At 72.5% G+C, this 54664-nt stretch carries 54 protein-coding genes and 1 pseudogene (2 of these 55 cut by a window edge); 34 read left to right on the top strand and 21 right to left on the bottom strand.

What is annotated here, in order from left to right; translation table 11 throughout:
- From ACIQUR_RS15175 to ACIQUR_RS15160, 4 genes are all read left to right on the top strand, one after another.
- Positions 1 to 1452, top strand: the 3' portion of a protein-coding gene (locus tag ACIQUR_RS15175) for a uroporphyrinogen-III synthase (protein ID WP_403663858.1). It extends 216 nt beyond the left edge of the window; only the last 1452 of its 1668 coding nucleotides appear in the window; its start codon lies off the left edge, out of view; it ends in the stop codon at positions 1450 to 1452.
- A gap of 430 nt (positions 1453 to 1882) precedes the next feature.
- Positions 1883 to 2881, top strand: a complete 999-nt coding sequence (hemB, locus tag ACIQUR_RS15170) for a porphobilinogen synthase (protein WP_403663855.1) — start codon at positions 1883 to 1885, stop codon at positions 2879 to 2881.
- A gap of 86 nt (positions 2882 to 2967) precedes the next feature.
- Positions 2968 to 3240, top strand: a complete 273-nt coding sequence (locus ACIQUR_RS15165) for a DUF1876 domain-containing protein (RefSeq protein ID WP_403663852.1) — start codon at positions 2968 to 2970, stop codon at positions 3238 to 3240.
- 49 nt (positions 3241 to 3289) lie between these two features.
- Entirely contained in the window at positions 3290 to 3568 is a 279-nt protein-coding gene (locus ACIQUR_RS15160) for a DUF1876 domain-containing protein (RefSeq protein ID WP_403663849.1), read from the top strand.
- 73 nt (positions 3569 to 3641) lie between these two features.
- On the opposite strand, the gene ACIQUR_RS15155 is transcribed toward ACIQUR_RS15160, so the two are convergent.
- The 3 genes from ACIQUR_RS15155 to ACIQUR_RS15145 form a co-directional block, all read right to left on the bottom strand.
- Positions 3642 to 4898, bottom strand: coding sequence for a Kelch repeat-containing protein (locus ACIQUR_RS15155; protein WP_403663846.1), 1257 nt, complete (start codon positions 4896 to 4898; stop codon positions 3642 to 3644).
- Between the two features lie 127 nt (positions 4899 to 5025).
- Complete coding sequence (locus ACIQUR_RS15150) at positions 5026 to 5265, bottom strand: DUF397 domain-containing protein (protein ID WP_403663843.1); 240 nt, start codon at positions 5263 to 5265, stop codon at positions 5026 to 5028.
- Entirely contained in the window at positions 5262 to 6041 is a 780-nt protein-coding gene (locus tag ACIQUR_RS15145; RefSeq protein WP_403663955.1) for a Scr1 family TA system antitoxin-like transcriptional regulator, read from the bottom strand. Before ACIQUR_RS15145 ends, ACIQUR_RS15150 begins: the two co-directional genes overlap by 4 nt.
- Here ACIQUR_RS15145 and ACIQUR_RS15140 point away from each other — a divergent pair.
- Positions 5977 to 6567: pseudogene (locus ACIQUR_RS15140) on the top strand (ATP-binding protein); the annotation flags it as partial. The gene ACIQUR_RS15145 and the pseudogene ACIQUR_RS15140 overlap by 65 nt on opposite strands.
- A gap of 36 nt (positions 6568 to 6603) precedes the next feature.
- Here the strand turns inward: ACIQUR_RS15140 and ACIQUR_RS15135 are convergent.
- A complete protein-coding gene (locus tag ACIQUR_RS15135; RefSeq protein WP_403663840.1) occupies positions 6604 to 7137 on the bottom strand; it encodes a hypothetical protein in 534 nt (177 codons plus the stop codon).
- A 296-nt stretch (positions 7138 to 7433) separates the two neighbouring features.
- Between ACIQUR_RS15135 and ACIQUR_RS15130 the strand changes: the two genes are divergently transcribed.
- Together ACIQUR_RS15130 and ACIQUR_RS15125 are read left to right on the top strand one after the other, a co-directional pair.
- A complete protein-coding gene (locus ACIQUR_RS15130; protein ID WP_403663837.1) occupies positions 7434 to 8156 on the top strand; it encodes a transporter substrate-binding domain-containing protein in 723 nt (240 codons plus the stop codon).
- Between the two features lie 249 nt (positions 8157 to 8405).
- Entirely contained in the window at positions 8406 to 9212 is an 807-nt protein-coding gene (locus ACIQUR_RS15125) for a VOC family protein (protein ID WP_403663952.1), read from the top strand.
- 136 nt (positions 9213 to 9348) lie between these two features.
- Here the strand turns inward: ACIQUR_RS15125 and argS are convergent, their stop codons facing one another.
- Positions 9349 to 11118: an arginine--tRNA ligase gene (gene argS, locus ACIQUR_RS15120; protein WP_403663834.1), complete on the bottom strand. Its 1770-nt coding sequence runs from the start codon at positions 11116 to 11118 to the stop codon at positions 9349 to 9351.
- 139 nt (positions 11119 to 11257) lie between these two features.
- On the opposite strand from argS, the gene lysS reads away from it, so the two are divergent.
- Positions 11258 to 13039 (top strand): lysine--tRNA ligase, encoded by a 1782-nt coding sequence (gene lysS / locus ACIQUR_RS15115; protein WP_403663830.1) that lies wholly within the window; start codon positions 11258 to 11260, stop codon positions 13037 to 13039.
- 87 nt (positions 13040 to 13126) lie between these two features.
- Here lysS and ACIQUR_RS15110 read toward each other — a convergent pair whose 3' ends face one another.
- From ACIQUR_RS15110 to ACIQUR_RS15100, 3 genes are all read right to left on the bottom strand, one after another.
- The gene (locus tag ACIQUR_RS15110; protein WP_403663827.1) at positions 13127 to 14923 is read right to left on the bottom strand and encodes a DUF2637 domain-containing protein; all 1797 of its coding nucleotides are present in this window, start codon (positions 14921 to 14923) and stop codon (positions 13127 to 13129) included.
- Positions 14924 to 15091: 168 nt separating this feature from the next.
- Positions 15092 to 15823, bottom strand: coding sequence for a DUF3558 domain-containing protein (locus ACIQUR_RS15105; protein ID WP_403663824.1), 732 nt, complete (start codon positions 15821 to 15823; stop codon positions 15092 to 15094).
- 87 nt (positions 15824 to 15910) lie between these two features.
- Complete coding sequence (locus ACIQUR_RS15100; RefSeq protein WP_403663821.1) at positions 15911 to 16816, bottom strand: DUF3558 domain-containing protein; 906 nt, start codon at positions 16814 to 16816, stop codon at positions 15911 to 15913.
- A gap of 171 nt (positions 16817 to 16987) precedes the next feature.
- On the opposite strand from ACIQUR_RS15100, the gene ACIQUR_RS15095 reads away from it, so the two are divergent.
- Positions 16988 to 18184, top strand: coding sequence for an RtcB family protein (locus tag ACIQUR_RS15095; RefSeq protein WP_403663818.1), 1197 nt, complete (start codon positions 16988 to 16990; stop codon positions 18182 to 18184).
- A gap of 56 nt (positions 18185 to 18240) precedes the next feature.
- On the opposite strand, the gene ACIQUR_RS15090 is transcribed toward ACIQUR_RS15095, so the two are convergent.
- Complete coding sequence (locus ACIQUR_RS15090; protein WP_403663815.1) at positions 18241 to 19074, bottom strand: LAGLIDADG family homing endonuclease; 834 nt, start codon at positions 19072 to 19074, stop codon at positions 18241 to 18243.
- A gap of 227 nt (positions 19075 to 19301) precedes the next feature.
- On the opposite strand from ACIQUR_RS15090, the gene ACIQUR_RS15085 reads away from it, so the two are divergent.
- Positions 19302 to 19979 carry a polysaccharide deacetylase family protein gene (locus ACIQUR_RS15085; protein ID WP_403663812.1) on the top strand — a complete coding sequence of 226 codons (678 nt, stop codon included), beginning with the start codon at positions 19302 to 19304 and terminating at the stop codon, positions 19977 to 19979.
- A gap of 24 nt (positions 19980 to 20003) precedes the next feature.
- On the opposite strand, the gene ACIQUR_RS15080 is transcribed toward ACIQUR_RS15085, so the two are convergent.
- Positions 20004 to 20759, bottom strand: a complete 756-nt coding sequence (locus tag ACIQUR_RS15080) for an SDR family NAD(P)-dependent oxidoreductase (protein ID WP_403663809.1) — start codon at positions 20757 to 20759, stop codon at positions 20004 to 20006.
- A gap of 159 nt (positions 20760 to 20918) precedes the next feature.
- On the opposite strand from ACIQUR_RS15080, the gene ACIQUR_RS15075 reads away from it, so the two are divergent.
- Positions 20919 to 21413, top strand: coding sequence for a hypothetical protein (locus ACIQUR_RS15075; RefSeq protein ID WP_403663806.1), 495 nt, complete (start codon positions 20919 to 20921; stop codon positions 21411 to 21413).
- A 98-nt stretch (positions 21414 to 21511) separates the two neighbouring features.
- On the opposite strand, the gene ACIQUR_RS15070 is transcribed toward ACIQUR_RS15075, so the two are convergent.
- The 3 genes from ACIQUR_RS15070 to ACIQUR_RS15060 all read right to left on the bottom strand — a co-directional run bounded on the left by ACIQUR_RS15070 (position 21512) and on the right by ACIQUR_RS15060 (position 24233).
- Positions 21512 to 22960: an FAD-dependent monooxygenase gene (locus ACIQUR_RS15070; RefSeq protein ID WP_403663803.1), complete on the bottom strand. Its 1449-nt coding sequence runs from the start codon at positions 22958 to 22960 to the stop codon at positions 21512 to 21514.
- A gap of 77 nt (positions 22961 to 23037) precedes the next feature.
- Complete coding sequence (locus tag ACIQUR_RS15065) at positions 23038 to 23772, bottom strand: Mut7-C RNAse domain-containing protein (RefSeq protein WP_403663800.1); 735 nt, start codon at positions 23770 to 23772, stop codon at positions 23038 to 23040.
- A 41-nt stretch (positions 23773 to 23813) separates the two neighbouring features.
- Positions 23814 to 24233, bottom strand: coding sequence for a winged helix-turn-helix transcriptional regulator (locus ACIQUR_RS15060; protein ID WP_403663797.1), 420 nt, complete (start codon positions 24231 to 24233; stop codon positions 23814 to 23816).
- A gap of 131 nt (positions 24234 to 24364) precedes the next feature.
- Between ACIQUR_RS15060 and ACIQUR_RS15055 the strand changes: the two genes are divergently transcribed.
- Positions 24365 to 25258, top strand: coding sequence for an NADP-dependent oxidoreductase (locus tag ACIQUR_RS15055; RefSeq protein ID WP_403663794.1), 894 nt, complete (start codon positions 24365 to 24367; stop codon positions 25256 to 25258).
- A 33-nt stretch (positions 25259 to 25291) separates the two neighbouring features.
- On the opposite strand, the gene ACIQUR_RS15050 is transcribed toward ACIQUR_RS15055, so the two are convergent.
- A complete protein-coding gene (locus ACIQUR_RS15050) occupies positions 25292 to 25843 on the bottom strand; it encodes a GNAT family N-acetyltransferase (RefSeq protein WP_403663791.1) in 552 nt (183 codons plus the stop codon).
- Between the two features lie 82 nt (positions 25844 to 25925).
- On the opposite strand from ACIQUR_RS15050, the gene ACIQUR_RS15045 reads away from it, so the two are divergent.
- Positions 25926 to 26210: a hypothetical protein gene (locus ACIQUR_RS15045; RefSeq protein ID WP_403663788.1), complete on the top strand. Its 285-nt coding sequence runs from the start codon at positions 25926 to 25928 to the stop codon at positions 26208 to 26210.
- A gap of 31 nt (positions 26211 to 26241) precedes the next feature.
- Positions 26242 to 26817, top strand: coding sequence for a TIGR03086 family metal-binding protein (locus ACIQUR_RS15040; RefSeq protein ID WP_403663784.1), 576 nt, complete (start codon positions 26242 to 26244; stop codon positions 26815 to 26817).
- 14 nt (positions 26818 to 26831) lie between these two features.
- On the opposite strand, the gene ACIQUR_RS15035 is transcribed toward ACIQUR_RS15040, so the two are convergent.
- A complete protein-coding gene (locus tag ACIQUR_RS15035) occupies positions 26832 to 27314 on the bottom strand; it encodes a GNAT family N-acetyltransferase (RefSeq protein ID WP_403663781.1) in 483 nt (160 codons plus the stop codon).
- Positions 27315 to 27447: 133 nt separating this feature from the next.
- Positions 27448 to 28071, bottom strand: coding sequence for a hypothetical protein (locus ACIQUR_RS15030; RefSeq protein WP_403663778.1), 624 nt, complete (start codon positions 28069 to 28071; stop codon positions 27448 to 27450).
- Between the two features lie 139 nt (positions 28072 to 28210).
- Here ACIQUR_RS15030 and hemL point away from each other — a divergent pair, with 139 nt between their 5' ends.
- The 7 genes from hemL (at position 28211) to ACIQUR_RS14995 (ending at position 35664) form a co-directional block, all read left to right on the top strand.
- Complete coding sequence (gene hemL / locus ACIQUR_RS15025; RefSeq protein ID WP_403663775.1) at positions 28211 to 29533, top strand: glutamate-1-semialdehyde 2,1-aminomutase; 1323 nt, start codon at positions 28211 to 28213, stop codon at positions 29531 to 29533.
- On the top strand, positions 29523 to 30203 hold the full coding sequence (locus tag ACIQUR_RS15020) for a histidine phosphatase family protein (protein ID WP_403663772.1): 681 nt from the start codon (positions 29523 to 29525) through the stop codon (positions 30201 to 30203). Before hemL ends, ACIQUR_RS15020 begins: the two co-directional genes overlap by 11 nt.
- A gap of 139 nt (positions 30204 to 30342) precedes the next feature.
- The gene (locus ACIQUR_RS15015; RefSeq protein WP_403663769.1) at positions 30343 to 31572 is read left to right on the top strand and encodes a hypothetical protein; all 1230 of its coding nucleotides are present in this window, start codon (positions 30343 to 30345) and stop codon (positions 31570 to 31572) included.
- Between the two features lie 71 nt (positions 31573 to 31643).
- A complete protein-coding gene (locus ACIQUR_RS15010) occupies positions 31644 to 32264 on the top strand; it encodes a TlpA family protein disulfide reductase (RefSeq protein ID WP_403663766.1) in 621 nt (206 codons plus the stop codon).
- Between the two features lies 1 nt (position 32265).
- Positions 32266 to 34002: a cytochrome c biogenesis protein ResB gene (locus tag ACIQUR_RS15005; protein WP_403663763.1), complete on the top strand. Its 1737-nt coding sequence runs from the start codon at positions 32266 to 32268 to the stop codon at positions 34000 to 34002.
- Positions 33999 to 35096, top strand: coding sequence for a c-type cytochrome biogenesis protein CcsB (gene ccsB / locus ACIQUR_RS15000; protein ID WP_403663760.1), 1098 nt, complete (start codon positions 33999 to 34001; stop codon positions 35094 to 35096). Before ACIQUR_RS15005 ends, ccsB begins: the two co-directional genes overlap by 4 nt.
- Positions 35097 to 35160: 64 nt before the next feature.
- Positions 35161 to 35664 carry an SRPBCC domain-containing protein gene (locus tag ACIQUR_RS14995; protein ID WP_403663757.1) on the top strand — a complete coding sequence of 168 codons (504 nt, stop codon included), beginning with the start codon at positions 35161 to 35163 and terminating at the stop codon, positions 35662 to 35664.
- A gap of 82 nt (positions 35665 to 35746) precedes the next feature.
- On the opposite strand, the gene ACIQUR_RS14990 is transcribed toward ACIQUR_RS14995, so the two are convergent.
- The gene (locus ACIQUR_RS14990) at positions 35747 to 36046 is read right to left on the bottom strand and encodes a PLD nuclease N-terminal domain-containing protein (RefSeq protein ID WP_403663754.1); all 300 of its coding nucleotides are present in this window, start codon (positions 36044 to 36046) and stop codon (positions 35747 to 35749) included.
- A gap of 89 nt (positions 36047 to 36135) precedes the next feature.
- On the opposite strand from ACIQUR_RS14990, the gene ACIQUR_RS14985 reads away from it, so the two are divergent.
- From ACIQUR_RS14985 to ACIQUR_RS14945, 9 genes are all read left to right on the top strand, one after another.
- Complete coding sequence (locus tag ACIQUR_RS14985; RefSeq protein WP_403663751.1) at positions 36136 to 37593, top strand: menaquinone biosynthesis decarboxylase; 1458 nt, start codon at positions 36136 to 36138, stop codon at positions 37591 to 37593.
- A complete protein-coding gene (gene mqnP / locus ACIQUR_RS14980) occupies positions 37590 to 38489 on the top strand; it encodes a menaquinone biosynthesis prenyltransferase MqnP (RefSeq protein WP_403663748.1) in 900 nt (299 codons plus the stop codon). The genes ACIQUR_RS14985 and mqnP overlap by 4 nt, the downstream gene beginning before the upstream one ends.
- A 10-nt stretch (positions 38490 to 38499) precedes the next feature.
- On the top strand, positions 38500 to 39174 hold the full coding sequence (locus ACIQUR_RS14975) for a UbiX family flavin prenyltransferase (RefSeq protein WP_403663745.1): 675 nt from the start codon (positions 38500 to 38502) through the stop codon (positions 39172 to 39174).
- Between the two features lie 278 nt (positions 39175 to 39452).
- On the top strand, positions 39453 to 39908 hold the full coding sequence (locus tag ACIQUR_RS14970) for an Lrp/AsnC family transcriptional regulator (protein ID WP_403663742.1): 456 nt from the start codon (positions 39453 to 39455) through the stop codon (positions 39906 to 39908).
- Positions 39909 to 39957: 49 nt separating this feature from the next.
- Positions 39958 to 41121: an aminofutalosine synthase MqnE gene (gene mqnE, locus ACIQUR_RS14965; protein ID WP_399945738.1), complete on the top strand. Its 1164-nt coding sequence runs from the start codon at positions 39958 to 39960 to the stop codon at positions 41119 to 41121.
- A gap of 98 nt (positions 41122 to 41219) precedes the next feature.
- Positions 41220 to 41750 (top strand): GNAT family N-acetyltransferase, encoded by a 531-nt coding sequence (locus ACIQUR_RS14960; protein WP_403663738.1) that lies wholly within the window; start codon positions 41220 to 41222, stop codon positions 41748 to 41750.
- Between the two features lie 45 nt (positions 41751 to 41795).
- Positions 41796 to 43289, top strand: coding sequence for a hypothetical protein (locus tag ACIQUR_RS14955; RefSeq protein ID WP_403663735.1), 1494 nt, complete (start codon positions 41796 to 41798; stop codon positions 43287 to 43289).
- Between the two features lie 99 nt (positions 43290 to 43388).
- Positions 43389 to 43661, top strand: coding sequence for a DUF4229 domain-containing protein (locus ACIQUR_RS14950; protein ID WP_399946510.1), 273 nt, complete (start codon positions 43389 to 43391; stop codon positions 43659 to 43661).
- A gap of 243 nt (positions 43662 to 43904) precedes the next feature.
- Entirely contained in the window at positions 43905 to 45227 is a 1323-nt protein-coding gene (locus ACIQUR_RS14945) for a dicarboxylate/amino acid:cation symporter (RefSeq protein ID WP_403663732.1), read from the top strand.
- Between the two features lie 82 nt (positions 45228 to 45309).
- On the opposite strand, the gene ACIQUR_RS14940 is transcribed toward ACIQUR_RS14945, so the two are convergent.
- A complete protein-coding gene (locus ACIQUR_RS14940; RefSeq protein WP_403663729.1) occupies positions 45310 to 45639 on the bottom strand; it encodes a hypothetical protein in 330 nt (109 codons plus the stop codon).
- A gap of 246 nt (positions 45640 to 45885) precedes the next feature.
- Between ACIQUR_RS14940 and ACIQUR_RS14935 the strand changes: the two genes are divergently transcribed.
- Positions 45886 to 47739, top strand: a complete 1854-nt coding sequence (locus ACIQUR_RS14935; RefSeq protein ID WP_403663726.1) for an AMP-dependent synthetase/ligase — start codon at positions 45886 to 45888, stop codon at positions 47737 to 47739.
- 106 nt (positions 47740 to 47845) lie between these two features.
- Positions 47846 to 49519 (top strand): alpha/beta hydrolase, encoded by a 1674-nt coding sequence (locus ACIQUR_RS14930; protein ID WP_403663723.1) that lies wholly within the window; start codon positions 47846 to 47848, stop codon positions 49517 to 49519.
- A 47-nt stretch (positions 49520 to 49566) separates the two neighbouring features.
- On the opposite strand, the gene ACIQUR_RS14925 is transcribed toward ACIQUR_RS14930, so the two are convergent.
- The gene (locus ACIQUR_RS14925) at positions 49567 to 50778 is read right to left on the bottom strand and encodes a lipase family protein (RefSeq protein WP_403663720.1); all 1212 of its coding nucleotides are present in this window, start codon (positions 50776 to 50778) and stop codon (positions 49567 to 49569) included.
- 209 nt (positions 50779 to 50987) lie between these two features.
- Here ACIQUR_RS14925 and ACIQUR_RS14920 point away from each other — a divergent pair, with 209 nt between their 5' ends.
- On the top strand, positions 50988 to 51452 hold the full coding sequence (locus tag ACIQUR_RS14920) for a hypothetical protein (protein WP_403663717.1): 465 nt from the start codon (positions 50988 to 50990) through the stop codon (positions 51450 to 51452).
- Here the strand turns inward: ACIQUR_RS14920 and ACIQUR_RS14915 are convergent.
- The gene (locus tag ACIQUR_RS14915; RefSeq protein ID WP_403663714.1) at positions 51412 to 52584 is read right to left on the bottom strand and encodes an AraC family transcriptional regulator; all 1173 of its coding nucleotides are present in this window, start codon (positions 52582 to 52584) and stop codon (positions 51412 to 51414) included. The two genes, ACIQUR_RS14920 and ACIQUR_RS14915, sit on opposite strands and share 41 nt — an antisense overlap.
- A 139-nt stretch (positions 52585 to 52723) precedes the next feature.
- Here ACIQUR_RS14915 and ACIQUR_RS14910 point away from each other — a divergent pair, with 139 nt between their 5' ends.
- A complete protein-coding gene (locus ACIQUR_RS14910; RefSeq protein WP_403663711.1) occupies positions 52724 to 54451 on the top strand; it encodes an AMP-dependent synthetase/ligase in 1728 nt (575 codons plus the stop codon).
- 79 nt (positions 54452 to 54530) lie between these two features.
- On the opposite strand, the gene ACIQUR_RS14905 is transcribed toward ACIQUR_RS14910, so the two are convergent.
- Positions 54531 to 54664, bottom strand: partial view of a hypothetical protein gene (locus tag ACIQUR_RS14905; RefSeq protein WP_403663708.1) — the final stretch only. It continues 250 nt past the right edge of the window; only the last 134 of its 384 coding nucleotides appear in the window; its start codon lies off the right edge, out of view; its stop codon occupies positions 54531 to 54533.

Raw genomic sequence — 54664 nt, 5'->3', positions numbered from 1 at the left:
GCTGACGAGGCGTCAGCAGCCGCCGGTGTGCCGGTGATCCGGGACGCCGCCAATCTTGTCATGGAGGCCGCGCGCTCCGGCAAGCGGGTCGTCCGTGCGGTCACCGGCGACCCCGGCCTCGACGGCAACGCCGCCGAGGAGATGCTCGCGTGCGCCACGGAGGGCATCCCCTTCGAGGTGGTCCCGGGCGTCGCCACGGCCGTCGGCGTGCCCGCGTACGCCGGTGTCCCGCTGCGCGACACGGCCGGCACGGACGTCCGCTTCGTGGACGCCGGCACCGCCAACGCGCGCTGCTGGACCGAGGCCGGTACGAGCGACGGCACGCTCGTGGTGTCCGCGACCCTGGAGACGGTGGCCGCCGCCGCGGCCGAGCTGGTCACGGCGGGCCGCAAGCCCGACACCCCGCTGACCGTCACGGTCGCCGGCACGACCACCCGCCAGCGCACCTGGACGGCGACGCTGGGCTCCATCGCCCAGGTCTTCAAGCAGGGCAAGGTGCTCCCCTCCCCGGAGGGCCACCGCCCGGTGATAGCCGTGGTCGGTGAGCACAGCACGGCCGCCCGCCGCGACGAGCTGGCCTGGTTCGAGTCGAAGCCGCTGTTCGGCTGGCGCGTCCTGGTCCCGCGTACGAAGGAGCAGGCGGCCTCGCTCTCCGACCAGCTGCGCAGCTACGGCGCGGTGCCGCACGAGGTGCCGACCATCGCCGTCGAGCCGCCGCGCACCCCGCAGCAGATGGAGCGGGCGGTCAAGGGCCTGGTCACCGGCCGGTACGAGTGGATCGCCTTCACCTCGGTCAACGCGGTCAAGGCGGTGCGCGAGAAGTTCGAGGAGTACGGGCTCGACGCGCGCGCCTTCGCGGGCATCAAGGTCGCCGCGGTGGGCGAGCAGACCGCCGCCGCGCTGGTCGAGTTCGGCGTGAAGCCGGACCTGGTGCCGAGCGGCGAGCAGTCGGCCGCCGGGCTGCTGGAGGACTGGCCGCCGTACGACCCGGTCTTCGACCCGATCGACCGCGTCTTCCTGCCGCGTGCCGACATCGCCACCGAGACGCTGGTGGCCGGGCTGATCGAGCTGGGCTGGGAGGTCGACGACGTCACGGCGTACCGCACCGTGCGGGCGTCGCCGCCGCCGGCCGAGACCCGCGAGGCGATCAAGGGCGGCGGCTTCGACGCGGTGCTGTTCACGTCGTCGTCGACGGTGCGGAACCTGGTGGGCATCGCCGGGAAGCCGCACAACGTGACGGTGATCGCCTGTATCGGTCCGGCCACGGCGAAGACCGCCGAGGAGCACGGGCTGCGGGTGGACGTCCTCTCGCCGGAGCCGTCGGTCTCGAAGCTGGCCGAGGCACTGGCGGAGTACGGGATCGCGCGGCGGGAGGCGGCGAAGGCCGCCGGGGAGGCCGTTGCCCGTCCGAGCGAGCGTCGGCCGGGGGCGCGGCGCCGCCGTACGACCTGACGCGTCGGGGCGGGGGCCCTCCCGGGCTCCCGCCCCGCCGTGTCCCCTCCGGGCTCCGCCCGGTCCGGGTGCGGGTCCCGTGCCGGGTGCGGTGCGGGCCGTCTGCCGGTGCGGGTCGTTGCCCTGCGGGGCTGGTCCCCTACCCGCCCTTCCTCCGTTCCTCCCCCAGCTACCGCTGGGAGGTGCCCCCAGGGCTCCGCCCGGACCCTTTCGGGGGCTCCGCCCCCGGACCCCCGCTCCTCAAACGCCGGAGGGGCTGGATTGCCGAGCGCCGGAGGGGCGGGATTGCCGAACGCCGGAGGGGCGGGATGTGCCCGCGCGGGGTCCGGGGTTCGCCCCGGTGAACCGGAGAAGGGCGGGTAGGGGAACGTTCCCGCGGGGTGGCGCCTACGCTGGGGGCGACCTGCTCCATACCCACCCAGAGGCGAACATGAGCGTGTACGGATCCTTCCCCGGCTCGCGGCCCCGCCGCCTGCGCACCACCCCCGCCATGCGCAGGATGGTGGCCGAGACCCGGCTCCACCCGGCCGACCTGATCCTCCCCGCCTTCGTGCGCGAGGGCATCAGCGAGCCCATCGCCATCTCCGCGATGCCGGGCGTGGTCCAGCACACCCGTGACACGCTGCGGAAGGCCGCCGTCGAGGCGGTCGAGGCGGGCGTCGCCGGGATCATGCTCTTCGGCGTGCCGGCGGACGAGAACAAGGACGCCCTCGGCACGGCCGGCACCGAGCCCGACGGCATCCTCCAGGTCGCCATCCGCGACGTGAAGGCCGAGGTCGGCGACGACCTGGTGATCATGTCCGACCTCTGTCTCGACGAGTACACCGACCACGGCCACTGCGGCGTGCTGGACGCGGACGGCCGGGTCGACAACGACGCCACCCTGGAGCGGTACGCCGAGATGGCGCAGGTCCAGGCCGACGCGGGCGTCCACGTCGTGGGCCCGAGCGGCATGATGGACGGCCAGGTGGGCGTCATCCGCGACGCACTGGACGAGACCGGCCACGAGGACGTCTCGATCCTGGCCTACACGGCGAAGTACAGCTCCGCCTTCTACGGCCCCTTCCGCGAGGCCGTCGCCTCCTCGCTCCAGGGCGACCGCAAGACGTACCAGCAGGACCCGGCGAACGCCCGCGAGTCCCTGCGCGAGCTGGCGCTCGACCTCGAAGAGGGCGCCGACATGGTCATGGTCAAGCCCGCCGGCCCCTACCTCGACATCCTGTACCGCGTCGCGGAGGCCGTGGACGTCCCCGTCTCCGCGTACCAGATCAGCGGCGAGTACGCGATGATCGAGGCCGCCGCCGAGAAGGGCTGGGTCGAGCGCGACCGGGCCATCCTGGAGACCCTCACCGGCATCAAGCGCGCCGGCGCCGACACGATCCTCACCTACTGGGCCACCGAGGTGGCGGGCTGGCTGCGCCACCAGTAGCCCCGGGGTACGGGCGGGCCGCCCGGAGCGTGCGGGGGCGGCCGCACGGGTGCACGCTGGTATCAGCGGCCCCGGAGGTGATCGCCATGAAGGACGCTGTCGGATGGCACGTCGACCTGGAGTTCCAGGAGGACAGCAAACGCACCCGCGCGGCTGCCCTCGTCCGCCTGCCGGACGGGAGCGAGCTGCGCTCGCGCGGCTACGCGAGCCGTCACCCCAGTGACGGCAACCAGCCCAGGGTGGGAGAGGAAGTCGCGGCTGCCCGCGCCCTCAACGACCTGAAGGAACAACTGCTCACCAAGGCGCACGACGAGATCGACGAGGCATCGGGCCGGACCTCCTACCCGATCACCCGCTGACGCGCGTCGGACCGCCGTGGCGACGGACAAGGGTGGAGGCGAGTCCGTCATGTCGGAGCACCGGCACATCGGATGGCACGTCGAGACGGAGTTCGAGGACGAGGGCCACCGCACCAGCGCGGCCTGCCTCCTCAGACTCGCCGACGGTACGGAGTTGAGGGCGCGCGGGTACTCCCTGCGCCACCCCTCCGACCCGGAGCAGCTGAGGGTCGGGGAGGAGATCGCGGGCGCGCGGGCGCTGATGGACCTCGCGTCGAAGCTGCTGGAGAAGGCCCATGGGGAGATCGACGAGATGACGGGCAGGCACTCCTCCCCGATCAACCGCTGACGCCCCCTGGTGGGTGAGGGAAACCGGAACGGCCCGGGCGCGTGCGCCCGGGCCGTTCCGCGTGCCGGTGCCGTCAGGGGCGGGCGTCCGCCGGGGGTTCGGTGACCGGGGGCAGGACTGCGACGGTGGCCGCGTCCTCGTCGTGGTGGCCGCCGTTTCCGCCGTTGCCGCCGGATCCGTTGCCGTTGTTGTCGTGCTTGCCGTTGCCGTTGCCGTTGCCGTTGCCGCCGGTGCCGTTGCTCTGCCATTCGATGGCGAAGGCCTCGGTGGCGCCGGTGGGGGAGGCCGCTCCCACTAGTGCCCCGCCCGCCGCGTACACGCACGGGCTCTTGGTGTTCTTCGGGCAGGGCGCGGTGGCCCCGGCGAAGCCGCGGTGCGGAGTGGGCAGCTGGGGGAGGGTGGACCAGGCGTTGGTGGCCGGGCTGTACGCCTCGAAGGTCCGCAGCGAGTTGGCGGCGTCGCCGCCGCCCATGGCGTAGACGCACGTGTTCTTCATGCCGTCGGGGCAGGGGGCTGCCGAGGCGGCCAGTTCGTCGCGGGCCGTGGGCATGTCAGGTACGTGGGACCAGGCGTTGCCGGTGGGGCTGTAGACCTCGACGGACTTCAGCTTCCCCGAGTCGTTGCGGCCGCCGATGGCGTACACGCAGGTGCCGTGGTGCTTTGACTTGGCGGGACACGGTGCGGTGGCCCCGGCGTGCGCGGCCCGGGCCGTGGTGAGCGGCGCGAGCGTGACCCAGACACCCGTCTTCGGACTGAAGGCCTCCACCGAGGTCAGGTAATTCTTGAGGTTGACGTCCTGGCCGCCGAACACGTACACGCAGGAGCCGCTCAGCCCCAGGCCTTCGGGGCAGGGACCGGTCGCCGAGGCGGCCAGGGTACGGGGCGTCTTCAGGCCCGGCAGAGTGATCCACGTGTTGGTGGCGGTGCTGTACGCCTCCACGGTCGTGGTCGCGGCATCGGTGTTGGGCACCACCCCGCCCGCGGTGTACAGGCAGTCGCCCTGCACCCCGTTCGGGCAGGGGGCGGTGGTCGCCGTGATGCCCTCGCGGGCGGTCGGCATCGCGGGAAGCGAGATCCAGGTGTTGGAGGCGGGGCTGTACGCCTCCAGGACGTCGAACGCCTCGGTGCCGCCGACGGCGTACACGCACGTGCTCGTGAACCCCTGTGGGCACTTCGCCGCCGCCCCGGCCAGATGGGCCCGCGCCGTCGGCATGGGGGGAACGGACACCCACACGCCCTGCGCCGAGGCGGTCGTCGTGGACAGGGCGAGGAAGGGGGCCAGGGCGAGGACGGCGAGCCGTCTCAGGCCCCGGGAGCGGAAGGGATGCATGGGACCTCCACACGCGGCCGATGGTTCGCTACTCACCATCACGCCGGGTGCGCGGAGCGTCGCGCGGAGCGCGTCCGAACGGCCCAGTACCGGTCCCCTGCCGGTCCCCTGCGGGGTGCGGGGGGTGCTAGCGGGTGACCCAGCCGGTCAGTGCCGCCCAGGCGTGGGGCGCGAGCCGCAGCTCGGGACCGCCGATGATCTTGGAGTCCCGCACGTGGATGGCCGTGGGGCACGCGGCGACCTCGACGCAGGAGTCGCCGTCCGGTGTGCTGTAGCTGGACTTGTGCCAAGCGATGGCGACCTCGACGCAGTCGCCGCCCTGCTCAGTGCTGTAGCTGGACTTGAACCACTTGAGTGCGTTGCTCATTGCTCTCCTAGCAACCCGTCCAACAGGCCCTTCGTCTCATCCGGGTTGAGGGCCTGAGAGCGCAGCATCGCATACTTGCAGGACAGGATGTTGACCTCCTTGGGGTCGGAGACAAGCAGGCTGCCGCGCTGTGTCTCCGCGTACGCAAGGTGCTGGAGGTCCGGTGTCACGATGAGGATGAAGGGGCCGGAGAGGCCGGCGTGCGCCCGCCGCCCGAGGGGCATCACCTGGATAGTGACGCCGGGTAGGTCGGCGCAGGCGCGCAAGTGTTGCATCGCTCCGCGGTACACATCCGGCCCGCCCAGTTGGTCGCGGAGGGCTGCTTCGGAGACGACGTAGCTGAGGTTCGGAGGGTCCGGCCGTTCGAGGATTCGCTGGCGTCCCATCCGAACGGCCATGCGCTCGGCGATCTTCTGCTGGCTGAGAGCGGGGAGCTCGTTGGTGAAGACGGCGTGGGCGTAGGCCTCGGTCTGGAGCAGGCCTGGGATCACCTGGTTCTGGTACGACGACAGGCTGAGGGCCTCCCGTTCCAGATCGATGAATGCCTCTGCCCAGATCGGCACTTGGTCCACGGCGGGTAGATGCGCCACGGCGGCCGTCAGGATTCCGCCGGAGGTGAGGGTGATGTCCATCCGCTCGGCCATGTCCGGCATCAGGGCTCGTCTGCCCTGTTCGATCGAGGCGATCGTCTCCTCGTCGACGGCGAGCTGGATGGCCAGCTCACGTTGCGTCATGTTCTTCGCCCGGCGGAGAACGGCCACCTGTGCCCCGACCATCTTCAGGGCGGTGCCGTTCCTGGGTACGCGTTTCCTCGGCGGCATACGTGCGAACTCCCCACCTGCGCCCGTGCCATGCCCGTACCAACCCGTACCAATCAATGTGTACGGGTTGGCTCACTGCCGCACAGTAGTCACGCGGCGCGACGATCGCCCCGTGAACATCGACATTCAACCCGCCCTGATGAAGGAGCGGTTCTTTCCGCGCTCCCGGCAGACCGTCCGCGCCGCACGGCACTTCGCAGCGGAGACGCTCGATGCGTGGGGCGTCCACGCGCGCCGGTACGACATGCTGCTCTGCCTCAGCGAGCTGGCCACCAACGCCCTGCGCCACGGCGTGCCTCCCGGCCGCGGATACCGCGTACGGCTGCTCGGGTACGACGGCGGCGTCCGGCTGGAGGTCCACGACAGCGGGCCCGGGCTGTCCCGGACGCGGGTCGGGGCCGGGATGGGCCTCGTCCTCGTGGCGGCGACCTCGGACCGCTGGGGCGCGGTGCCGAGGTCGCCTGGGAAGACCGTGTGGTGCGAGTTCGACGCGCAGCCGCGGCAGCCGCGGCAGCCGCTACGGGCAGAGGCGGCCCGGCTTGGGGTAGCAGTCGTCCGGCGGGTCGACCGGGCCGCCGGGACGGAAGTTGGACCACCACAGAGGGGTGTTGGCGGACGAGTAGACGATGAGGTTGCCCTCGTTCGAGACGGCCAGGTACGCGCCCGGGCGGCCCGCGGTGCCGCTGTTCCACAGCGGGCGCCACGCGGCGTCGTACGCGACGAGGTTGCCGTCGCCCTGCATGGCGAAGTACGTGCCGATGCCGTACGTGCCGCGGGCCGTCCAGATCGCGGTGCCGTGGTGGTACAGGACCACGTGGCCGTCGGTCTGCTGGGCCAGGACCGTGTTCCCGTCGGGCGAGGACCAGGACTGGCCGCGGTTCAGCACGCTGTTGCCCTGGATGACCGTCTCGGTGCCGTTTGCGGTGGCCGTGGCCGCCGTACGGGCCGGCGCTCCGGCCGCGTGGGCGGTGGCGGCACCCAGCCCGGCCGGGACCAGGGCGAGGACGACGGAGGCGGCCAGGACCGCCAGTCTGCGGCGGGTTCGGTTCATGCGGGCTCCCTGCAGTGTGATCCGGATGGACGCCGGAAGACTCGCAGCGGAACCGGCCGCGCGGCAGGAGGAATTCGGCCCGGTACGGATACGTCCGGAAACGCGGACTTGCGGAGTTTCACGCGCCCTGCCGGGGTTTCCGCCCGGTCGCCCGAGGAGCCCCGGAGAGCCGGAATGTGAGGGTCCGGGGTGGCTCGTCGCGTGACCACCGTGGCGGAAGTGCAGCGCCGAGGGCGCCGATGCCACCGCCGCCGGTGTCCGGGACCGGTCCCGGGCCGCGGCCTAGACTCCGGACCATGGGGAATCTGACTGCTGCCGTGATCGAGGACCTCGCGCCCAAGGGCGTGCTGCGGGCCTCGGTCAACCTCGGGAACCCGGTGCTCGCCCAGGGCACGCCGGACGAGCCCGCCGGGATCACCGTGGACATCGCGCGCGAGCTGGCCGCCCGGCTCGGCCTGCCGCTGGAGCTGCTCTGCTTCGACGCGGCCCGCAAGTCCTTCGCGGCGATGGCCGAGGGGCGGGCCGACCTGTGCTTCCTCGCCGTCGACCCGGCGCGGGAGGCGGAGGTGGCGTTCACCGCCCCGTACGTGCTGATCGAGGGCGTGTACGCGGTGCCGGCCGGCTCCGCGCTGACCACCGCCGCCGAGGTGGACGCCGACGGGGTGCGGATCGGCGTCAAGGAGGGCTCGGCGTACGACCTGTACCTGTCCCGGGCCCTGGAGCGGGCGACCGTCGTGCGCGGGGCCGAGGGCGTGGACGTCTTCCGGGAGCAGGGGCTGGAGGCCGGGGCCGGCATCCGGCAGCCGATGACCGCGTACGCGGCCGCGCACCCCGAAGTCCGTTTGCTGGACGAGGCGTTCATGCAGATCAGGCAGGCCGTCGGGACGACCGTGGACCGGCGGCCCGAGACGGTGGCGTGGCTGCGGGCCTTCGTGGAGGAGCTGAAGGCGTCCGGCTTCGTCGCGGACGCGCTGCGGCGGTCGGGGCAGTCGGAGAGCCTTTGCGCCCCGGCGGCGTAGCGGTGCAACGGCCGCGGGGGTGACGGCCATGGCCCCGCCCGCGGGCGTACGGGGACGGCGGCGCTCACCGGCCGTGGCGGGCACCGGGCATGGGCGCGGGCCCGCCCCCGGGCGTGCGGATCGCCGAGCCCCGCGAGTGAGCGAGGCCCGGGCGGGGGGACCACCCGAACGGGTCGGTTCCGGGGAGTTTGGGTGGGTAGGGGTGGGCGCGTCCTGTTCCCGCTCTCCCTGGAGGCACCCGTGGCCGTCATGTCCGGCCCGTACCGGCCCGGCACACCCTGCTGGACCGACCTGATGGTTCCCGACCAGCAGGCCGCCCTCGACTTCTACCGTGACCTGTTCGGCTGGCAGGGCGAGGTCGGGCCGCCGGAGACCGGCGGGTACTCGGTCTGCCACCTCAGGGGCGCGCCGGTCGCCGGGATCATGAAGGCGATGAACCCGGACGGCACGGTGCCCGACCCGGCGCCGCCGGCCGCCTGGACCACGTACCTCGCCTCCCCCGACGCGGCCGCCACGGTGGCCGCGAGCAACGGGGCGGGCGGGTCGGTGATCGTGGACGCGATGGACGTCATGGACCTCGGGCGGATGGCCGTGCTGGCCGACCCGACCGGCGCCGTCTTCGGGATCTGGCAGCCGAAGGAGTTCCCGGGCGCGGGGATCGTCAACGAGGACGGCGCGGTGGTCTGGTCCGAGCTGGCGACCACCGATCCCGCGGCGGCCGCGGCCTACTACCGGGCGATCCTGCCCGTGGACACGGCCCCGTCCCGGATTCCCGGCGGCGAGGGCTACACCGAGCTGAAGGTCAACGACCGTTCGGTGGGCGGGATCATGAGCCTGGAGCAGCACCCCGAGGGCACCCCGCCGCACTGGCTGACGTACTTCCACGTGGACGACACGGACTCCGTGCAGGACGCGGCGGTCCGGGCCGGCGGCACCGTGCTGGCGCCGGCCTTCGACATGCCGGTGGGCCGGATGGCGGTCCTCGCCGACCCGCAGGGCGCGGTGTTCGCGGTGATCAGGACGAAGGAGGCGCCGCAGCAGCCCGACCCGGCCTGACCGTTCGGGCCTCGCCCCCGGCCGGCCCACACCGCCACGAGGAGTCGAAGGCGGCCGGCGCCCGCTCCGGGGCCGGGGAACGCGGCGACCCCCGGTGCCGGAGCACCGGGGGTCGCCACGTGCGGGCCGTGGAGCGTCAGAGGCGCTCGGGGGTGCGGATGCCCAGGAGGGCCATGCCCTGGTGGAGGGTGCGGGCGGTGAGGTCGCAGAGGAAGAGGCGGTTCTCGACCTGCTCCGCGGTGTCTGCCTTCAGCACCGGGCACTCCGCGTAGAACGACGTGTACAGGGAGGCCAGCTGGTAGAGGTACGCGGCCACCTTGTGCGGAGCGTACTCGGCCGCCGCCTCCGCGAGCAGCTCGCCGAAGCCGTCCAGGTGCAGGCCCAGGGCCCGCTCCGTCGGCGCCAGTGCAAGCTCCGGGTGAGCGGCCGGCTTGTGGTCGCCCGCCTTGCGGAGGATCGACTGGATACGGGCGTACGCGTACTGGAGGTAGACCGAGGTGTCGCCGTTCAGCGAGACCATCTGGTCCAGGTCGAACTTGTAGTCGCGGGCGGCCGACGTGGACAGGTCCGCGTACTTCACCGCGCCGATGCCGACCTGGGCGCCCCGCTCGGCGATCTCTTCCTCGGTGAGGTCCTGGGCCTTCTCCCGGACGACGGCCGAAGCCCGGTCGACCGCCTCGTCCAGCAGGTCCACCAGCCGTACCGTCTCGCCCTCACGGGTCTTGAACGGCTTGCCGTCGGCGCCCAGGACCGTGCCGAACGCCAGCTGGTAGGCGTGCACGTCCTCGTTCAGCCAGCCGGCCCGGCGGGCGGTCTCGAAGACCATCTTGAAGTGCAGCGACTGGCGGGCGTCGACCACGTACACCAGGCTGTTCGCCTTCAGGTTCGTCACCCGGTCGCGGATCGCCGACAGGTCGGTCGCCGCGTAGCCGAAGCCGCCGTCCGACTTCTGGACGATCAGCGGGGTCGGGTTGCCGTCCGGGCCCTTGTACTCGTCGAAGAACACGCACAGCGCGCCGTTCGAGCGGACCGCGACGCCCGACTCCTCCAGCAGCCGGCACGTCTCCACCAGCATGTCGTTGTAGCCGGACTCGCCGACGATGTCCTCGTCCTGGATGTCCATGTCCAGCTTGTTGAAGACCGAGTAGAAATAGATCTTCGACTCGTCCACGAACCGCTGCCACAGCGCGAGCGTCTGCTCGTCGCCCGCCTGGAGGTCCACCACCCGCGCCCGCGCCCGGGTCTTGAACTCCTCGTCCGCGTCGAACAGCGCCCGCGACGCCTTGTACAGGCGGTTGAGGTTCGACATGGCCTCCTCGCCGGACGCCTCGGCGTCCGACCCGGCGGCCTTGTGGTCCAGCTCGTGCGGGTGCTCGATCAGGTACTGGATGAGCATGCCGAACTGCGTGCCCCAGTCGCCGATGTGGTGCCGCCGGACCACCGTCTCACCGGTGAACTCCAGGATCTCGACCATCGCGGCACCGATCACCGCGGACCGCAGGTGGCCGACGTGCATCTCCTTCGCCACGTTCGGCTGCGCGTAGTCGATCACCGTGGTGCCGGCGTCCGGGTTCAGCGGCACGCCGAGCCGCGCGTCCGCGTACCGCGCCGCCAGCGTCTCGACGATCGCCTTGTCGGAGACCGTGATGTTGAGGAAGCCGGGGCCCGAGACCTCGACCTCGGCCAGCACGTCACCCTTGTCCAGGCCCTCGACGACCGTGGTCGCCAGCTCGCGCGGGTTGGCCTTCGCCTTCTTCGCGAGCGCCAGGATGCCGTTGGCCTGGAAGTCGGCCCGGTCGCTTCGTCGCAGCAGCGGGTCGGCGGCACCGGCCTCCGGCAGGGCGGAGACGAGTGCGTCCGCGACGCGCTGGTTGACGTTCGAAGCGAGGGAAGGGACCGAGGCCATGGGCTGCCGTTCCTGTCAGTGAGTACGGGACTGCGCGTGGTGCGTACGTATACGCCCAGCGACACGAGTATCCCACGGGCCCGCGACCCACCTCCCGGGATAAAAAGCAACCCCGGGGAGCGGGCTTCCGTCTGGGAGAATGTTCCCAGCCAGTTCAGAACCAGATAGCCAGATAGAAGGACGTGTCGTGGCTCAGAGCGCCCCAAGCAGCACCGAGACCGACTGGGTCTCCCGTTTCGCGGACGAGGTCATCGCCGAGGCGGAGCGGCGTGCGCCGGGCAAACCTGTCGTCGTCGCGTCCGGCCTGTCCCCCTCCGGCCCGATCCACCTGGGCAACCTCCGCGAGGTCATGACCCCGCACCTGGTCGCGGACGAGATCCGCCGCCGCGGCCACGAGGTCCGCCACGTCCTCTCGTGGGACGACTACGACCGCTACCGCAAGGTCCCCAAGGGCATCCCCGGCGTCACCGAGGAGTCCCACGGGCAGCACATCGGCCGCCCGCTGACCGCCGTGCCGGCGCCCGAGGGCTCCGAGTACCCGAACTGGGCCGAGCACTTCAAGGCCGCCATGGTCGACTCGCTGGCCGAGCTGGGCGTCGAGTACGACCCGATCAGCCAGACCGAGCAGTACACCACCGGCGTCTACCGCGAGCAGGTGCTGTTCGCGATGAAGCACCGCGGCGACATCGACGCCGTGCTCGCCCAGTACCGCACCAAGCCCAAGGCCGCCAAGAAGTCCCAGAAGCCGGTCGACGAGGCCGAGCTGGAGGCCGCCGAGGGCTCCGGCGCCGCGGGCGAGGACGACGGCAGCACCGAGGGCTCCGAGTACTTCCCGTACAAGCCCTACTGCGGCGAGTGCAACAAGGACTTCACCAAGGTGCTGTCCTACGACGACGACAGCACCGAGCTGACCTACGTCTGCACCGAGGACCAGTTCACCGAGACGGTCAAGCTCTCCGAGTTCAACCGCGGCAAGCTGGTCTGGAAGGTCGACTGGCCCATGCGCTGGGCCTTCGAGGGCGTCGTCTTCGAGCCCTCCGGCGTCGACCACTCCTCGCCCGGCTCGTCGTTCCAGGTCGGCGGCCAGATCGTGCACATCTTCGGCGGCGAGCAGCCGATCGGCCCGATGTACGCGTTCGTCGGCATCAGCGGCATGGCCAAGATGTCCTCCTCGAAGGGCGGCGTCCCCACCCCGGCCGACGCCCTGCAGATCATGGAGCCGCAGCTGCTGCGCTGGCTGTACGCCCGCCGCAGGCCCAACCAGTCCTTCAAGATCGCCTTCGACCAGGAGATCCAGCGGCTGTACGACGAGTGGGACAAGCTGGAGGCCAAGGTCGCCGACGGCACCGTCCTGCCCGCCGACGCCGCCGCCCACTCCCGGGCCGTCCGCGTCGCCTCCCACGAACTGCCGCGCACCCCGCGCCCGATGCCGTACCGGACCCTCGCGTCCGTCGTCGACATCACCGCGGGCCACGACGAGCAGACCCTGCGCATCCTCTCCGACCTGGAGCCGGAGAAGCCGCTGACCTCGCTCGACGAGGTGCGCCCGCGCCTGGACCGCGCCGAGAACTGGATCACCACCCAGGTCCCGGCCGACCAGCGCACCCTCGTGCGCGACGAGCCGGACACCGAGCTGCTCGCCTCCCTCGACGACGAGGGCCGCCGCTCCCTGGAGCTGCTGCTGGAGGGCCTCGACAGCCACTGGTCGCTCGACGGGCTGACCACCCTGGTCTACGGCGTGCCGAAGGTGATGGCCGGCCTCGACCCCGAGGCGAAGCCGACGCCGGAGCTGAAGGTCGCCCAGCGGCAGTTCTTCGCCCTCCTGTACCGCCTGCTCGTCACCCGCGAGACCGGTCCGCGCCTGCCCACCCTGCTGCTCGCCGTCGGGGCGGACCGGGTGCGCAAGCTGCTGGCCGCGTAGCCGTCGTACTCCGCCCGCGCAACGCGGAAGGGCCGGTTCCCCGCTGGTGCGGGGGACCGGCCCTTTCCGTTGTGCCGAGGGTGCGGGCTACGCGATGTGCTCGTTCTCCAGCTCGGTCTGGTAGCGCTGCTTCAGGTACGGCTGCATGCGCCGGATCAGCGGCAGGCTCCGCGGGTGCGTGACGCCGTGGATGTCCGCGAGGTGTATGTCGAGCGCCTCGGGCGACGGGAAGTTGTTGTGCTCGTCGACGAAGGCACGGAACGCCTTGTACGCCAGCTCCTTGAACTCCGCGTCACCGGGCTGCTCGGGCTGCGCGGCGGCCTCGGCCGCCCCGGCCCGCTCGCGGCCGGCGGCCTCCGGGCCCTCGGCGGCCGGACCGGCCTGGGCCTGCGCCGCGGCGTCCTCCGCACGCGGGGCCGGCACCGGGAGCTCGGGCTGCTCCTGGTCGGCCGCCGGGTCCGGGCCCGCCGGGGGCGCGACCGGGTGGGGCGCCAGGCCCTCCACGAACTGCGGGTTGTACGCGCCCTCGTACGTCGCCTGCGGGGCCACCGGGGCCGCGAACCACGAGCTGTTGTGCGCGGCCGGCATCTGCGTCGGGTCCACCGGCACGAGCGGCTCGGGCGTGGGGGCGTACGGGGTCATGCCCGGCGCCATGCCCTGGTCCGGGTACGGCTGCTGCGGGAGGCCCTGCTGCGGGATCCCGGGGAGCTGCCCCTGGGCGGCCTGCCGGGCGTCCGCGCCCTGCTGGGGGTACGGGAAGACGCCCGCGCCCGTGTCGGCGGCCCGGACGGGCTGCTGCGGGCCGTGCTGGCCCTGCGGAACGTGCGGGCCCTGCTGGCCCTGCTGCCCCTGCCGAACGTGCGGGCCCTGCGGCCCCTGCACCGGGCCGGCACCCTGCGGGCCGCCCGGCACCTGCGGGCCGCCCGCGGCCGGGACCCGGCCCGCGCCGGGACCCTGCACCGCGGCCTCCTGGGCCACCGGCTCCGGATGCGGCAGCCCCTGGGGCCCGTCACCCGGCACCCGTACGCCCTGCGCCGCGCCCTCAGGCCCGGCGGCCGCCCGTACCGGAACCCCGGCACCCGGCTGCCCGCCCGACGGCAGCTCCGCCGCCTCCACCGGAGCCGCCACTTCCCGCGCCAGCACCGGCGAAGCCGCCGCGGCCAGCGCCGGCTGCGGCACCGGAGGCAGCAGCACCGGATCGATGCCCGCCGCCGCCAGACCCTCCGGCGCCGTCTGCGCCAACGGCACACCGATCCGCGCCAGCCGCAGCGGCATCAGCGCCTCCACCGGAGCCTTCCGCCGCCAGGCCCGCCCGTACCGCGCCTGCAGCCGCGCCTGGTAGATCAGCCGGTCCTGCTCCATGCCGACCGCCTGCTCGTACGAGCGCAGCTCCCACAGCTTCATCCGGCGCCACAGCTTGAACGTCGGCAGCGGCGACAGCAGCCAGCGCGTGATCCGCACGCCCTCCATGTGCCGGTCGGCCGTGATGTCCGCGATCCGGCCCACCGCGTGCCGCGCCGCCTCGACCGTCACGACGAACAGCACCGGGATGACCGCGTGCATGCCCACACCCAGCGGATCCGGCCAGGCGGCCGCGCCGTTGAACGCGATCGTCGCCGCGGTCAGCAGCCACGCCGTCTGCCGCAGCAGCGGGAACGGGATGCGGATCCAGGTCAGCAGCAGGTCCAGGGCCAGCAGCACGCAGATGCCCGCGTCGATGCCTATCGGGAAGACCAGCGAGAAGTCCCCGAACCCCTTCTTCAGCGCGAGCGCGCGCACGGCGGCGTACGACCCCGCGAAACCGATACCCGCGATGATCACGGCGCCCGCGATCACGACGCCGATGAGTATCCGGTGCGTTCGAGTCAGCTGCATCGCGGCCACCCGCGACCCCTCCCTTGTCGAGCCTGGCGCGCACAGCCTGGCACATGCGCGCCGTCCGGGCGCCTCTCGGGGACCACTTGGGGCCGGCTCGGGACTGCCCGTAACCGGCCCGGAACTGCATGGAACCGGACGGGGCCCGTCCGGCCCCGTCCCCGCACCCCGCCGGTGCTACTTGTTGGCGGCCGCCACGGACGCGACGGCCTCCTTGGCCGCGGCCACCGCGCCCTGGAGGAGCTTCGCCGGGTCCGGGGCCTTCATGCCCTCGTAGGACGCGCCGTTGTAGTCGAGCGTGATCACGACGTTCTCCGTGCGCGCCACCACCGTCTGGTTGAAGAAGTCCACCTGCTTCTTCGCCGAGGAGGTGACCGTGGTCGCCTCGTCGCCGATACCGGCGGCGTCGGCGGCCTTCACGCCCGTCGCACCCTCCGCGGTCTTCGCCGCCTCGACCTGCTTGGCGTACTGCTCGGCGGCCCGCTTGTTGCCGCTGCCCAGCGTCTCGTGCGAGTCGTAGCGCGCCATGGAGATCGCCAGCCAGCGGTACTCCGAGCCCTTCAGGCCGTTCTCGTCGAGACCGTTCCAGGAGCAGGTGGCACGGCTGGTGAGGTCGTTGGACTTGGCCGAGGTGCCGTCCTTGTCCTTGGCCTCCGGCACGAGCGTGTCGACCGTCTTCTGCACGATCGCCTTGCACGGCTCGGGCAGCTTGGCGAAGGCCACCTTCTCCAGGGTCGGCGTGGGCTTGGCGCTCGGCGACGAGGCCGAGGACGCGCCGGACTTCCTGCCGCCGTCACCGTCGGAACCGGAACCGGAGCCGGAGTCCGAGGAGCAGCCGGAGACGGCGAGGACCACCGGGACGGCAGCGCAGGCGAGAACGCGGGTGAAGCGCGAGGCTGATCGGTGCATGGTTCCTTCACTCAATGGCTTGCGGGACCCGGCAACGGTAGCCCGATCGGGTGGCGGGCTGCTGTGCGTGGCGTCACGCCGGCTCCGTCACTCACTCAGCGCGTCGGCCAGTCCCGCCGCCAACTCCCGTGCCGTGTCCTGGGTTTCCTCGGCGTCCGGGGTGTCCGACGGAGCCGTCGGCTGCACCGTGTAGTCCACGGTGACGATCACATTGGACGACCGGAACACCAGATGGACCGTGCGGGCCTGCGCGGTCGGCCCGGCCGGCGTGAGCCGGTCCTCCAGGAACGCGTCCTCCCCGAGGTCGTCCAGCGCGCGGGAGCCGAGGGCGGGGCCGCCGGAGGGCGTACCGGAGGGCGCGCCGCCGGACGCCGCCGGACTCCCGGAGCCCGCGGGGCCGCCGGACGTACCGGCCGACGGGGCGCCGGAACCGGCCGTGCCGGGGGACGGCGCGCCGGCCGAGGGGGCCCCGGACGACGGCGTGCCCGACGGCGTGCCCGACGGCGTCCCGGCAGACGGGCTCGCGCTCGCCGTCGCGGCCGGCACCGGCAGGTGGGCCGCGGCGAGCAGGCGGTCGTACACCTGCCGTGCCTTGTCGTCGTCGCTGGTGGCGGGGTCGTACGAGACCACCCGCTCGTACCCGACGAAGAGCAGCCGGGTCGCGTCGCCGGACGCGGCCTTCCAGCGGCAGCCGACGCGCCGGTCGCCGTCGTACGAGACGTCGGCCCGGCCCGCGTACAGCTGGTCGCGCTGCTCCGAGGTGAGGGAGGCGTCGGCCGGCAGCATCGCCTTCAGGCGCCGTCCCTCGACGGAGGAACAGGGCTCCGGGAGGCTGCGGTACCTCCCCGGCTCGGCGGCCACGTTCGACTCGCCCGGCTTGGGGTCCGTACCCGATCCGTCGGTCCCTGAGCCGGCGCTGCAGCCCGCGACGAGCGCGGTCAGCACCGCCACGACGGGGGCGAGGGCCGTCCGTCGTCGCACGTGGCGTCGCACGTCGGGGGCTCCCTTCGGCAGTAAAAACGGTTGCCGCGCGATGGCGGCAGGCGGACACAATGTCTATCGCACGCACCGCTGCCGACGCCGGTCCGATGTCTCATTCGGCCCCAAGAGCGAGGCTTTTGCGTTTTCCAGACTTTTGAAGCATTCCGGGGGAATGAAGACGTTATGTCGTACGTAGAGGTTCCGGGGGCGAAGGTCCCCATCCGCATGTGGACGGATCCGTCGACGGTCGAGGACGTCGCGATGCGTCAGCTCCAGAACACCGCGACCCTGCCGTGGATCAAGGGCCTGGCCGTGATGCCGGACGTGCACTTCGGCAAGGGTGCGACCGTCGGCTCGGTGATCGCGATGAAGGACGCCGTCTGCCCGGCGGCGGTGGGCGTGGACATCGGCTGCGGCATGTCGGCGGTCAAGACCTCGCTGACCGCCAACGACCTCCCGGGGGACCTCTCCCGCCTCCGCTCGAAGATCGAGCAGGCCATCCCGGTGGGCGCGGGCATGCACCGCGACCCGGTGGACCCGGACCGGCTGTACGGGTTCGGGGGGTCGGCGGGGCTGGACGACCTGTGGCAGCGCTTCGACTACGTTGCGGATTCGGTCAAATTCAGGCGAGAGCGTGCTGGAAGGCAACTAGGAACGCTCGGAGCCGGAAATCATCTGGTCGAAGTCTGTCTCGATGAGGCGGGATCGGTCTGGCTCATGCTCCACTCCGGGTCCCGGAACATCGGCAAGGAGCTCGCGGACCACCACATCGGTGTGGCCCGGTCACTGCCGCACAACCAGAACCTGGTCGACCGCGACCTCGCTGTCTTCATCGCTGCGACGCCGCAGATGGAGGCGTACCGGAGCGACCTGTACTGGGCCCAGGAGTACGCGAAGTACAACCGCGCGATCATGATGAGCCTCCTCAAGGAGGTCGTCCGCCGGGAGTTCCGGAAGGCGAAGGTCTCCTTCGAGCAGGAGATCAGCTGCCACCACAACTACGTGTCGGAGGAGCGGTACGACGGGATGGATCTGCTGGTCACGCGCAAGGGCGCGATCCGCGCCGGACGCGGCGAGTACGGGATCATCCCTGGCTCAATGGGCACAAGCTCGTACATCGTGAAGGGGCTGGGCAATGAGGCCGCCTTCAATTCGGCGTCGCACGGTGCCGGGCGGCGGATGAGCCGGGCGGCTGCGAAGCGCCGGTTCACGGTGCAGGATCTGGCCGAGCAGACGCGGGGAGTCGAATGCCGCAAGGATTCCGGCGTTCTCGATGAGATCCCGGGAGCCTACAAGCCGATCGAGCAGGTCATGGAGCAGCAGCAGGACCTGGTCGAAGTCGTGGCCAAGATCAAGCAGGTCATCTGTGTGAAGGGCTGAGCATGCAGATGGGGGGCAGCGCTGGCGCTGCCCCCCATCTCGTCGTTCTCGGGGTGCTATTCCGCCGGGGCGGGAAGTTGTCCGGTTCGGATACGCCACAGCCGCATGGCGCAGCTCTGCTCGGTGCGCTCCAAGGCGCGCCCGGCCGCTGCCGGGTCGTTCAGGCGGAGCAGTACGTGGTCCTCGGCCACGTTCCAGCGCCGGCGAGGCGGCGCGATCCTCATGTCTGCCGGGCGAACCCAGCCTTGGATTGCCGCGGCGTTCGCCTTCTTGTGCTCAAGGCCCAGACAGCCGGGATAGTAGAGGTGTGCGGCCAATTGCTGGGCCTGCTCCTTGAAGTAGACGATGTTATAGATCTGGTCACGTTTGTTCCGGGCGATGGTGCGCCCCTTCCCGGTGACGTTCTCGGCGTAGCGGCACAGGTACGTGACGACGGCCGTGCTGGCCGAAGTGAACGCGAGGAAGGGGAAGCCCTGGGCGGTCCAGCCCACCGATCCATCGGCATCGATGAGGCCGCGCAAGTAGTCCCGGCCGGAGAACTCCACGTGGGGCGGCCGGACGCTCAGAGACTTCCTCCCGTACGGGACGCCCAGTTCGTTGATGACGGTCCGGGCTTCGAGCGCGCTCACGGCCCATGTTGCCGAGTGGTGTGTGGCTGCGAAGTTGGTGGCGCGGACGCGTTCGGTGACCGAGCTGTAATACGGGGTCAGGGCTTGGAACTCGCGGAGGATGTGGATGTCCCGCGCGTTGATCTCAACGGTGAGGCGACCCTTCCGTCCGGCGCCCTGCGCCAGGTGTCCGTCGGCCTGGATGAAACCGAACATGTAGGCGTAGCGCGGGTCTTGGAGGTCCATGAAGCGCGGGGTGGCGCTAGGGTCCTGTTCAGCCATGAGGAAGCTCCTCTTCCTTTGTCGGTGAGGCCCTCGGCCGGGATGGCAGTCCTGGTCGGGGGCCGTTTTGCTGAGGCTGAAGTTAGGCCGGGCCGGGGGGCTTTTCGGGTCGTTCGTGTGCGCTTCGCTCGAACGGGTGGCGGAATCCGTCGTTCCTTGCGGGCGGTCAATGCCCTTTGTCGGTCCGGGGGTTGACCGGATGGTTGGTCTAGACCAGGGTGGGGGGCATGTGGAGAACTCGTGGTCTGGTGGGGTTGTTGGCGGCCGGTGTGATGGCCGTGGGCGTGGGGGGTTCCGCGGTCGCGGGGACCGGGCTGCCGCCCGTGGTGTCCCGGGTGCCGACGGCCGAGAAGGTCGTGTTCATCACCGTCGACGACGGCTGGTACCACGATCCGGCGGTGGCGCAGGCGCTGGTCGAGAAGCGGGTGCCGGCCTCGCTGTTCCTGCTGCCGGGGGCGACGTCGTACGACACCGCGTACTTCACCGGGCTCGTCGCGCAGGGGCGGGTGAAGGTGGAGAACCACACCGTGAACCACCCGGACCTGACCACGCTCGACGCGGCCGGCAAGGACGCCGAGGTGTGCGGCGCCGGGGAGCAGCTGGAGGCGGTGTTCGGGCGGGAGCCGAAGCTGCTGCGGCCGCCGTACGGGGCGTACGACGACGACGTACGGCTGGCCGCGAAGGCCTGCGGGGTGAAGGCCCTGGTGACGTGGACGCACGACTTCACGACCTGGGGCGACGTGCCGCCGCCGGTGCCCGCGCTGAAGGCCGGGGACATCGTGCTGCTGCACTTCACGCCGACGCTGGCGGCGGACCTGCAGCGGGCCCTGGACGCGGCGAGGGCCGCGGGGCTGAAGCCCGCGGCCCTCATGCCGGCGCTGAAGGACGCCGGGCTGGTGCCCTGATCTCCCCGGTTCCGGTGGGGGCGGTCAGAGCTCCCGGTGGACCTTGGTGTTCGAGGCCTGGGCGCGGGGGCGGACCACCAGGAGGTCGATGTTGACGTGGGAGGGGCGGGTGACGGCCCAGGTGATCGTGTCGGCGACGTCGTCGGCCGTGAGCGGCTCCGCCACTCCCGCGTAGACCTTGGCGGCCTTCTCGGTGTCGCCGCGGAAGCGGGTGGTCGCGAACTCGTCGGTCTTGACCATGCCGGGGGCGATCTCGATGACGCGGACGGGCTGGCCGACGATCTCCAGGCGGAGCGTTTCGGCGAGGACGCGGGCGCCGTTCTTGGCCGCGACGTAGCCGGCGCCGCCCTCGTAGGTGGCGTGGCCGGCGGTGGAGGAGAGGACCACGACCGTGCCGTCGCCGCTCGCGACGAGGGCGGGCAGCAGGGCCTGGGTCACGTGGAGGGTGCCGATGACGTTGACCTCGTACATCGTGCGCCAGTCGGCCGGGTCGCCGGTGGCGACGGGGTCGGCGCCGAGCGCTCCGCCCGCGTTGTTGACCAGCACGTCGCAGCGCTGGAGGGAGGCGGCGAAGGCGTCCACGGCGGCGCGGTCGGTGACGTCGAGGGCGTGCGCGGTGGCCTGTCCGCCGGCGGCGGTGAGTTCCTTGGCGAGGGCCTCGATGCGGTCGGCGCGGCGGGCGGTGAGGACCACGTGGTACCCGGCGGCGGCGAGCTGCCGGGCGGTGGCGGCGCCGATTCCGCTGCTGGCTCCGGTGATGACGGCCGTGCGGGTGCTCATGGACGCTCCTCGTTCCAGGGGTGGTGCGGGCGGATCGCGCAGGTGGTCGATTTCCTGCCGGTCGGGGCCAGCATAGGCGCGCCTGGATGGGGGAGCGGCGCGACCACGATCGGGTGGTGATCCGATGAGCCGATCTTCCGCTTTCCTACGGTGCGGTGCATGCGCACAGGGCGAATGGTGGCAGTGGGCGGCGCGCGGGTCGCGGCCGCGGTGGTGGTGCTCGGGGCGGTGGCCGGCCCGGCGTGGGCGGTGCCGGTGGCCGCGGCCCCGGCGGAGGCGGACGTCGCGTACCACGGGCAGGTGTCCCTGGCGGCGGGGCTGCTGGGGATCTCGCTGATGCCGGAGAACCACGGGCCGGCGGGGCTGGTCAACGCGACCGTGCGGCTGCGGCTGTCGGTGCCGCTGGCGGACGCGCAGCAGCTGGCGGCGGGGTGCGCGCGGGCGGGCGACCGGGTGCTGGTGTGCGAGACGGGGGCGCTGCCGGTGAGCGGGAAGGGCCGGCAGATCGAGGTGGCGCTGGTGCTGAAGGACCGTCCGGCGGAGGCGGTGGTGCGGATCGACACCTGGTGGAACGGGGGTGCGGTCGACGCCGACCTCAAGAACAACGAGCACGCGGTGCTGGCGCTGGACACGGGGGACTCGTACGTCTTCTGAGGCGGATGGCGGTTCGCGGTTCGCGGTTCGCGGCCGGCGGGTCGGGGCGCGGGGTCCGGTGGGTGTGCCGGGCCCCGCGCCCGTCCGCCGGGCCCCCGTCAGCGCAGCCAGCGGCCGAGGGCCGTGCGGACGGTCGCCGGGTCCGGCTCGCGGGCGGCCCAGGCGACGTAGCCGTCGGGCCTGATCAGGGCGCAGGCGCGCCGGGTGTCGGACCAGTGCGCGTGCCGGACGGCGGGGGTGCCGGGGCCGAGGGTGGTGCCGGGCGGGGTGACGAGGACGAAGCCGCCGTCGCGCAGCAGTTCGTACAGGCGGCCTTCGGCCAGTACGAGGTCGGGCGCGCGGCGGCCCGAGGGGCGGTGCTCGCCGGGGGCCGGCGGGTACGCGATGCCGATGCCGCTGATCATGCCGGTGGCCCGGTCCACGGCGGGCCGGAGGGTGCTGACGGCGGCGGCGCCGAGGTCGCGGGCGGCCTTGCGGACCCGGCCGCGGGCCATGGCCAGGCGGATCATGGCGCCGCTGCTGCGCAGGACGGTGCGGCCGACGGGGTGGCGTTCGGAGTGGTAGGTGTCGAGCAGTGCCTCGGGGTCGGGGGTGGTGCCGAGCAGGGCGGCGGCGAGCTTCCAGGAGAGGTTGGCGGCGTCCTGGAGGCCGGTGTTCATGCCCTGGCCGCCGGCGGGGGAGTGGACGTGGGCGGCGTCGCCGGCGAGGAAGACGCGGTCCTGGCGGTAGGCGGGGACCTGGCGTTCGTCGCTGTGGAAGCGGGAGAGCCAGCGCGCGTCGTGCATGCCGAAGTCGGTGCCGAGGGCGGCGCGGGCGATCTCCTTGACCTCGTCGAGGCCGACGGGCTCGGTGTCGGCGACCTGGTGTTCCCGCAGCCAGCCCATGACGCGGTACCAGCCGTCGCCGAAGGGGGCGATGAAGGCGAAGGCGTCGCCGGTGCCGTTGACGGTGACGGTGGAGGCGGGTTCCTCGGCGAGGCGGACGTCGGCCAGGACCATGGACCGGATCACGGAGTCGCCGGGGAAGGGGAGGCCCAGCTCGCGGCGTACGGTGCTGCGCACGCCGTCGGTGCCGACCAGGTAGCGGGCGGTGAGGGTGGTGCGGGTGCCGTCGGGGCCCTGGAGGTCGGCGCTGACGGCGTCGGGGCGCTGGCGGAGGCGGAGCAGGGCGGTGCCCTCGCGGAAATCCACACCTGTGGACAGCGCGCGGCGGTGGAGCAGGTGCTCGACCTCGTACTGCGGGGTGATGAGGAGGTACGGGAAGCGGCTGCGCAGTCCGCTCAGTTCGAGCGGGGTGCGGCCGAAGAGGCCCAGGCGGCGGACCTGTCGCCCGGTCTTGACGAGTTCGTCGGCGAGGTCGCGGGCGTCGAGGAGTTCGAGGGTGCGGGCGTGCACGCCGAAGGCCCGGGTGAGGTTGCCGTCGTGGTGCGGGCGGCGCTCGGCGAGGGTGACGCGCAGTCCGGCGGCGGCGAGGTCGCCGGCCAGCAGGAGGCCGGTGGGGCCGGCGCCGACGACCAGGACGTCGGTGTCGGTGGGTGCGGTGGGCATGGGACGTGGGCCTCCCCGGGTCGATGTGCCGTCTGGTCGCGTGCGTACCCGGGGATCCCTGCCCAGCCACGGGTGGTTCAGGCGGCCCGGTCCCCGAATTCGTCGAGGGCGTCGGTGACGATGCGTTCCAGCCGGGCGTGGTGGGCTCCGCGCCAGTAGACGCGTTCGCAGTCGGAGCACTGGGCGAAGACGTCGTAGGTGCGGTGCGTGCCGTGTTCGAGGCGGTCGCCGACGGAGTCCTTGTCGGCCTCGTGCAGCGGGCCGTTGCAGGCGGTGCAGCGGGTCCACGGCGCGAGGGCGGGGGCGAACCGGCCGAGGACGTCGCGGAGTTGTTCTTCGGGGCGGTCGCTGTAGACGTACGCGCCGGCCCAGATCTCGCGGCGGCGCAGCAGGCCGCGGTCGCGGGAGAGCAGGACGCGGCGTTCGGCGGCGGAGCGGGCGGCGAGCGCGGGGTCGCCGATGTCCTCGTTCTCGTACGCGGCGTCGACGCCGAGCAGCCTCAACCGGCGGGCCAGCGTGCCGAGATGGACGTCGAGGAGGAAGCGGAGCGGGGCGCCGGGCACCTGCTGGGGGCGGGTGACGCCCTGGACCTCGACGGACTCCCCGGCGCGGGGCACGTGGGAGGCGGGGACCTCGTGGCCGTCGACGAGGAGGCGGCCGACCTCGGTGAGTGGGACGCCGGTGGACTCGACGACGTGGCCCAGGCTGGAGGAGCCGTCGGTGACGGTCCTGGCGCGGGCGGCGCGGCGTTCGGGCGCGGTGAAGAGGTGCAGCTCGGGGGCGAGGGTGAGGTGGATCTCCGGACCGTTCACGGTGCCAGCATGCCACCGGGGGCGGTGGGCGGCCGAGGGATTTACGCGGTCCCGGCGGCCTGCGCGGCGGCGTCGTAGGTCTCGCGGGAGCTGAGGACCTCCTCGATGTGGTTCTCCGCCCAGTCCTTCACGGCGCTGAGCAGGCAGGCCAGGTTGCCGCCGAGCGGGGTCAACTCGTAGTCCACGCGCACCGGTACGGAGGCGGTGACGGTGCGGGAGACGAGGCCGTCGCGCTCCAGGGAGCGGAGGGTCTGGGTGAGCATCTTCTGGCTGACGCCGGGGATGGTGCGGCCGAGGTCGCTGTAGCGCATGGGGCCGGTGGCGGCGAGGGCGCTGACGATGAGGCTGACCCACTTGTCGCTGATGCGGGCCAGGAGCTGGCTGGTCGGGCACTCCTTGAGGAAGGCGTCGTAGGCGTGGCGGGCCGCCTCGCGGCGGGCGGTGGCGGTCTGCGTGGCCATGGCTCCTACCTCCGGGTCGGGTACGCACCTTGAAGTGCGTACTTACCAAAAGAGAGTACCTCTCCATACGTTAGTGCGCAGCGGAAAGAGCGAAACGCAACGCGAACCAGCGTGAAGGAAGAGGGAGAGTCATGCGAGCGGTCATCGTGAACGGTTTCGGCGGTCCCGAGGTCCTGGAGGTCGTGGAGACCGCGGTGCCGGAGCCGGCGGCGGGCCAGCTGCGGGTGCGGGTGACGGCCACGGCCGTGAACCCGGTCGACACCGCCGTGCGCGCCGGGATCTTCGGCGGCGCTGGGCAGCCGGTCGGTTTCGGCTGGGACGTGGCGGGCGAGGTCGACGCGGTCGGCGCGGAGGTGACCGGCTTCGCCGCCGGGGACCGCGTGGTCGGCCTGCACTACGGGGCCGTGAAGCCGCTGGGCGCGCACGCCGAGTACGTGGTGCTGGACGCCGCCGCGGCGGCGGCCGCCCCGGCGAGCGTGGACGACGTACGGGCCTCGGTGCTGCCGCTGAGCGGGCTGACGGCGGCGCGGGCGGTGGCGCAGCTGGGGCTGCCGGCCGGGTCCTCGGTGCTGGTCACCGGGGCGGCCGGGGTGGTCGGCGGGCTGGCGGTGCAACTGGCCGCGCGGGCCGGTCTGGTGGTGACGGCGCTGGCCGGTGCCGGGGACGAGGAGCTCGTACGGTCGCTGGGCGCCGCGCACTTCGTGCCGCGGGACGGCGAGCCGGACCCGGTGGACGGGGTGCTGGACACGGCGGTGCTGGGGGAGCGGGCGCTCGGGTACGTGAAGGACGGGGGCGTGTACGTGGGCGTCCACCCCGGGGCCGCGCCGGCTGCGGTGCGCGGGATCAGGGTGGAGGAGCAGGAGGTCGCCGCGGACGGCGCCCACCTGGCGGAGCTGGCCGGACTGGTCGACGCGGGGGTGCTGGACCTGCGGGTGGCCCGTACGTACCCGCTCGACGCGGCCGCCGAGGCGCACGCCGAGCAGTCCAAGGGCGGGGTGCGGGGGCGGCTGGTGCTGGTCCCGTAAGGGGCCGGCGGGGCCGGGCCGGGGGCGCCCGGCCTAGCCCGCCCGCAGGTCGTACCGCCAGTCGTTGCTCGGGTGCCAGTGGCCCGGCGGGTACTCGAAGTCCGTGGTGCCCATCAGCGTGAAACCGGCCCTGCGGCAGACGCCGTTGGAGGCCGGGTGGCCGGCGCCCGGGAAGGCGTGCAGGTGGCGGCGGTCGCCGTGGGCCCGGGCGTGGGCGATCAGCGCCCGGGCGGCGGCCACGGCGAGGCCCCGGCCCTGGTGCTCGGGCAGGATGCCCCAGCCGGTCTCGTACACCTCCTCGCCCTGCCACTCGCGCGGCCAGAAGCCGATCGAGCCGACCACGCCGCCCGTCCCGGCCACGCCGCCCGTCCCGGCCACGCCGCCCGTCCCCGCGGCCCGCACGGTGAACATCCGGCCGGCCGCCGGGGCGGCGGCGCTCATCGCGAGGTACCTGCGGTGCCGGTCGGCGAGCTTGGCCGCCGTCTCCGGGCCGCCCAGGTGCTCGGTCATGGCCGGTTCGTTCTTCCGCTCCAGCAGCCAGAAGTCGCCTTCGGCCCAGGGCTCCAGTCGCAGCGGTGTGTCCATCCGGCCACCGTAAGGTCAGTCACTGACAGGCGTGCGGCCCCGGGCTACGCTCGGCCGACTGTCGGGACAGGAGGTGCGGCGGATGTACCAGTGGGTGCTGGCCGGGGTGAGCGGGGCGGCGCTCGTGGGGGCCCTCGTGTTCTTCGTACGCCCTCGGAACGTCAAGGAGCGGCTGGCGGCCGCCGCCGGTGTGCTGGTGTTCGGCACCGAACTGGCGAAGCACCTGCCCCGGGCGCTCGGCGCGAGCACCGCCGCCCGGGACGCCTGGGAAATGGCCGCCGCCGTCACCCAGGTCCTCGGCGTCCTGACCGTCCTGTCCGTCCTGGCCGTCCGCCGGACGCGCCGCCGCCGCGCCGCGCGGGGCTGAGCCGCCCCGCGCCGGAGCCTACGGTTCCGGTATGAGCGACAACCGGCACAGCATCGGATCCCTGCTCGGGGCGGCGGCCGCGCGGGCCGTGCCCGTCGTACGGGGCGTGGACGAGCGGCAGCTCGGCGGGGCCACGCCCTGCTCCGGGTACGACGTGGGCGAGCTGCTGAACCACTTCTTCGACGTGGTCGTCAACTTCACCGAGCTGGCTCACAAGCGGCCCAGCGCCTTCGCCGAGAAGCCCGACTACCTCGGCACCGGGGACTGGCGCGAACGCTTCGCCGACGAGGCCGACCGGCTGGTCGCCGCCTGGTCCGCGCCCGGCGCCGAGGAGGGCACCACCGGTCACGCGGACCAGCCGGCCCGCGTGGTCGGCCGCATGGTGCTGCTCGACCTGACGGTGCACGCCTGGGACCTCGCCCGCGCCACCGGCCAGGAGTTCACCCCGGACCCGGACGCCGTGGACGAACTCGCCGGGGTGATCGCCGACATGGCGCCGGCCGCCCGCGACGCCGGGATGTTCGACGAGCCGGTCCGGCCGGGACCGGACGACACCCGCTTCGAGAAGCTGCTCGCCGCCACCGGCCGCGACCCCCACTGGGCCTGAGCCCCGGCGCCGGCCTACGCCTCCAGCACCAGCAGGAACTCGTCCGTCTCCGCGCCCCGCGCGTGCGCCCAGTTCCGCTCGGTGCCGGTCACCACGAACCCGCACTTCTCCAGGACCCGTACCGACCCGGTGTTGTCGCACGCGGCCCGCGCGTGCAGCGGCCGCTCCGGCACCAGCTCCAGCAGCCGCCGCAGCGCCGCCGTGGCCACGCCCCTGCCCCAGTGCTCGCGCAGCACGCGGTAGGTCACCGAACGCTCCTCGGGCGGCCCGAAGACCCCGGCCTGCCCGAGCAGCGTGCCGTCCGCGTCGGTGATCGTGAACATCAGGACCTCGGGGTCGGCCCGGTGGCGCTCCGCGCGGGCCCGGAAGGTCTCCCAGTCGGCCGGCTCGGCGCGCGTGAAGGCCGCCATGCGGTTCGACTCCGGGTCGAGGTAGTCGGTGTGGAGCGGCGGCAGGTCGCTGTCGCGGACCTCGCGCAGGATGATGTCGTCGGCCATGGCGCCAGCGTAGGGGCGGGCACCGACATTCCCCCGGGGCCGCCGCGGGCTTCACGGGGGGAGACCCCGGCGCGGCGGGCGACTCGCGTACGGTGGCGCGCTCCGGCCCCCGCTCGTCGCGGAGCGTGGGGGCCTACGGCCAGACCAGGCAGTACGGCTGGTGGCCGGCCTCGTGCAGGCGGTGGGAGAAGTCCTGCCACTCGTGGAGCAGCTGGTAGACGTTGAAGGCGTCGCTCGGGCCGCCGCGGTCCGGGACGGTGGACCAGATGAAGGCGGCGGCGCCCACCGACTCCTCGCCGATGTCCCGCAGGGGGTCGACGACGGTCATCGGGAGCTTGACCACGGCGTAGTCGGGGTGGAGCACGACCAGCTCCAGCGGAGGCACCTTGTGCAGGGGTATGCCCTCGATGCCGGTGAGGACCATCGCGGCGACGGTCTCCGGCTTGATCTTGGTGAACATGCCGCCCATGCCCAGCTCGTCCCCGCCGAGCTCCTCGGGCCGCATGGTCATGGGGACGCGCGCGGCCGTGGCCCCGTCCGGTGCGCCGAAGTACTTGTAGGTCACGCCCATGCCGCGGCCCCCGATCGTGGTGCCCGAATCGGGGCCCTCCCGGCCCGGCAGCGCCACCTCGGGGGTGTCGGCCTGCTCGGCGGTGTGGCGTCGGTGTCTGCCCCGGCGGCGCGCCTCGCGGGCTTCACGGGCGCGCTTGGGGTCCAGGCCGTCCGTACCCTCGCCCGGTCCACCACCGCGTTGCATATCTCCACCCGACTGCTCTACCGGCCGCCCGGACCCCACCGTGCAGCCTGATCATCATGGCAGTGACCTCCCCCACGGCACGACGGTGAAACACGAAGCGCAAACACCTGTCCGCAAGACGGTCCGGGGCTCTGACACCATGGCTGATGTGAGCTACCCATACCAGGCCCCAGTTTCGCAGACTCTTTTCGACCGGGCGGCAGTCGTGACCCCCGGCGGCGTGAACTCTCCCGTCCGTGCCTTCAAGGCGGTGGGCGGTACGCCCCGGTTCATGGTGTCCGGTACCGGTCCGTACCTCACCGACGCCGACGGGCGCGAGTACGTCGACCTCGTGTGCTCCTGGGGTCCCATGATCCTCGGGCACGCCCACCCGGAGGTCGTCGCGGCCGTGCAGGAGGCCGTCGCGCGCGGCACCTCCTTCGGCACGCCGGGTGAGGGCGAGGTCGCCCTGGCCGAGGAGATCGTCGCCCGGATCGAGCCGGTCGAGCAGGTCCGCCTGGTGTCCTCCGGCACCGAGGCGACCATGTCCGCGATCCGGCTGGCCCGCGGGTTCACCGGCCGCGCCAAGGTCGTGAAGTTCGCCGGCTGCTACCACGGGCACGTGGACGCCCTGCTGGCCGCGGCCGGCTCGGGCCTGGCCACCTTCGCGCTGCCGGACACCCCGGGCGTGACCGGCGCGCAGGCGGGCGACACCATCGTCCTGCCGTACAACGACCTGGACGCCGTGCGGGCGGCCTTCGCGGCCCACCCCGGCGAGATCGCCTGTGTGATCACCGAGGCCGCGCCCGGCAACATGGGCGTCGTGACCCCGGCCGCGGGCTTCAACCAGGGCCTGGCGGACCTCTGCCGCGAGAACGGCGCGCTGTACATCTCCGACGAGGTCATGACCGGTTTCCGCACCTCGCGGGCCGGCTGGTACGGGGTGGACGGCGTCCGTCCGGACCTGATGACCTTCGGCAAGGTCATGGGCGGCGGCTTCCCGGCGGCGGCCTTCGGCGGCCGCGCCGACGTCATGGCGTTCCTGGCCCCGGCGGGCCCCGTCTACCAGGCGGGCACGCTCTCCGGAAACCCGGTCGCGACGGCCGCGGGCCTGGCGCAGCTGCGGCTGCTCGACGAGGCGGCGTACGCGAAGGTGGACGCGGTCTCCCGGGAGATCCAGGACCTGGTGACGGGCGCGCTGGCCAAGGAGGGCGTGGCGCACCGGCTGCAGACCGCCTCCAACATGTTCTCGGTGTTCTTCACCGCGGACGAGGTGCGGAACTACGACGAGGCCAAGCGCCAGGAGTCCTTCCGCTTCACCGCCTTCTTCCACTCGATGCTGGCGCAGGGCGTCTACCTGCCGCCGTCCGCCTTCGAGTCCTGGTTCGTCTCGACGGCGCACGACGAGCGCGCCGTGGAGCGGATCGCCGCGGCCCTGCCGGCCGCCGCCCGTGCCGCCGCGGAGGCCACCGATGAGCAGTGACGAGATCACCGTCGTCCACCTGATGCGCCACGGCGAGGTGCACAACCCGGACGGCGTGCTGTACGGCCGCCGCGCCGGCTACCACCTGTCGGAGCTGGGCCGCCGGATGGCGGACCGGGTGGCGGAGCACCTGGAGGGCCGCGACGTCACGTACGTGGTCGCCTCCCCGCTGGAGCGGGCCCAGGAGACGGCCGCGCCGATCGCGAAGAGCCACGGGCTGGACCTGGCGACGGACGCGCGGCTGATCGAGGCGGGCAACGTCTTCGAGGGCAAGACCTTCGGCGTGGGCGACGGCGCGCTGAAGAAGCCGGGCAACTGGAAGCACCTGACGAACCCGTTCAAGCCGTCCTGGGGCGAGCCGTACATCGAGCAGGTCGTACGGATGACGGGCGCCCTGGAGGCGGCGCGTGACGCCGCGCGGGGGCACGAGGCGGTGGCGGTCAGCCACCAGCTGCCGATCTGGATCGTGCGCAGCTTCGCGGAGAAGCGGCGGCTGTGGCACGACCCGAGGCGCCGTCAGTGCACGCTGGCGTCGCTGACGTCCTTCACGTACCGGGGCGACACGCTGGTCTCGGTCGGGTACAGCGAGCCGGCCCGGGACCTGGTGCCGGCGCACCTGCTGGCCGGCGCCAAGCCGGTGAAGGGGAAGTCGAAGGCGTTCGGCGCCTGACGGCCGCGGGCCCGTTCGTCACGGATTTGGCGAAATAAATACGGGCCGCACGGGAACCGCCGTGTCGAGGCATCCGCTCTTGCTGATTGTCCGTTTATATGGACTGGCTGTGGGCTTGCTGAGGGACGGGGTCGGTGTCGTGCGCGAATTCAGTCGACGGGGTGCGCTGGGGCTGGGACTTGGGGCCGCTGCCGCGATGGGTGTCGCGGGATGCAGTTCCGGGGGAAAGGCCAGCCCCGGCAACCTCGGGCCGTTGAAGGACCGGTCGCCGGAGCCGAGCGGGCCGGCCGCGAAGCCGATAGGCGACGGCTCGACCGCGGACACCGGCCCCCAGCCCCACCAGCCGCCGAAGCCGGTGCCGCTGCAGCCGGGCGAGACGCCGCCGCAGTTCGTGGTGTTCAGCTGGGACGGTGCGGGCGAGGTCGGCAACGGTCTGTTCCCGCGGTTCCTGAAGGTCGCCAAGGACCACGGCGCGGCCATGACGTTCTTCCTCTCCGGCATCTATCTCCTGCCCGAATCCAAGAAGAGCCTCTACAAGCCGCCGAACAATCCGGTCGGCGCCTCGGACATCGGATACCTCACCGACGACCACGTCCGCGAGACCATCAAGAACGTGCGCCAGGCCTGGCTCGACGGCCACGAGATAGGCACGCACTTCAACGGGCATTTCTGCGGGGGATCCGGCTCCGTCGGCCGCTGGACCGGCGCCGACTGGCAGAGCGAAATAGACCAGGCCGTGTCCTTCGTCACCAACTGGCGGACCAACACCGGATTCACCGACCTGGAGCCGCTGCCCTTCGACTACCGCAAGGAACTGGTCGGCGCCCGCACCCCCTGCCTGCTGGGCCAGGAGAACCTGCTGCCCACGGCGGAGAAGCTGGGCTGGCGCTACGACGCCTCCTCGCCCGGCGGCACCCAGGTCTGGCCGAAGAAGAAGGGCGGCATATGGGACCTGCCGCTCCAGGCCCTGCCGTTCCCCGGGCACTCCTTCGAGGTGCTGTCCATGGACTACAACATCCTGGCCAACCAGTCGAAGAACACCACCCGCGGCGTCCCGGCCAACTACCCGGGCTGGCGTACCCAGGCCACCGGCACGTACGTCAACGGCTTCAAGCGGGCGTACGAGACGAACCGCGCACCCCTCTTCATCGGCAACCACTTCGAGCAGTGGAACGGCGGCATCTACATGGATGCCGTGGAAGAGGCATTGAAGGCAATGGCGGACAAAAAGGACGTACGCCTCGTGTCCTTCCGGCAGTTCACCGACTGGCTCGACGTCCAGACTCCGGCCGTCCTCGCCAAGCTCCAGGGCCTCGGCCCTGGTCAGGCGCCTGCCGGCGGCTGGGCGGGGTACACGGGCACCGCCTGACGCCCCCTCGGCGCTCCCGGCCCCTCGGGGGGCGCGGAAGATCCACAAAACGCCCATGCGAAACTTTTCACATGAGCCTTAGCCGCGCCCCCCGACGCCGCTCGACCAGCGGCCGCGCACTCCTGCTGACCGCGGTGACCCTCGCCGGCGGCCTGACCCTGACGGCCTGCGGCGACGGGAGCGGCGGCTCCTCCGGTTCCGGCGGCACCAACTACGTGCAGGGCAGCGGCGGCATCCAGACCGTGGCCAGGGCCGAGCGCCAGCCCGCCCCCAAGCTCGACGGCGAGACCGTCGCCGGGGACCGGCTCGACGTCTCCTCCCTCAAGGGCAAGGTCGTCGTGCTGAACGTCTGGGGCTCCTGGTGCCCGCCCTGCCGCGCCGAGGCGCCGCACTTCGCCAAGGTCTCCAAGGAGCTCAAGGACAAGGGCGTGGAATTCGTCGGGCTCAACACCCGCGACTCCTCCAAGCAGCCCGCCGTCGAGTTCGAGAAGAACTTCGGCATCACCTACCCCAGCCTGTACGACCCGATCGGTAAGCTGATCCTGCGCTTCCCCAAGGGCACGCTCAACCCGCAGTCGATCCCCTCCACGATCGTCCTGGACAAGGACGGGAAGATCGCGGCCCGCTCCCTCCTCGCGGTCAACGAGGAGCAGCTCCGCAAGATGATCGACCCCGTGCTCGCGGAGAAGTGACATGAGTGCGACCGACAAGACGGCCGGCGCCGGCGCCGCCGCCCCGGCCACCGACGACGCCGGCCTCGGCGCCGCCGCGTCCCAGCTCTCCACCGCCCCCCTGGAGGACGCCCCCAGCGCACCCGCGGGCATCGGCGTCATCGGCTGGGCCCGCTGGTTCTGGCGGCAGCTGACCTCCATGCGGGTCGCCCTGATCCTGCTCTTCATGCTCTCGCTGGGCGCCATCCCGGGCTCCCTCGTCCCCCAGAACAGCGTCGACCTGCTGAAGGTCGCCGCCTGGAAGGACGAGCACCCCAAGCTGACGCCGGTCTACGAGAAGCTCCAGCTCTTCGACGTCTACAGCTCGGTGTGGTTCTCCGCGATCTACATCCTGCTGTTCGTCTCCCTGATCGGCTGCATCGTCCCGCGCACCTGGCAGTTCGTCGGCCAGCTCCGCGGCCGCCCGCCGGGCGCCCCCAAGCGCCTGAACCGGCTGCCCGCCTACACCACCTGGCGCACCGAGGCCTCCCCCGAGGAGGTGCTCGACGCGGCCGGCACCGTCCTCAAGCAGCGCCGCTTCCGCGCCCACACCCTCGGCACCGCCGTCGCCGCCGAGAAGGGCTACCTGCGCGAGGCCGGCAACCTCGCCTTCCACATCGCGCTGATCGTGATGCTGGTCGCCTTCGCCTGGGGACGGCTGTTCTTCTCCGAGGGCGGCAAGCTCGTCCTCAAGGGCGGCGGCTTCTCGAACACGCTCACCCAGTACGACGACTTCAAGTCCGGCAGCCTCTTCGACTCCGACAGCCTGCCGCCGTTCAGCTTCGTCCTGGACGAGTTCGACGCGACGTACGAGCGCACCGGCCCCCAGAAGGGGACGCCGCGCGACTTCAAGGCGTACGTCACCTACAGCGAGGGCTCCGACGGCGCCCCCAAGAAGGCCGAGATCCAGGTCAACAAGCCGCTGGAGATCGACGGCTCGAAGATCTACCTGCTCGGCCACGGGTACGCGCCGGTCATCTCCGTGACCGACGCCCGCGGCAAGGTCGTCTTCAAGGACGCCGTCCCGATGCTGCCCCAGGACGGCAACCTCACCTCCACCGGAGCCGTCAAGGTCACCGACGGCTACCGCGACAAGGACGGCAAGAAGGAGCAGCTCGGCTTCTCCGGCGTGTTCGTCCCCACCTTCGCGGGCGCCGGCAAGGGCACGATGTTCTCCCAGTACCCGGGCCTGGACTACCCGGCCCTGGCGCTCACCGGCTTCCACGGCAGCCTCGGCGTGGACTCCGGCCTGCCGCAGAACGTCTACCAGCTGAACACGTCCAAGATGAAGCAGTTCAAGGACAAGGACGGCAACCCCTTCGCCGTCCGCATGCTGCCCGGCGAGTCCATGACCCTGCCGGACGGCGCGGGCACCGTGAAGTTCGAGGGCATCGGCCGCTGGGCCACCTTCTCCGTCACCCACCAGCCCGGCAGCGGCCTCGCCCTCGCGGGCGCCGTCGCCGCGATCCTGGGCCTGGCCGGCTCCCTCTTCATCCAGCGGCGCCGGATCTGGGTCCGGGCCGTCGCCGGACCCGACGGCGTCACCGTCGTCGAGATGGCGGGCCTCGGCCGCAGCGAGTCCGCGAAGCTCCCCGAGGAGCTGGGCGAGCTGGCCCTCACGCTGAACGGCCTGGCGCCCACCGCGCCCGAGGCCCCGGAAGTCCCCGAAGCACCTTCCGAAGAACCTGCCGAAGCACCCGTCGAAGGAGAGCGCGGATGACGCAGCTCGCAGTCGCCGCCAACGAGAACCTGGCGCACATCAGCAACGTGCTGATCTATTCGTCGATGGCGGTCTACACGCTCGCCTTCTTCGCCCACATCGCCGAGTGGACCTTCGGCAGCCGCAGCAAGGTCGGCCGCACCGCGGCCGCCCTCACCGGCGGCGCCGCGCGCACCGCCGCGCGGGGCCCGGCCCCCGCGGTGCAGGTCACGACCAAGGGCGGTGGCACCGCCGTCCTGGAGCAGCCCCAGGTCGTCACCCGGGCCGCCTCCGGCTCCCGCGACGTGCCCGACGGCCCCGGCGCGGCCGGCGGCACCGAGCAGGGCGACCTGTACGGGCGGATCGCCGTCTCCCTGACCACCCTCGGCTTCCTCGTCGAGGCCGCCGGCGTGGTCGCCCGCGCGCTGTCTGTGCAGCGGGCCCCCTGGGGCAACATGTACGAGTTCTCGATCACCTTCTCCACGGTGGCCGTCGGCGCGTACCTGGTGCTCCTCGCGCTGAAGAAGAACGTCCGGTGGATGGGCCTGATGCTCGTCACCACCGTGCTGCTCGACCTCGGCATCGCCACCACCTGGCTCTACACCGACAGCGACCAGCTCGTCCCGGCCCTGCACTCGTACTGGCTGTACATCCACGTCTCCACCGCGATCATCTGCGGCGCGGTCTTCTACATCGGCGCCGTCGGCACCGTGCTCTACCTGTTCCGCGACGCGTACGAGGCCAAGCTGGAGCAGGGCGGCAAGCCCGGGAAGTTCGCCACCTCGGTGCTGGAGCGGCTGCCCTCGTCCGGCTCGCTCGACAAGTTCTCGTACCGCATCAACGCGGCCGTCTTCCCGCTGTGGACCTTCACGATCATCGCGGGCGCGATCTGGGCCGGGGACGCCTGGGGCCGCTACTGGGGCTGGGACCCCAAGGAGGTCTGGTCCTTCGTCACCTGGGTCGCGTACGCCTGCTACCTGCACGCCCGCGCGACCGCCGGCTGGAAGGGCCGCAAGGCCGCCTACCTGGCGCTCTTCGCCTTCGCCTGCTGGATCTGGAACTACTACGGCGTGAACATCCTGCTCAGCGGCAAGCACTCCTACGCCGGCGTCTGAGCCACCGCACCCCGGGGCGCCGCCCCGGGGTGCGCCCTCACCCGTCCGGAGTAACGCTGGTGCCATGGCCACATCGACGTCCGTGATCGGACACCGCACCAGCACCTCCCGCGACGGGGGGTTCCTGATCCAGTTCGAGGTGCGCCTGGCCCACGGGTACGAGCAGGTGTGGGCGGCCGTGTCGACCGCGGCCGGACTGCGCGGCTGGCTCGCGCGGGCGGACGTCCTGGAGCGCCGGCTGGGCGGGGCGGTCACCCTGACCTGGCCCGGCGGCGGCCCCACCGTCCACGGACGCGTCACCGCCTGGGACGTGGAGCGCGTGGCGGAGTACACCGTGACCGGATACGGGCGGATCCGCCTCCACCTGGAGAGCGCCGGCCCCGAGGCCACCCTGCTGCGCTTCACCAACGAACGACGCGGCGGCGACGCGGACCGGCTGGACGCCCTGGCCGCCTGGCACGAGCACTTCGAACGCCTCGCGGAGGCCCTCGACGGCCACCCCGTGGACTGGATGACCTGGACCCCGGACCGCCGGCGCGAACTGCGCGCGCACTACGCGGCCGACTAGAACCCGTACGGCCGGTGCCTGCCCCCGGCCAGGCCCCCGTAGGGCCGATGCCCGGCTAGACCTCGTACGGCCGATGCCCCGCCTAGACCTCGTCCTCGTTGCGCCGCTTCTTCTCCTCGTCCAGCGACTTGAGGAAGTCCGGGTTGTCGTCCGGCGCCACCCACCGCTGCCGGCCGCCGCCCCCGCCGAGGCCGCCGGAGGCCACCCGCTTCTTGCCCGCCACCAGCCACACCACGGGGCCGACGATCGAGAAGAGCAGGATGATGATCACCCACACCACCTTGGGCAGGTGTTTGACCTCGTCCTCGGGGGTGTTGAGGCAGTCGATGAAGGTGTAGATGGTCAGCGCGAGGACCAGCAGGAACGGCAGGTAGCGCAGCACGGTGTGGTCCGATCCCCGGAGACGGCGTCGGGCCCGCGGACGGGCCCCGGTGACGCTTCCAGGGTAGTGCGTGGCGGATACTGGCCTGCATGGCTTACGACGATCTCCGCTCGCTGCTCCGGGCCCTGGAGCGGGAGGGCGACCTCAAGCGCATCAAGGCCGAAGTCGACCCGTACCTGGAGGTCGGGGAGATCGTCGACAGAGTGAACAAGGCCGGCGGTCCGGCCCTGCTCTTCGAGAACGTCAAGGGCTCCGACATGCCCCTGGCGATGAACGTCTTCGGCACCGACCGGCGGCTGCTCAAGGCCCTCGGCCTGAAGTCGTACGGCGAGATCAGCGACAAGATCGGCGGGCTGCTCAAGCCCGAGCTGCCGCAGGGCTTCATCGGCGTCCGCGAGGCCTTCGGCAAGCTCGGCTCGATGGTGCACGTGCCCCCGAAGAAGGTGAAGGGCGACTCCGCGCCCGTCCAGGAGGTCGTCCTCACCGGCGACGACGTCGACCTGGACCGGCTGCCGGCGCTGTTCACCTGGCCCAAGGACGGCGGGTCCTTCTTCAACCTCGGCCTGACCCACACCAAGCACCCCGAGACGGGCGTGCGGAACCTGGGCCTCTACCGCCTCCAGCGCCACGACAAGCGCACCATCGGCATGCACTGGCAGATCCACAAGGACAGCCGCAACCACTACGCGGTCGCCGCCAGGCGCGGCGAGCGGCTGCCGGTCGCGATCGCCTTCGGCTGCCCGCCGGCCGTCACGTACGCCTCGACCGCGCCGCTGCCCGGCGACATCGACGAGTACCTCTTCGCCGGCTTCGTCGCCGGCAAGCGGATCGAGATGGTCGACTGCAAGACCGTGCCGCTCCAGGTGCCGGCCAACGCCGAGGTCGTCATCGAGGGCTGGCTGGAGCCGGGCGAGATGCTCCCGGAGGGGCCCTTCGGCGACCACACCGGCTTCTACACGCCGCAGGAGCCCTTCCCCGCGCTGAAGATCGACTGCATCACCATGCGCAAGCGCCCGCTGCTGCAGTCCATCGTGGTCGGCCGCCCGCCGACCGAGGACGGGCCGCTGGGCCGGGCCACCGAGCGGTTCTTCCTGCCACTCCTCAAGATCATCGTCCCGGACATCGTGGACTACCACCTGCCGGAGTCGGGCGGCTTCCACAACTGCGCGATCGTCTCGATCGACAAGAAGTACCCGAAGCACGCGCAGAAGGTCATGCACGCCATCTGGGGCGCCCACATGATGTCGCTGACCAAGCTGATCGTCGTGGTGGACGCCGACTGCGACGTGCACGACCTGCACGAGGTCTCCTGGCGCGCGCTGGGCAACACCGACTACTCCCGCGACCTGACCGTGGTCGAGGGACCCGTGGACCACCTGGACCACGCCTCCTACCAGCAGTTCTGGGGAGGCAAGGCGGGCATCGACGCCACGAAGAAGCTGCCGGAGGAGGGCTACACCCGGGACGGCGGCTGGCCGGACATGGTGGAGTCCGACCCGGCCACGGCGGCCCTCGTGGACCGCCGCTGGAAGGAGTACGGCCTGTGACCACGGCCGCGGTCCCGGCGCAGCCGGGACGTACCAGGGCGTTCCTGCGGCTGGTGATGATCGAGCACTCGGTCTTCGCCCTGCCCTTCGCCTACATCGCCTCGCTCACCGCGATGTTCCGGGCGGACCGCACCGTCCACTGGGCCGAGCTGCTGCTGGTGACGGTCTGCATGGTCGGCCTGCGGACCTTCGCGATGGCCGCCAACCGGATCATCGACCGCGAGATCGACGCCCGGAACCCGCGTACGGCCAACCGTGAGCTGGTGACCGGCGCGGTGAGCGTGCGGTCGGCGTGGACGGGCGCCGGCATCGCGCTGGTGGTCTTCCTGGGGGCGGCCGCGCTGCTGAACCCGCTGTGCCTGGCGCTGGCGCCGCTGGCCGTGGTGCCGATGGTGGTCTACCCGTACGGCAAGCGGTTCACGAACTTCCCGCACGCCATCCTGGGCCTGGCCCAGGCCATCGGGCCGGTCGGCGCCTGGCTGGCGGTGACCGGCGAGTGGTCCTGGGACGCGGTGATCCTGGGTCTCGCGGTGGGCGTGTGGATCGGCGGCTTCGACCTGATCTTCGCCTGCCAGGACGTGCAGGCGGACCGCGCCGAGGGCGTGCGGTCGGTGCCGGCCCGCTTCGGCATCCCCGCCGCGCTGTGGGGCGCGCGGGCCTGTCACGTCGTGACGATGGGGCTGTTCGTCTGGTACGCGCTGGCCACGGACGCGGGCGCGTGGTTCTGGGCGGGCCTGATCATCGTGGCCGCGGCCTTCGGGTACGAGCACTCGATCGTGACCCCGCGGGACCTGTCGCGGCTGAACCGGGCCTTCTTCACGGTGAACGGTTTCATCGGGATCGCGCTCTTCGTGTGCGCGCTCGCGGACCTGCTGGTCCGAGGGCTGACGCTCTAGGCTCGGAGTCATGACAGACGGCAAGCGCACCCCGTGGGTGGTCGGGGTCTCCGGGGCGTCCGGCACGCCGTACGCGGCTTCGGTGCTGCGCGGCCTGCTGGCCGCGGGGGAGAGTGTGGACCTCGTGGTGAGCAGGGCCTCCCGGCTCACCCTTCTGGACGAGACCGGCATCGCCTTCCGGGACGCGCACTGGCGCGAGGACCTGGGGCAGTGGCTGGCGCGGGGCGCCGACGGCAAGCCGGACACCTTCGACGTGCGGGACGCGCTGGACGACGTACGGCACTGGTCGGCGGGCGATCTGGCCGCGGGGCCGTCCTCGGGCTCGTACCCGGTGAAGGGGATGCTGATCGTGCCGGCGTCCACGGCCTGCGTGGCCGGGGTGGCGCTGGGGCTCTCGAAGGACCTGCTGCAGCGGACGGCGAGCGTGACGCTCAAGGAGCGGCGCCGGCTGGTGGTCGCGGTGCGGGAGACCCCGCTGAACGGGCAGACGCTGCGGCATCTGGTGACGCTGGACGAGGCGGGCGCCGTGGTGCTGCCCGCCTCTCCGGCGTTCTACGCGGGTGCGACGCACATCCAGGATCTGGTGGACTTCGTCGCGGGGCGGGTGCTGGACGCGGCAGGGGTGCCGCACCGGCTGTACCGCCGCTGGGAGGGAGAGCTGGGCCGGGGATCCCCCCGGCCGTAGCGGTCTCCGGTCGTGGTGGGCTAGCGCTTCTTGGCGGCGCGGGGCGCGCGGGTCTTGTCCGCGCGGTGCGCGGCAGCCGGCTGGTGGGCACGCGAGCGGTTGGCCAGCTCCTGCAGCTGTCGCATGTGAGCGTAGGCCATCTCGATCGTGTACACGGGTAACCACTCCTGAAAGATCGTCTTTGATCTGTTGAAAGATTCACAGGGTGTCGGCCCTGTGTGCCTTAGATTCTATACGTAAACTCGCGGGATCGCTGAACAATAGAAGGGTCCAGGTACATGGACGCGGTGGATAGGCAGCTCATCCAGGCACTCAGGGAGAACGGTCGGGCCTCGTACGCCGAGCTCGGCCGCCTCGTCGGCCTCTCCGGCCCCAGCGTCACCGACCGGATCAACCGCCTGGAGTCGGCCGGTGTGATCACGGGCTACCGCGCGACGGTCAACGCGGCCTCGCTCGGGCTGGGCGTGACGGCGCTGATCGGCATCTCGCTCTCGGACGCGGCCGACCACGAGGACGTGGCGCGGCGGCTGCGCGACCTCGCGGAGATCGAGGACTGCTGGTTCATCGCCGGCGACGACTCGTTCATGCTCAAGGTCCGCGCGAGCGACGTCGACGGCCTGGAGAGGATCATCCGGAAGCTGTCCGGCACCAAGGGCGTCTCCCGCACCCGCACCACCATCGTGCTCTCGACGAAGTGGGAGAACCGGGTCGGCGACCTGCCCGAGGAGGGCTGAGAGTACGGTGGGGCAGGGTTGCAGGACACATAGAGGAGGCGACCGCAGCATGGATGCTGGGCTCAAGCGCGAGCTGGAGGAGAAGGTCCGCTCCGGCGAGCGGCTGACGCGTGAGGACGGCATCGCCCTCTACGAGTCGGACGACCTGGCCTGGCTCGGCGGGCTCGCCCACGAGGTGCGCACGCGCAAGAACGGCGACGTCGTGCACTTCAACGTCAACCGCCACCTCAACATGACCAACGTGTGCACGGCCTCGTGCGCGTACTGCTCGTTCCAGCGCAAGCCGGGCGAGAAGGACGCGTACACCATGCGCATCGAGGAGGCCGTCCGCCTGGCCAAGGCCATGGAGAACGACCACCTCACCGAGCTGCACGTGGTCAACGGCCTGCACCCGAACCTGCCGTGGCGCTACTACCCGCGCTCGCTGAAGGCCCTGAAGGAGGCGCTGCCGAACGTCTCGCTGAAGGCCTTCACCGCCACCGAGATCCACCACTTCGAGACGATCTCGGGGCTGAGCGCGAGCGAGATCCTCGACGAGCTGATCGACGCGGGCCTGGAGTCGCTGACCGGCGGCGGCGCGGAGATCTTCGACTGGGAGGTCCGCCAGCACATCGTCGACCACCGGACCCACTGGGAGGACTGGTCGCGCATCCACCGCCTCGCGCACGAGAAGGGTCTGAAGACCCCGTGCACGATGCTCTACGGGCACATCGAGGAGCCGCGCCACCGCGTGGACCACGTGCTGCGGCTGCGCGAGCTCCAGGACGAGACCGGCGGCTTCCAGGTCTTCATCCCGCTGCGGTACCAGCACGACTTCGTGGACATGAAGGACGGCAAGGTCCGCAACACGCTCCAGGCGCGGACGACGATGGCCACGGGCGCGGAGGCGCTGAAGACCTTCGCGGTCTCGCGCCTGCTGTTCGACAACGTGCCGCACGTGAAGGTCTTCTGGGTGATGCACGGCGTGCAGACCGCCCAGCTGGCGCTCCAGCACGGCGCGGACGACATGGACGGCTCGGTGGTCGAGTACAAGATCACGCACGACGCCGACAACTACGGCACGCCGAACAAGCTGACGCGTGACGACCTGCTGGACCTGATCCGCGAGGCCGGCTTCCGCCCGGTCGAGCGCAACACCCGGTACGAGATCATCCGCGAGTACCCGGGTCCGGACGCCTCGCTGCGGGAGTCGCCGCAGCCGATGCGCGTCTGACGCCGCCGCCCGGCTTTGGGGAAGGGCCCCGTTCCGCGATCCGGGACGGGGCCCTCCGCCGTTCGCGCGCCGTCGGTGGTAATGGATACGCTCCGGGTATGACCCTTACGTTCACGCTGGACCCGAAGGTCGACCCCACGCTCCACCAGGGCATCCTCGACCTGTGGACGGACGTCACCAACGCGGGCGGCGCCGTCGGCTTCGTCCCCCCGGTCGCACCGGACGACATCCGCCCGCAGCTCGTGCGGCAGCTGGCCCAGCTCGCGGACGGCAGCGCCCGGCTGCTGGTCGGCCACGACGAGGACGGCCGGGTGGCCGCCACCGCCTTCCTGACCCTGAACAGCCACCGGCTGATGACGCACTGGCTGTGGCTCTACACGGTGATGGTCCACCCCCGCCACCAGGGCCGGGGCCACGGCCGGGACCTGCTGGCGGCCGCCGCCGACGCGGCCCGCAGGGTCGGGGGCATCGAGGCGATCCGGCTCACCTGCCGCGGGGGCATGGACCTGGAGCGCTTCTACGCCGCCTGCGGCTACAAGGAGGTCGGCCGCGTCCCCTCCGCGATCCGGGTGGCCCCGGGCGACGACCGGGACGACATCACGATGCTGCTTCCGCTGCCGCTCGCCTAGAGTCCACCGGGGCCCACGACCGGGCCGTGGAGGGGGGATCTCGTGGTGGGCGGACCGACCGTGCGCTGGGACCAGCGGGCCGTCGCGCTGGTGGAGCTGCGCGGCACGCTGACGGACCGGCAGCTCTTCGAGGAGGCCGTGGCGGCCCGGGGCTGGCCGGTGCTCGAACGCCGGGGGCGCGAGGTCACGGCGGTGACGGAGGGCGTGGCCTGGTACGTCGTCGAGGTGCGCTTCCCGGGGTCGGAGTTCCGGTCGGTGGTCGGTGCCCGTCAGCGCCTGGAGGTGCTGGCCGAGGAACTCCGGCTGGCCCTCGTGGTGGAGGCCGTGGACCGCGTCGCGCGGCCGTCGGAGGTACGCCCGGGGTGGGTTCCGGCCCCGGCGGGCGGCGGCACCTCGCACCGGAGCTGGACGCGTGCCGTCCTGGCCTGGGGTGCGAACGTGAGGCAGCTGCGCGCCGGCTCGGAGACGGCCGCCCGGGCGCTGGCCGCCAGGCCGCTGCCGGGCGCGCCGGGCACCGGCCCGGGCGACGCCGTACGCCGTCTCGAACCGGGCGAGGACGACCTGGCCGGCCGCCGCGCACCGGTGTACCGGCGGCAGTGGGTGCCGCTGTCGCTCGCCGTCATCGCGGGGGTGGGCGCCACGGAGGACGGCCGCCTCGACCCGAGTCCCGTCACGCTGGCGTCCGGGCTCGTGCTCGTCGGCGCGGCCGTGGCGTGCGCCGCGCTGCTCGCCGTCCGCAGCCGACCCGACTGGACCCTGGGCAGGGCGCGGGCCGTCGTGACGGCGCCGTTGGTGGCGGCCGCCCTGGTGGCGGCGGTGCTGTGCGTCTCGCTGCCGGATGCCCTGGCGCCCGGTCCGGTGCTCTCGTTCGTCGCTCCCGGCACCGGGGTCGTCGTCGGGCTGTGGCTGCTGACCCGGCAGGCCAGCTGGCGGGTGCTGCTTCCCTGGCTCGTGCCGGCCGCGCTCCCCCTCGTCCCGGGGCTGCTGCCCGGCCTCGGGGTGTCCCTGCCCGCGCTCTACCTGCGGGCCTTCGGGCTCGATCTCGAAGACGTCGAGGTGGCGTCCGTGCAGCAGCTCCAGGCGGCGCTGAAGGTGCTCGTGTGCATGGGTGTGTGGCTGGTCGCGCCGGCCTTCCTCGGATTCCTCAAGCACCTGCACCTGATGATCCGGGGACGCTGGGGCGGGTACGCGGCGTTCGCCGCCCTGTCGGCCTTCTCCCTGCTGATCGGCGCCTGGACGCTGGCGTTCGGCCCCGCCCTGGAGGCGGGACGGGCCGCCGTCGCCGACGCTGCGGAGGGGCGCCAGGTGGCGCCGTACTACGGGGTCGAGCCGGAGTGGGTGTGTGCCGGTACGGTGCGGCCGGTCGCGCAGGTGCCGGTCGAGGGCGGGGTGCTGGACCCCCGGCGGGCGTATCTGCTGGTCGGGGATGCCGGCGGGACCGCGGTGCTGTGGGACCGGCAGCGGAAGGCGGCGCTGAAGGTGCCCCTGGCCGCGCTGCGGCTGGTTCCGGCCGGGGACCCCCGCCGGACTTGTCCGTAGACGCGGCATGCTTCACTGGACGGGCACGACCCCCCGTACGTCAGAGAGAGAAGGCTCGCCGTGGCCCTGAAGCCGAGTGCCGCCGCCCGATACACCGCGATGCGGCTTGGCATCTTCGTCGGGTGCTTCTTCGCCGTGTGGGGTCTGGTCCGGCTCCGCGTGCTGCCCGCCGGTCTCGGCGACTCCAACCTGATGTGGGTCGTACTGCTGGCGCTGGTGATCTCCGCGCCGCTGTCCTTCGTGCTGCTGCGCAAGCAGCGTGACGAGATGTCCGCCCAGATCAGCGGCCGGGTCGACGGCGTGAAGGACCGGCTCGCCGCCAACCGCAGCCAGGAGGACGCGGCCGACGACGCCGCCCGCGCCGGCTCGTAGCCCGCGGCACCCTCACGAGGGCCCGTCAACGGCCCGTAAGTTACGTCACACGCTCGACGCACCCCGCCGCCGAGGAGTCACCTCCTCGGCGGCGGGGTTTTGTCGTTCTCCGGGGGGAGTTGGGGCGGGAAGGCCCCTATGTGAGGTTGTTCGATCATCAACTGTCTGAAAGTGAGCCTTTGAGGATCTCAAAGTTCAGGTGTTAGCTTTACCGAGCCAAAACCGTCAGTAGCAGTAGTCGGAGTGTGTCCGTTGTCAGCGATCTCCAAGACCGCATCGAAAGTCCCGTTCTGGGTCCAGATCGTCGCCGGTCTGGTGCTCGGCGTCCTGCTGGGCTGGCTCGCCCGCAGCCAGGACATCGGCTGGCTCTACACGACCCTGGAGAAGGTCGGCGACATCTTCGTCCAGCTGCTGAAGCTGGCCGTCGCGCCGCTCGTCTTCTTCGCGATCCTGGTGTCGATCACCAACCTGCGGAAGGTGAACAACGCGGCCCGCCTCGCGTCGCGCACCCTGCTGTGGTTCATGATCACCTCGCTGATCGCGGTGGCCATCGGCCTCGCCATCGGCCTGCTCACCAACCCCGGCGCCGGCACCGGCCTGACGCCGAAGGACGGCGGGCTGCCGAAGCACACCGGCTCCTGGATCGACTTCCTCACCGGCATCGTGCCGAGCGACGTCATCACCCCGTTCACCGAGCTGAACGTCCTGCAGATCGTCTTCATGGCCGCCGTCGCCGGCATCGCCGCCCTCCAGCTGGGCGAGAAGGCCGCGCCGATCCTGACCCTGGCCGAGTCCGTCCTGGAGCTCCTCCAGAAGGCGCTGTGGTGGGTCATCCGGCTCGCCCCGCTCGGCACCGTCGGCCTCATCGGCTACGCCATCGCCGACTACGGCTGGGACCTGATCGGCAAGTACGCGACCTTCACCGCCGACGTCTACATCGGCTGCGCGCTCGTGCTGTTCGGCGTCTACCCGCTGCTGCTCGCGACCGTCGCCAAGGTCAACCCGCTCCAGTTCTTCAAGGGCGCCTGGCCCGCCATCCAGCTGGCCTTCGTGTCGCGCTCCTCGGTCGGCACCATGCCGGTCACCCAGAAGGTCACCGAGCGCCTCGGCGTGCCGAAGGAGTACACCTCCTTCGCCGTCCCGTTCGGCGCCACCACCAAGATGGACGGCTGCGCCGCCATCTACCCGGCGCTGGCCGCGATCTTCATCGCGCAGATCTTCGACGTGCCGCTGAACGTCGGCGACTACCTGCTGATCGCCTTCGTGTCGGTGGTCGGGTCCGCCGCCACCGCCGGCCTGACCGGCGCCACGGTCATGCTGACCCTGACCCTCTCGACGCTGGGCCTCCCGCTGGAGGGCGTCGGCCTGCTGCTGGCCATCGACCCGATCCTGGACATGATGCGCACCGCGACGAACGTCGCCGGTCAGGCGCTGGTGCCGGTCGTCGTCGCGGCCCGCGAGGGGATCCTCGACAAGGAGGCGTACGCCACGGCCTCGGCCTCCCCGGTCGACGCCCCGGCGGACGCCGGCGCCGAGCCGAAGACCCCGGTCCCGGCCACCGCCTGACGCGCCGGCCCGGTACGGCCCGCCGCCGCCCCCGCCCTTTCCGGGCGGGGGCGGCGGCTTTTGCGTGCCGGGGGTCCGGTCGTCAGTCACCCCAGGTGGCCGCGCATTCGGGCGGCGTCGGGTAGATGGTGATGCAGACCTTGGGCTCGTGGTGCTTCTTGTGGTGATGGTGCTTGTGGTGGTGCTTGTGGTGATGGTGCTTCTTGTGGTGGTGGTGCTCGCTGTGGTCGTCGTGGTGGGCGACGGCCGTGGCGGTCTGCGACGGGGCCGGGGCGGCGAAGGCGGCGGTGGGGAGGAGTGCGCCGCCGGCGACGAGGGCCGCCGAGACCAGGCCGGTCCTGATTCCCCACCTGCGCCGGGTGCGGGTGGTGCGGCTGGTGGGGGCGGTGCGGTCGGTGTGGGAGGGGGTCATGGGGTGTCCTTCCTGGAGGGGTTGGGGGGACACCTCCAGTGGGCCCGATCCGGGGGGTCCGGGTCATGTCGCGAGAAGGCGTGACTTGACGAGCGGGGCGGGTGGTGCAGGTGGTGTGGAGGGGTTCGGTGGGGGGTGCGGGCGTCCGGGGAGGGTTCGCGGGAGGTGTGCGCGGGGGCTGGGCAGGGGATGTACCCCGAAGTAAATTACCGGCGGTAACACCTCCCCACGTGCCGAGGAGTACCCGTGTCCGAATTGCTGGTCGAGCCGGTCAAGACGGTGGTCGAGCGGGTGGTCCGGGAGGTGTACGTGCCGCCGCTGGCCACCCCGCCGCAGAGCGGCTCCCTCGGTGACATCCCCTTCCTCAACGCGGCCGAGGACCCGCAGGCGCCCGTACTCGCGCGCAAGCAGCCGGACGGCAGCTGGCAGGACGTGCCGGCCGCCGAGTTCGCGGCCGAGGTGCTCGCCGTGGCGAAGGGGCTCATCGCCCAGGGCCTGGAGTGGGGCGACCGCCTCGCGATCATGGCGCGGACGACGTACGAGTGGACCCTCCTCGACTTCGCCGCCTGGGCCGCCGGCCTGATCACGGTGCCGATCTACCCGACCTCCTCCGCCCTCCAGGCCCGCTGGATCATCCAGGACTCCGGCGCCGTGGCCTGCGTCGTCGAGGACACCGCCCAGGCCCGGCTGATCAGCGGCGAACGCTCGCAGCTGCCCGGCCTGGCCCACCTGTGGGAGTTCGACACCGGCGCCATCGCGCAGCTGGTCCGCGCCGGACGCGCCGTACCCGACGTGGCCGTCCTCGCGCGCCGCGCGCACACCACCCCCGAGTCCGTGGCCACCCTGATCTACACCTCCGGCACCACCGGCACCCCCAAGGGCTGCGTGATCACCCACGGCAACTTCTTCGCCGAGGTCGACAACGCCGTCGGGCTGCTGCACCCCGTCTTCACGTCGGTCAGCAAGGACCCCGCCTCGACCCTGCTCTTCCTGCCCCTGTCCCACGTCTTCGGCCGGATGGTCGCCATCGGCTGCATGCGCGCCCGCGTGAAGCTCGGCCACGCCCCCAGCATCCAGACCGAGGATCTCCTGGCCGACCTCGCCGGGTTCCGGCCGACCTTCCTGCTCGCCATCCCGTACGTGCTGGAGAAGGTCTACAACACCGGCCGCGCCACCGCCGAGAAGATGGGCCGCGCCGCGTCCTTCGACCGCGCCGCCCGGATCGCCCGCCGGTTCGGCGAAGGCGGCCGTCCCGGCCTCGGCCTGCGCGCCGCCCACGCCCTGTACGACCCGCTCGTCTACCGGCGGATACGGGCCGCCCTCGGCGGCCGCGTCCGGTACGTCATCAGCGGCGGCTCCCCCCTCGGCCCGCGCCTCGCCGCATTCTTCGGCGGTGCCGGCGTGGAGGTCTTCGAGGGGTACGGGCTGACCGAGACCTGCGGCGCCAGCACCGTCACCCCGCCCCTCCGGCCCCGCCTGGGCACCGTCGGCTGGCCGCTGCCCGGCACCGCCGTGCGCATCGCGGCGGACGGCGAGGTGCTGCTGCGGGGCGGGCACGTCTTCGGCGGCTACTGGGACTCCGCGACCCACACCGTCGTACCGGCCACCGACCAGGAGCACTGGTTCCCCACCGGGGACATCGGGGAACTCGACGCCGACGGCTACCTCAGCATCACCGGCCGCAAGAAGGACCTCCTGATCACCTCCGGCGGCAAGAACGTGGCCCCGGCCCCGCTGGAGGACTTCCTGCGCGCCCACCCGCTGGTCGGCCAGTGCATGGTGGTCGGCGACAACCGCCCGTACATCACCGCCCTCATCACCCTGGAGCCCGACGGGTTGCAGCACTGGCGGCAGATGCGGAAGAAGCAGCACGTGCGGCTGGGGGAGCTGGTGCACGACGAGGAGCTGCGCGCCGACCTCCAGCGGGCCGTGGACGAGGCGAACAAGCTGGTCTCGCAGGCCGAGTCGATCCGCCGCTTCACCGTGCTGCCGGTGGACTTCACCGAGCAGAACGGCTGCCTGACGCCCTCGCTGAAGCTGCGCCGCGCGGCGATCGGGCGGGCCTTCGAGAAGGAGATCGACGCGCTGTACCGGCGCTGAGGGGCCCGGGCGTGGCCGGGCGGGGTGCGGGGGTCGTGCGTGGCCGGGCGGGGTGCGAGGGTCACCCGTATGGTGGTCCGGGGGTGGGCACACCCTGGGAGGTGCCATGCAGCACCGGCCTCGAACGGTCCTCCTCCTCGCCGCCGCGCTGGCGGCGGGAGCGCTCGGAGCGGGGCCCGGCCCGGGTGCCGCCGCGGACGACGGCGGCCCGGACCGCTTCCGCTCGCAGGAGATCACCTGGGGCGCGTGCCCCGAGCAGGGCCCGGCCGAGATGCGCTGCGGCACGCTCACCGTTCCGCTCGACCACGCCGACCCCGCCAGGGGCACCGTCGACCTGGCCGTGTCCCGCATCCCGGCCACCGGGAAGGCCCGCCGGGGCACCCTGGTCTTCAACTTCGGCGGCCCCGGCGCCCCCGGGGTGGCCCTGCTCGGCGAACACGTCCGGGAGTTCGCGGACCTGGGCGAGGCGTACGACCTGGTGGCCTTCGACCCGCGCGGGGTGGGCCGCAGCGAACCCGTCAGCTGCGGCGGCGCGCTGGACGCGGCGGGGGTGGGCGACACCGACGTGGCCCGGGTGGAGTCCCTCCGCACCGTGTGGAAGGAGTGCCAGGCCAACTCGGGCCCGGTCCTGCCGTACGTCGGTACGGTCAACGTCGCGCGGGACCTGGACGTGCTGCGCGAGGTGCTGGGCGAGCGGAAGCTCGACTACCTCGGCTTCTCGTACGGCACCCGGATCGGCGCCGTCTACGCGACGCTCTTCCCCGGCAGCACGGGCCGGATGGTGCTCGACGGCGTCGACACGCTCACCGAACCCCTCACCGAACAGGCCCTGGCCACCGCCCAGGGCCAGCAGCAGGCGCTGGACAACTTCCTGACCTGGTGCACCCACCAGAACCACTGCGTGTACGGGACGAACGCGCGCACCGCCAAGGAGCGGGTGCCCGCCCTGGTCCGGCGCCTCGACGCCGAACCGCTGGTCGGCTACGACGGCTCGTACGTCACCGGCCAGGACGCGGCCTGGGCCATCGCGCTCGGGCTGTACTCGAAGGAGGACTGGCCGCGGCTGGCGGACGCGCTGCGGATGGCCGAGGCGGACCGGGACCCGACCGGGCTGCTGATGCTGGGCGGCCCCATCGGTCCGGAGCCGGATCCGGAACCGAGTGAGGAGACGGTGCCGGGTGAGGAGACCGCGCCGGGCGAGGAGACGGTGCCGGGTGAGGAGACCGCGCCGGGGACGGGTCAGGAGCCGGGGCGGCCCGAGCCGGGGCGGCCCGAGCCCGGTGCCTTCCCGTGGGGCCGGGCGCCGCGCGGGTCCTTCGACGACTACGGGACACCGCCGGACAACATGGCCGCCGCCCTGATCGCCGTGAACTGCGCCGACGACCCCGACCGGGTCGGCGCCGGGGGCGCGGGCCGGATGCTGGCGGACATGCGGGCTTTGGAGGCGGAGTTCCTCAAGGCCTCCCCGGTCTTCGGGCCGGGCCAGCTGTCCACCGTGCTGTCCTGCTACGGCCGCCCCGCGGGCACCGACTTCGTCCGCGAACTGCGCCGCACGGCCGGCCCGCCGCTGCTGCTCGTCGGCACCCGGGGCGACCCGGCCACCCCGTACCGCTGGACCGAGGAGACGGCCGCCCGGCTGGGGCGGACCGTGGTGCTGGACCACAAGGGCGAGGGGCACGTGGCCTACCGGGCCTCGCCGTGCGTGCGCGAGCGGATCAACGCGTTCCTGGTCGACGGCTCCCTGCCGCACGGGACGCGGTCCTGCCCCGCCGGTGAGTGACCGGCGGGGCGGACGTCCGTACCGGGGGCGGAAGCCCCGTACCCGTGTCAGCAGTTGGCGCTCGCGGTGCGGCCCGCGAAGCGGTCGGCCAGCCAGTCGCCCGCCTCGACGGCCTCGGTGATCACGCCGCTGACGTGCTCGCCGACCCAGATGGTCTCCCAGTGCACGTTCGCGCCCTTCGCGCACCAGTCGGCGCGCAGCTGCCTGCCCACGGAGTAGGGGATCAGCTCGTCGCCCAGCGCGTGGTACTGGTACACGGGCGCGGCGGGGGCGGTGCGGCCCAGCTTCGACTGGTTCAGGCGGGCCTGCCAGTCGGGCTGCTGGAGGGGGTTGGAGGTGGTGAGGTCCGAGATCCGCTTGAAGGAGCCGGCCACCGAGTCGACCGCGACGCAGTTCTCCTTGAAGAAGCCGACCAGGGCCCTGCCGGCCGGGTTGAGGTAGGCGTCGAGGCGCAGCTCGGGGAAGGCCGCGTCCTGTCCGGCCGCCGCCATGAAGATCAGGCCCGAGCCGTAGCTGCCGTTGTTGAAGTCCGCGACCTTGAGCAGGTCGGCCGGGACGCCGCCGGTGGCGGTGCCCTTCACCTTGAGCTCGGGCGCGTACGAGCCGTGCAGCTCGGCGGCCCAGGAGGCGGCCTGCCCGCCCTGCGAGTAGCCCATGATGCCGACCGGCCCGTCCGCGGAGAGGCCCGCCGCGGTCAGCTTCTGCGCGGCGCGGGCCGCGTCGAGCATGGCGTGGCCGGCCGAGGGGCCGACGGTGTACGTGTGGACGCCCGGGGTGCCGAGCCCCTCGTAGTCGGTGACGGCCACGGCCCAGCCGCGCAGGGTGAGCTGCTGGATCAGGTTGGCCTCCATCGCGGTGCCGTGGGGGAGGTTGTTGCTCGGTGCGCAGGAGTCGCCCATGCCGACGGTGCCGACGGCGTACGTGATCAGGGGGCGGGGGCCCGTACGGCCGTCCTGGGGGACGATGACGGTGCCGGAGACGACGTTGGGGGCGCCGTCGGCGGTGGTCGAGCGGTAGTGGATCTTCCAGGCCTTGGTGTCGGTCCACTGGCCGGGCAGCGGGTGGAAGGCGGAGGGGGCGACTCCGACCAGGTCGCCGGGCGCGCCGGCGGTCTCTGTCGCGGCGCTCGCCGCGGTCTCTGCTGCGGTGCCGGCCGCGTGCTCCTGGGCGACGTCCGAGGCGGCTGCGGTGCCGGCCGGGACGGCGGCCGACAGGGCCAGGACGACGGCGGCGGTGAGGGCGGTGTTGCGGATGCGCATGGGCGGCTCTCCCAACGGTCCCGTGTGGGGGTAGGTGTGGGCACGGTAGTGACCGACCGGTCGGGATGGCGTTGACCCGGCAGCTCAGCTTTCCTGGCCGGGGGTCGCAGCGCTTGTGGGGCGGGTGCGGGGTGCGGTAGAAACGCGCCACTCGATTGGCGTGTTCATGCCTCTCGGTCGAGCTCTTCCACGCCTGCTTGGGGGCCGTCGTGTCGGTACGCGGAGAGAAGCTGAAGGGGCGGGCCACGCTCAGCCTGGTCCTGGTGGTGATCGCGGCCGCCGTCCTCTTCCTCATCGGCAGCGCCTCGCAGCAGCCGGCCGGCTGGGGCGCCGCGTACGCCTTCGGCAAGCCGGTGACCCTCGAACTCCCCACCACCTGCGGGACGGAGACCATCGGCTCGGGCCGCACCACCAGCGCCTGCAAGGGCACCAGGTGGACCGCCGGCGGCCGGGAGCGCACCGGCACCCTCTACGCGTACCGCGACCAGATCGACGACAGCGGCTCCGCCCTGACCTTCAAGGGCGAGGCCCGTGCCCTCTTCGGCCGCGCCTACGGAGAACCGGCCGCCTGGCTCACCTGGGTGCACGTCGGCGCCGTCGGCCTCGCCGCGCTGGCCGTGCTGATCCTGCTGGTCAGCCTGCTGCTGGCGGCGGTACCGGGGCGGCGGCGGTAGCGCTGCCCGCGGGGGCCGCGCCGCCGGTGGGGGCCGCGCTGGCCGCGCCGCCCGGGGGAGCCGCGCCGTCCGCGTGAGCCGCGCCGTCCGCGTGAGCCGCGCCGCCCGCGGGGGCCGCCGGGCCGCTCCCGGAGGCCATCCGGTAGGCGCCCGGCGTCGTCCCCGTCCAGCGGCGGAAGGCGCGGTGGAAGGCGGTGTCCTCGGAGAAGCCCAGCCGGGCCGCCAGCTCCGCGATCGGCTCGCCGCTCTCCACCAGCCCGGCGATCGCCGCGTCCCGCCGCACCTGGTCCTTGAGCTGCTGGAACGAGGTGCCCTCGACCTGGAGCCGGCGCCGCAGCGTCGCCGGGCTCACCGCCAGCCGTCCCGCCACCTCGCCCAGGGCCGGCAGCCGCGGCGAGCCGCGCAGCTCCTGCGTGAGTACCCGGCGCACCTGCTCCGCGACCGTGGTCCCGTACTCCGGCCGGCCCAGCAGGTCGAACGGCGCGCGGCGCAGCAGCGCGTCCAGCTCGGCCTCGTCGCGCACCAGCGGCGCGGTCAGCCAGTGCGGGTCGAAGACCGCGCCCGTGCGCGGCCGGCCGAAGCGCACCGGGCAGTCGAACAGCACCTCGTACTCGTCCCCGTGGGGCGGCCGCGGATACGCGAACTCCGTGTACGCGAGGGGGATGCGCCGGCCCACCATGAAGCAGCACAGCCGGTGCCAGATCGCCAGCACGCACTCCGTCAGGAACCGCTCGCCGTCCCAGGCGAAGTCGTTGCGCACCGCCAGCCGCGCCTCGTCCCCGGTGACGTCGAGGCTCAGGTCGGGGCCGCCGGGGAACAGCCCGTAGAAGGCGACCCCGCGCCGGATCGCCGCGCCCAGGTCACGGCAGCCGAGGGAGGTGTGGCACATCATCGCGAAGGTGCCGGGACGGCTCGGCGTGCCGCCCAGGCCCAGGAACTCGTCCTGCGTCTCGCGGTACAGGCCCCGGAACAGCCGGGCGAACTGCGTGGCCGTCACGCGCGCCCGGTCGTCCGAGAGCAACAGCGGCGGTATCTGCGCCTCCTGGAGCAGCGGCACGGTCTCGATGCCGCTGCGGCGCGCGCCCGCGAGCACGGCCCGCACGTGGTGCACGGTGATCGTCCGCCTCCCCATGCTCCGACGGTAGCCCCAATGAGCGCTGGGGTCAGCGGGGCTGACGCTTCCGGTCATGCCGCTCCGGTGCTCCGGCTGCCTAGCGTCGGTGTCCTCGGCTGCGCGGACGGGGAGGACGGGCCATGACTGAGGACGGGCCATGACTGCTGACCGGCCGGAGACGCTGGCGGTGTTCACCGAGTGGACGGCGGAGCGGTACGGGACGGAGACCGCCCTGCGGTACCGGCGCGACGGCGAGTGGCGGACGCTCTCGTACGCGGGACTGCGCGACACCGTACGGGAGCTGGGCCGGGGCCTGGCCGGCCTCGGCGTGGCTCCGGGGGAGCGGGTGGCGGTGCTGGCGGAGACCCGGCCCGAGTGGACGTACACGCACTTCGCCGTGCTGGCGGCCGGCGCGGTGCTGGTGCCCGTCTACCCGACGGCCGGTGAGGAGGAACTGGCCTGGGTTCTGGGCGACTCCGAGGCCGTGGCCGTGGTCTGCGAGGACGCGGCCCAGGCGGACCGGGTGACCGCGCTCCGCGCGAAGCTGCCGCGGCTGCGGGACGTGATGCTGATGGGGGAGCGCCTGCCGCGGGCGTCCGCCGGCGAACTGGCGGCGCGGGCGGCGGCGGTGCGGCCGGGGGACGACGCCGCCATCGTCTACACCTCCGGCACGACCGGCCTGCCCAAGGGCTGCCGGCTCACCCACGGGAACCTGGGCGCGGTGCAGGACGCCACGCTCCCGCTGGTCGCCGGCGGGCCGGGCGACTCGACCTACCTCTACCTGCCGCTGGCCCATCTCCTCGCGCAGCTGATCCAGTTCACCACCCTGCTGGAGGGCGGGGAGCTGTGCTACTTCGGCGGGCGGATCGAGGACGTCGTGGCCGAGCTGGCGGAGGCCCGGCCGACCCATCTGCCCTCTGTGCCGCGGCTGTTCGAGAAGCTGCACTCGGTGGTGCTGGGGCTGGCGGAGGCCCGGGAGGGCGGCCGGGAGCGCTTCGAGGAAGCGGTGCGGCTGGGCGTACTGGAGGCGGAGGGACGCCTGCCGGAGTCCTCCCGCGAGGCGTGGCGGGCCGCCGACGAGTCCCTCTACTCCCTGGTCCGGGCGGCCTTCGGGGGCCGGCTGCGCTGGGCGCTGACGGGCGGGGCGCCGATCGCCCCGGCCACGCTGGACTTCCTGCGGGCCTGCGGGATCAGGGTGTTCGAGGGGTACGGGATGACGGAGTCGGGGGGCGTGATCTCCCTCAACCATCCCGGAGCGGTGCGGTACGGGACGGTGGGGCGCCCGGTGTCGGGCTGCGAGGTGCGGATCGGGACGGACGGGGAGGTGCTGGTACGGGGCCCGATGGTCTTCCCGGGCTACCACGCGAACCCGGCGGCGACGGCGGAGGCGCTGGACGCCGGGGGGTGGCTGCGGACGGGTGACCTGGGCGAGCTGGACGGGGACGGCTTCCTGCGCATCACGGGCCGCAAGAAGGAGCTGATCATCACCTCCGCCGGCAAGAACCTCACCCCGTCGGAGGCGGAGTTCGCGGTCCAGCGCTCCCGCTACGTCTCGCGGGTGGTCATGATCGGCGACCGCCGCCCGTACCCGGTGGCCCTGATCACCCTGGACCCGGAGGAGATCGCGGCCTGGGCGGCCCGGGAGGGCGTGGACCCGGGTCCGGACCCGTCGGCCCACCCGGCGGTGCGCGCCCTGGTCGAGGAGGCGGTGGCCGCGGCGAACGAGGGCCTCTCCCGCCCCTCCCGCATCCGCGCCTTCCACATCCTGCGGGACGACTTCACGATCGCCGACGGCACCCTCACCCCGACCCTGAAGCTCCGCCGCGCGGCCATCACCACCCGCTACGCGACCGAGATCGCCGCCCTGTACGGGGAGGAGGAGTGAGCCGCCAGCGCCCGTGCCCGGCCTGCGCCCGCCGGCCGCCCGTGCCCGGCCGACGGCCCCGGCCGCCCCGCCCGGCCGGTCACCGCCGGCGCGCCACCTCCTGGAGCCGTTCCAACTCCATGAGGTGCGTGCTCAGCCGCACGGCCGTACCGCCCGAGGTGTAGAGGACGGTCCCGGTGACGGCGAAGGGGAGCGAGACGACCAGGACGCCCA

The organism is Streptomyces sp. NPDC101132, from assembly GCF_044759225.1.
Lineage (GTDB): Bacteria > Actinomycetota > Actinomycetes > Streptomycetales > Streptomycetaceae > Streptomyces.
Note: the sequence above shows the minus strand (reverse complement) of the source record. Positions and strands in the feature narration are given on the sequence as shown.

Bases quoted from the DNA above. Each gene is read 5' to 3' on its own strand.
- ACIQUR_RS15020 (WP_403663772.1), top strand. From the start codon at position 29,523: ATGAGCAGTGACGAGATCACCGTCGTCCACCTGATGCGCCACGGCGAG.
- ACIQUR_RS15050 (WP_403663791.1), bottom strand. From the start codon at position 25,843: ATGGACACACCGCTGCGACTGGAGCCCTGGGCCGAAGGCGACTTCTGG.
- ACIQUR_RS15080 (WP_403663809.1), bottom strand. From the start codon at position 20,759: ATGAGCACCCGCACGGCCGTCATCACCGGAGCCAGCAGCGGAATCGGC.
- ACIQUR_RS15165 (WP_403663852.1), top strand. From the start codon at position 2,968: ATGAAGGACGCTGTCGGATGGCACGTCGACCTGGAGTTCCAGGAGGAC.
- ACIQUR_RS14985 (WP_403663751.1), top strand. From the start codon at position 36,136: ATGGCTTACGACGATCTCCGCTCGCTGCTCCGGGCCCTGGAGCGGGAG.
- ACIQUR_RS15040 (WP_403663784.1), top strand. From the start codon at position 26,242: ATGAGCGACAACCGGCACAGCATCGGATCCCTGCTCGGGGCGGCGGCC.
- ACIQUR_RS15055 (WP_403663794.1), top strand. From the start codon at position 24,365: ATGCGAGCGGTCATCGTGAACGGTTTCGGCGGTCCCGAGGTCCTGGAG.
- ACIQUR_RS15060 (WP_403663797.1), bottom strand. From the start codon at position 24,233: ATGGCCACGCAGACCGCCACCGCCCGCCGCGAGGCGGCCCGCCACGCC.
- ccsB (WP_403663760.1), top strand. From the start codon at position 33,999: ATGACGCAGCTCGCAGTCGCCGCCAACGAGAACCTGGCGCACATCAGC.
- ACIQUR_RS14950 (WP_399946510.1), top strand. From the start codon at position 43,389: ATGCGGCTTGGCATCTTCGTCGGGTGCTTCTTCGCCGTGTGGGGTCTG.
- ACIQUR_RS15160 (WP_403663849.1), top strand. From the start codon at position 3,290: ATGTCGGAGCACCGGCACATCGGATGGCACGTCGAGACGGAGTTCGAG.
- ACIQUR_RS15155 (WP_403663846.1), bottom strand. From the start codon at position 4,898: ATGCATCCCTTCCGCTCCCGGGGCCTGAGACGGCTCGCCGTCCTCGCC.
- ACIQUR_RS15090 (WP_403663815.1), bottom strand. From the start codon at position 19,074: ATGGCTGAACAGGACCCTAGCGCCACCCCGCGCTTCATGGACCTCCAA.
- ACIQUR_RS15150 (WP_403663843.1), bottom strand. From the start codon at position 5,265: ATGAGCAACGCACTCAAGTGGTTCAAGTCCAGCTACAGCACTGAGCAG.
- hemL (WP_403663775.1), top strand. From the start codon at position 28,211: ATGGCTGATGTGAGCTACCCATACCAGGCCCCAGTTTCGCAGACTCTT.
- ACIQUR_RS15010 (WP_403663766.1), top strand. From the start codon at position 31,644: ATGAGCCTTAGCCGCGCCCCCCGACGCCGCTCGACCAGCGGCCGCGCA.
- argS (WP_403663834.1), bottom strand. From the start codon at position 11,118: ATGGCCTCGGTCCCTTCCCTCGCTTCGAACGTCAACCAGCGCGTCGCG.
- ACIQUR_RS15070 (WP_403663803.1), bottom strand. From the start codon at position 22,960: ATGCCCACCGCACCCACCGACACCGACGTCCTGGTCGTCGGCGCCGGC.
- ACIQUR_RS14915 (WP_403663714.1), bottom strand. From the start codon at position 52,584: ATGGGGAGGCGGACGATCACCGTGCACCACGTGCGGGCCGTGCTCGCG.
- ACIQUR_RS14940 (WP_403663729.1), bottom strand. From the start codon at position 45,639: ATGACCCCCTCCCACACCGACCGCACCGCCCCCACCAGCCGCACCACC.
- ACIQUR_RS15135 (WP_403663840.1), bottom strand. From the start codon at position 7,137: ATGAACCGAACCCGCCGCAGACTGGCGGTCCTGGCCGCCTCCGTCGTC.
- ACIQUR_RS14995 (WP_403663757.1), top strand. From the start codon at position 35,161: ATGGCCACATCGACGTCCGTGATCGGACACCGCACCAGCACCTCCCGC.
- ACIQUR_RS15075 (WP_403663806.1), top strand. From the start codon at position 20,919: ATGCGCACAGGGCGAATGGTGGCAGTGGGCGGCGCGCGGGTCGCGGCC.
- hemB (WP_403663855.1), top strand. From the start codon at position 1,883: ATGAGCGTGTACGGATCCTTCCCCGGCTCGCGGCCCCGCCGCCTGCGC.
- ACIQUR_RS15005 (WP_403663763.1), top strand. From the start codon at position 32,266: ATGAGTGCGACCGACAAGACGGCCGGCGCCGGCGCCGCCGCCCCGGCC.
- mqnE (WP_399945738.1), top strand. From the start codon at position 39,958: ATGGATGCTGGGCTCAAGCGCGAGCTGGAGGAGAAGGTCCGCTCCGGC.
- ACIQUR_RS14925 (WP_403663720.1), bottom strand. From the start codon at position 50,778: ATGCGCATCCGCAACACCGCCCTCACCGCCGCCGTCGTCCTGGCCCTG.
- ACIQUR_RS15125 (WP_403663952.1), top strand. From the start codon at position 8,406: ATGTCCGGCCCGTACCGGCCCGGCACACCCTGCTGGACCGACCTGATG.
- ACIQUR_RS14910 (WP_403663711.1), top strand. From the start codon at position 52,724: ATGACTGCTGACCGGCCGGAGACGCTGGCGGTGTTCACCGAGTGGACG.
- ACIQUR_RS15035 (WP_403663781.1), bottom strand. From the start codon at position 27,314: ATGGCCGACGACATCATCCTGCGCGAGGTCCGCGACAGCGACCTGCCG.
- lysS (WP_403663830.1), top strand. From the start codon at position 11,258: ATGTTCCCAGCCAGTTCAGAACCAGATAGCCAGATAGAAGGACGTGTC.
- ACIQUR_RS15085 (WP_403663812.1), top strand. From the start codon at position 19,302: ATGTGGAGAACTCGTGGTCTGGTGGGGTTGTTGGCGGCCGGTGTGATG.
- ACIQUR_RS15105 (WP_403663824.1), bottom strand. From the start codon at position 15,823: ATGCACCGATCAGCCTCGCGCTTCACCCGCGTTCTCGCCTGCGCTGCC.
- ACIQUR_RS14970 (WP_403663742.1), top strand. From the start codon at position 39,453: ATGGACGCGGTGGATAGGCAGCTCATCCAGGCACTCAGGGAGAACGGT.
- ACIQUR_RS15095 (WP_403663818.1), top strand. From the start codon at position 16,988: ATGTCGTACGTAGAGGTTCCGGGGGCGAAGGTCCCCATCCGCATGTGG.
- ACIQUR_RS14960 (WP_403663738.1), top strand. From the start codon at position 41,220: ATGACCCTTACGTTCACGCTGGACCCGAAGGTCGACCCCACGCTCCAC.
- ACIQUR_RS15030 (WP_403663778.1), bottom strand. From the start codon at position 28,071: ATGCAACGCGGTGGTGGACCGGGCGAGGGTACGGACGGCCTGGACCCC.
- ACIQUR_RS15045 (WP_403663788.1), top strand. From the start codon at position 25,926: ATGTACCAGTGGGTGCTGGCCGGGGTGAGCGGGGCGGCGCTCGTGGGG.
- ACIQUR_RS14930 (WP_403663723.1), top strand. From the start codon at position 47,846: ATGCAGCACCGGCCTCGAACGGTCCTCCTCCTCGCCGCCGCGCTGGCG.
- ACIQUR_RS14975 (WP_403663745.1), top strand. From the start codon at position 38,500: ATGACAGACGGCAAGCGCACCCCGTGGGTGGTCGGGGTCTCCGGGGCG.
- ACIQUR_RS15130 (WP_403663837.1), top strand. From the start codon at position 7,434: ATGGGGAATCTGACTGCTGCCGTGATCGAGGACCTCGCGCCCAAGGGC.
- ACIQUR_RS15145 (WP_403663955.1), bottom strand. From the start codon at position 6,041: ATGGTCGGGGCACAGGTGGCCGTTCTCCGCCGGGCGAAGAACATGACG.